General features: G+C 43.5%; 39 protein-coding genes and 1 riboswitch. Of the genes, 32 read left to right on the top strand and 7 right to left on the bottom strand.

The genetic code is table 11. The features are described from left to right. The first annotated feature begins 259 nt into the window (after nucleotides 1–259). From H8S54_RS15795 to H8S54_RS15720, 16 genes are all read left to right on the top strand, one after another. On the top strand, nucleotides 260–454 hold the full coding sequence (locus H8S54_RS15795; RefSeq protein ID WP_008373524.1) for a helix-turn-helix domain-containing protein: 195 nt from the start codon (nucleotides 260–262) through the stop codon (nucleotides 452–454). 14 nt (nucleotides 455–468) lie between these two features. Further along, nucleotides 469–1,686, top strand: a complete 1,218-nt coding sequence (locus tag H8S54_RS15790) for a site-specific integrase (protein WP_186901793.1) — start codon at nucleotides 469–471, stop codon at nucleotides 1,684–1,686. Continuing rightward, on the top strand, nucleotides 1,658–2,659 hold the full coding sequence (locus tag H8S54_RS15785) for an AAA family ATPase (protein ID WP_181977662.1): 1,002 nt from the start codon (nucleotides 1,658–1,660) through the stop codon (nucleotides 2,657–2,659). The genes H8S54_RS15790 and H8S54_RS15785 overlap by 29 nt, the downstream gene beginning before the upstream one ends. A gap of 115 nt (nucleotides 2,660–2,774) precedes the next feature. Further along, nucleotides 2,775–3,008, top strand: coding sequence for a complexin-2 (locus H8S54_RS15780; protein WP_330412578.1), 234 nt, complete (start codon nucleotides 2,775–2,777; stop codon nucleotides 3,006–3,008). Nucleotides 3,009–3,158: 150 nt separating this feature from the next. Next, nucleotides 3,159–3,386: a DUF5348 domain-containing protein gene (locus H8S54_RS15775; protein ID WP_008373529.1), complete on the top strand. Its 228-nt coding sequence runs from the start codon at nucleotides 3,159–3,161 to the stop codon at nucleotides 3,384–3,386. Nucleotides 3,387–3,571: 185 nt separating this feature from the next. Further along, on the top strand, nucleotides 3,572–5,002 hold the full coding sequence (locus H8S54_RS15770) for a plasmid recombination protein (RefSeq protein ID WP_330600205.1): 1,431 nt from the start codon (nucleotides 3,572–3,574) through the stop codon (nucleotides 5,000–5,002). Nucleotides 5,003–5,005: 3 nt separating this feature from the next. Then, the gene (locus H8S54_RS15765) at nucleotides 5,006–5,380 is read left to right on the top strand and encodes a TnpV protein (protein WP_186901792.1); all 375 of its coding nucleotides are present in this window, start codon (nucleotides 5,006–5,008) and stop codon (nucleotides 5,378–5,380) included. Nucleotides 5,381–5,621: 241 nt separating this feature from the next. Next, nucleotides 5,622–6,038, top strand: a complete 417-nt coding sequence (locus H8S54_RS15760) for a YjdF family protein (RefSeq protein ID WP_117674939.1) — start codon at nucleotides 5,622–5,624, stop codon at nucleotides 6,036–6,038. A gap of 47 nt (nucleotides 6,039–6,085) precedes the next feature. Next, nucleotides 6,086–6,283 (top strand): zinc ribbon domain-containing protein, encoded by a 198-nt coding sequence (locus H8S54_RS15755; protein ID WP_008373560.1) that lies wholly within the window; start codon nucleotides 6,086–6,088, stop codon nucleotides 6,281–6,283. 58 nt (nucleotides 6,284–6,341) lie between these two features. Continuing rightward, nucleotides 6,342–6,674, top strand: a complete 333-nt coding sequence (locus H8S54_RS15750; RefSeq protein ID WP_117674938.1) for a DUF3784 domain-containing protein — start codon at nucleotides 6,342–6,344, stop codon at nucleotides 6,672–6,674. Nucleotides 6,675–6,715: 41 nt separating this feature from the next. Continuing rightward, a complete protein-coding gene (locus H8S54_RS15745) occupies nucleotides 6,716–7,036 on the top strand; it encodes a DUF3784 domain-containing protein (RefSeq protein ID WP_117674937.1) in 321 nt (106 codons plus the stop codon). Nucleotides 7,037–7,186: 150 nt separating this feature from the next. Beyond that, a complete protein-coding gene (locus H8S54_RS15740) occupies nucleotides 7,187–8,128 on the top strand; it encodes a helix-turn-helix domain-containing protein (RefSeq protein ID WP_117674936.1) in 942 nt (313 codons plus the stop codon). 764 nt (nucleotides 8,129–8,892) lie between these two features. Next, the gene (locus H8S54_RS15735; RefSeq protein WP_117854836.1) at nucleotides 8,893–9,873 is read left to right on the top strand and encodes a hypothetical protein; all 981 of its coding nucleotides are present in this window, start codon (nucleotides 8,893–8,895) and stop codon (nucleotides 9,871–9,873) included. A 98-nt stretch (nucleotides 9,874–9,971) separates the two neighbouring features. Further along, entirely contained in the window at nucleotides 9,972–11,582 is a 1,611-nt protein-coding gene (locus H8S54_RS15730; protein WP_021924510.1) for a hypothetical protein, read from the top strand. A gap of 5 nt (nucleotides 11,583–11,587) precedes the next feature. After that, on the top strand, nucleotides 11,588–12,301 hold the full coding sequence (locus tag H8S54_RS15725; protein WP_021924511.1) for a DUF6063 family protein: 714 nt from the start codon (nucleotides 11,588–11,590) through the stop codon (nucleotides 12,299–12,301). Continuing rightward, nucleotides 12,294–16,703, top strand: coding sequence for a hypothetical protein (locus tag H8S54_RS15720; RefSeq protein WP_186901791.1), 4,410 nt, complete (start codon nucleotides 12,294–12,296; stop codon nucleotides 16,701–16,703). Before H8S54_RS15725 ends, H8S54_RS15720 begins: the two co-directional genes overlap by 8 nt. 178 nt (nucleotides 16,704–16,881) lie before the next feature. Here H8S54_RS15720 and H8S54_RS15715 read toward each other — a convergent pair whose 3' ends face one another. From H8S54_RS15715 to H8S54_RS15705, 3 genes are all read right to left on the bottom strand, one after another. Continuing rightward, nucleotides 16,882–17,394 (bottom strand): hypothetical protein, encoded by a 513-nt coding sequence (locus H8S54_RS15715; RefSeq protein ID WP_243000415.1) that lies wholly within the window; start codon nucleotides 17,392–17,394, stop codon nucleotides 16,882–16,884. Between the two features lie 70 nt (nucleotides 17,395–17,464). Then, complete coding sequence (locus tag H8S54_RS15710) at nucleotides 17,465–17,944, bottom strand: RNA polymerase sigma factor (protein ID WP_021924514.1); 480 nt, start codon at nucleotides 17,942–17,944, stop codon at nucleotides 17,465–17,467. A 161-nt stretch (nucleotides 17,945–18,105) separates the two neighbouring features. Beyond that, nucleotides 18,106–18,405 carry a MerR family DNA-binding protein gene (locus H8S54_RS15705; protein WP_262579939.1) on the bottom strand — a complete coding sequence of 100 codons (300 nt, stop codon included), beginning with the start codon at nucleotides 18,403–18,405 and terminating at the stop codon, nucleotides 18,106–18,108. 388 nt (nucleotides 18,406–18,793) lie between these two features. Between H8S54_RS15705 and H8S54_RS15700 the strand changes: the two genes are divergently transcribed. From H8S54_RS15700 to H8S54_RS15630, 15 genes are all read left to right on the top strand, one after another. Further along, nucleotides 18,794–19,216, top strand: coding sequence for an SseB family protein (locus H8S54_RS15700; protein ID WP_186901795.1), 423 nt, complete (start codon nucleotides 18,794–18,796; stop codon nucleotides 19,214–19,216). A 293-nt stretch (nucleotides 19,217–19,509) separates the two neighbouring features. Then, a complete protein-coding gene (locus H8S54_RS15695; RefSeq protein ID WP_186901790.1) occupies nucleotides 19,510–20,487 on the top strand; it encodes a hypothetical protein in 978 nt (325 codons plus the stop codon). A 13-nt stretch (nucleotides 20,488–20,500) separates the two neighbouring features. Beyond that, the gene (locus H8S54_RS15690; protein WP_021924518.1) at nucleotides 20,501–20,731 is read left to right on the top strand and encodes a helix-turn-helix domain-containing protein; all 231 of its coding nucleotides are present in this window, start codon (nucleotides 20,501–20,503) and stop codon (nucleotides 20,729–20,731) included. Further along, nucleotides 20,721–21,770 carry a hypothetical protein gene (locus tag H8S54_RS15685; protein WP_186901789.1) on the top strand — a complete coding sequence of 350 codons (1,050 nt, stop codon included), beginning with the start codon at nucleotides 20,721–20,723 and terminating at the stop codon, nucleotides 21,768–21,770. The genes H8S54_RS15690 and H8S54_RS15685 overlap by 11 nt, the downstream gene beginning before the upstream one ends. Nucleotides 21,771–21,887: 117 nt before the next feature. Next, nucleotides 21,888–22,595, top strand: coding sequence for a GDSL-type esterase/lipase family protein (locus H8S54_RS15680; RefSeq protein ID WP_117854848.1), 708 nt, complete (start codon nucleotides 21,888–21,890; stop codon nucleotides 22,593–22,595). 356 nt (nucleotides 22,596–22,951) lie between these two features. Further along, entirely contained in the window at nucleotides 22,952–24,544 is a 1,593-nt protein-coding gene (locus H8S54_RS15675; protein WP_243176851.1) for a peptide ABC transporter substrate-binding protein, read from the top strand. Between the two features lie 164 nt (nucleotides 24,545–24,708). Then, on the top strand, nucleotides 24,709–25,647 hold the full coding sequence (locus H8S54_RS15670; protein WP_021924366.1) for an ABC transporter permease: 939 nt from the start codon (nucleotides 24,709–24,711) through the stop codon (nucleotides 25,645–25,647). A 2-nt stretch (nucleotides 25,648–25,649) separates the two neighbouring features. Next, a complete protein-coding gene (locus H8S54_RS15665; protein WP_021924365.1) occupies nucleotides 25,650–26,573 on the top strand; it encodes an ABC transporter permease in 924 nt (307 codons plus the stop codon). Between the two features lie 8 nt (nucleotides 26,574–26,581). Continuing rightward, complete coding sequence (locus H8S54_RS15660; RefSeq protein WP_021924364.1) at nucleotides 26,582–27,580, top strand: ABC transporter ATP-binding protein; 999 nt, start codon at nucleotides 26,582–26,584, stop codon at nucleotides 27,578–27,580. Continuing rightward, the gene (locus tag H8S54_RS15655; protein ID WP_021924363.1) at nucleotides 27,570–28,544 is read left to right on the top strand and encodes an ABC transporter ATP-binding protein; all 975 of its coding nucleotides are present in this window, start codon (nucleotides 27,570–27,572) and stop codon (nucleotides 28,542–28,544) included. Before H8S54_RS15660 ends, H8S54_RS15655 begins: the two co-directional genes overlap by 11 nt. A 135-nt stretch (nucleotides 28,545–28,679) precedes the next feature. Continuing rightward, on the top strand, nucleotides 28,680–29,441 hold the full coding sequence (locus tag H8S54_RS15650; RefSeq protein WP_117854850.1) for a DeoR/GlpR family DNA-binding transcription regulator: 762 nt from the start codon (nucleotides 28,680–28,682) through the stop codon (nucleotides 29,439–29,441). A 101-nt stretch (nucleotides 29,442–29,542) separates the two neighbouring features. Then, complete coding sequence (locus tag H8S54_RS15645) at nucleotides 29,543–30,289, top strand: copper homeostasis protein CutC (RefSeq protein WP_021925228.1); 747 nt, start codon at nucleotides 29,543–29,545, stop codon at nucleotides 30,287–30,289. Between the two features lie 127 nt (nucleotides 30,290–30,416). Then, on the top strand, nucleotides 30,417–32,906 hold the full coding sequence (locus H8S54_RS15640; protein ID WP_173768175.1) for a transglutaminase domain-containing protein: 2,490 nt from the start codon (nucleotides 30,417–30,419) through the stop codon (nucleotides 32,904–32,906). 162 nt (nucleotides 32,907–33,068) lie between these two features. Then, nucleotides 33,069–34,334 (top strand): M28 family metallopeptidase, encoded by a 1,266-nt coding sequence (locus tag H8S54_RS15635; protein WP_021925230.1) that lies wholly within the window; start codon nucleotides 33,069–33,071, stop codon nucleotides 34,332–34,334. Between the two features lie 64 nt (nucleotides 34,335–34,398). After that, nucleotides 34,399–35,721, top strand: a complete 1,323-nt coding sequence (locus H8S54_RS15630; protein ID WP_021925231.1) for an alpha-L-fucosidase — start codon at nucleotides 34,399–34,401, stop codon at nucleotides 35,719–35,721. A 119-nt stretch (nucleotides 35,722–35,840) separates the two neighbouring features. Here the strand turns inward: H8S54_RS15630 and cytX are convergent, their stop codons facing one another. Beyond that, nucleotides 35,841–37,019: a putative hydroxymethylpyrimidine transporter CytX gene (gene cytX / locus H8S54_RS15625; RefSeq protein WP_117854858.1), complete on the bottom strand. Its 1,179-nt coding sequence runs from the start codon at nucleotides 37,017–37,019 to the stop codon at nucleotides 35,841–35,843. Nucleotide 37,020: 1 nt separating this feature from the next. Beyond that, on the bottom strand, nucleotides 37,021–37,833 hold the full coding sequence (thiD, locus tag H8S54_RS15620; protein ID WP_186901788.1) for a bifunctional hydroxymethylpyrimidine kinase/phosphomethylpyrimidine kinase: 813 nt from the start codon (nucleotides 37,831–37,833) through the stop codon (nucleotides 37,021–37,023). 348 nt (nucleotides 37,834–38,181) lie between these two features. Continuing rightward, nucleotides 38,182–38,286: riboswitch (TPP riboswitch) on the bottom strand. 366 nt (nucleotides 38,287–38,652) lie between these two features. Between thiD and H8S54_RS15615 the strand changes: the two genes are divergently transcribed. After that, nucleotides 38,653–39,375, top strand: a complete 723-nt coding sequence (locus H8S54_RS15615) for a helix-turn-helix domain-containing protein (protein WP_207725626.1) — start codon at nucleotides 38,653–38,655, stop codon at nucleotides 39,373–39,375. A gap of 96 nt (nucleotides 39,376–39,471) precedes the next feature. On the opposite strand, the gene H8S54_RS15610 is transcribed toward H8S54_RS15615, so the two are convergent. Then, a complete protein-coding gene (locus tag H8S54_RS15610; RefSeq protein ID WP_117854863.1) occupies nucleotides 39,472–41,142 on the bottom strand; it encodes an alpha-glucosidase in 1,671 nt (556 codons plus the stop codon). A 167-nt stretch (nucleotides 41,143–41,309) separates the two neighbouring features. After that, nucleotides 41,310–42,287 carry an AraC family transcriptional regulator gene (locus tag H8S54_RS15605; RefSeq protein WP_021924597.1) on the bottom strand — a complete coding sequence of 326 codons (978 nt, stop codon included), beginning with the start codon at nucleotides 42,285–42,287 and terminating at the stop codon, nucleotides 41,310–41,312. Nucleotides 42,288–42,488 lie beyond the last annotated feature (201 nt).

Here is a 42,488-nt window from a genome sequence, read left to right as displayed (position 1 = left end):
AGTTACATCACAATAATAAAGGAAAAACGTACCGCTTTGAGCAGAAAACGCATACCGCTAAATCAGAATGGATGTACCGCTAATTTCAGAATAGGCGTACCGTTCGGGCAGAATTTGCAGCTATGATTAGTATATCACAAATGATAAAAATCAACAATATAGAAAAATATCATTCATACAGATAAAAATTATTGACAATGATTATTTAAAATGATATAGTATCAGTGAAAATGATAATTATAGATAAGGAGGAAATGATATGCAGAGACAGAACTATATGATTACAGCGGAAGAAGTTGCAGAGAGCATGGGGATTTCACTTGGATATGCTTACAAACTGCTTCGCAAACTGAACAAAGAGCTTGCAGATCAGGGATATGTAACCGTTTCGGGCAAGATACCGAGGGCATTCTGGGAAAAGAAATTTTATGGATATTCCCAGATTGCAATGTAAGGGGGTGAGAAAGTATGGCAGCATACAAAGATGAAGAAAGAGGAACCTGGTATGTTTCATTTTATTATGAGGACTGGACAGGAGCCAAAAAGCGAAAAGTAAAAAGAGGATTCCGCACTAAGAAAGAAGCATTAAATTTTGAAGCGGAGTATAAAAGAACAGCGAAAGCAGACATGGATATGACAATGGGAGAGTTTGTAGAAGTATACTTCCGAGACAAGTCTCAGTCATTGAAGGACAGGAGTATCAAGAACAAAAGAGATACGATGAATGCTCAACTGTTACCGTATTTTAAGGACAGACCGATGAACAGTATCACACCAGCAGAGATTATCCAGTGGCAGAATACGATTATTGAAAAAGGATATTCAGATGATTATCTGAAAACAATACAGAATCAGATGACGGCATTGTTCAATCATGCGAAGAATATCTACAATCTGGCAGATAATCCCTGTGACAAAGTAAAACGTATGGGAAAGACTTCAAAAAAGAAAATGAAGTTTTGGACAATTGAAGAATATCGGCAGTTTATGACCGGAATCGAACCGTGCAGCAAATATTATGTGCTGTTTGAATTATTATTCTGGACAGGAGCGAGAGAAGGCGAAGCACTCAGCATTACACCTGCTGACATTGATTTTGAAAGGAATCTACTTCATATCAATAAAACTTACTACCGTATGCATGGAGAGGACGTGATTACATCTCCCAAAACAGAAGAATCGAACCGTACGATTTCCATACCGGAATTTCTGAAAAAAGAGATTCAGGACTATATTAGCAGACTGTATGAGTTGCCCGAAGATGAACGGATTTTTCCAATGGTTCATGAAGCGGTACAGCATAAGTTAAAACAGGTGGTTCAAAAGACCGGAGTAAAAAAGATAAGAGTACACGACATTCGTCACAGTCATGCGGCATTTCTGATTAATAAGGGAGTGCAACCATTGATGATTAAAGAAAGGTTTGGACATACGGACATTCGCATTACATTGAATACTTATGGGCACTTATATCCAGATCAGCAGAAAGTGGTGGCAGATATGCTGGATGATGAAAATATAAAAAGCTCCGGAAGTACGAACAACCGGAGCAATGTGACAAATGGGGACGAATCCACAAATGTCAACCCTAGACAAGTTGATTATAGCAGGGATTCTTCCAGAGAACAACAGAGAATTGGCGAGAACAGTTGGGAAAATGGAGGAATTTATGGAACAGAGAAATGAGAATAAAACAGATTTGAAAATGATAAAGATGTCAGATGTCCAGTCCCAGACAGTGGACTGGCTCTGGTATCCATTTATCCCTTATGGGAAATTAACGATCATTCAGGGTGATCCGGGCGATGGAAAAACTACGCTGATATTAAATATTGCAGCGAGATTGTCTAAAGGAGAAGGTCTGGATAACGATATGAAAGTAACAGAACCAGTAAATATTATTTATCAGACAGCGGAAGATGGGCTGGCAGATACGGTAAAACCCAGACTGGAGCTGGCAGAAGCGGTCTGTGAAAGAATCATGGTTATAGATGAAACAGAAAAATCACTTTCCATGATAGATGAGAGACTGGAAACTGCTATCAAACGGACTGGTGCGAGAGTGCTTATTTTAGATCCGATTCAGGCATACCTTGGAGGAACAATGGATATGAACCGGGCAAATGAAGCAAGGGATATGACAAAAAGATTGAGCTTGCTGGCAGAAAAGTATAAATGTGCAATTTTATTAATCGGACATATGAATAAAGCTGGTGGAAATAAAGCTGCATATAGAGGAATGGGTTCGATTGACTTTTTTGCAGTAGCCAGAAGCGTATTACTGGTAGGAAGAATAGAGGGAGAACCGGACTTAAGAGCAGTGGTTCAGATTAAAAATAATCTGGCTGCATTTGGACATTCCAAAGCATTTCGCCTGACAGAAACCGGATTTGAGTGGATAGGTGACTATGAAATCACAGCAGATGAGGTGCTTGGTGGAATTGCTCCAAAGGTAAATAAACTGGAACAGGCAAAAAAGATGCTGAGGGAACTGGCAGAAACATCAGCTTCTGTGCAAAGCAGTGAAATCTTTGATATGGCAGAAGATTTGAATATTTCTAAAAGAACACTGGAAAATGCAAAAAAGGAACTTGGAATTAAGGCAAGACGAATCGGTAATTCATGGTATTGGGATTTAGATAAAGTTAAGCCGGAATAAATTAAGGGTGCAACATTGCAGAGTATATAGAAAATGCGGAATTAAAATGCAAGGTTGCAATCTGTAAAGACATTGCAGTGTTGCGTCCTTACATAAATTGTAAGAAGGTGAGAACTTGAAAAACGTTATGATTCCAGAGGAGTTATTTGGAAAGATTATAAAATATCATTTACTGGATCAGGAACAGGAAGCAGATGATATAAGAAAAGGTTTGGAGAAAAAGCTGGATGCAATGGTAAATCGTGAGGTATACAGTAAATCCAAAACTGCACCAACAGAAGAAGAACGGGAAAAGTTCCGGCAGGAGTATCTGGACAGAAAAGGAATGCAAGAGAGCTTTCGATGGTAACAGTTCTTATTGACTATCTTTTTACAGGAGCGTGTCACGCACCTGTGAGAAGTAAACAAGGAGAAAGTTGGTAAGGTGCAGACGGAAAACTATGGCTGGAATGTGAGATTACTGTAAATTTGATAGTTGTGAAGAAGGGAGAAAGATACAATGAAACAGGGAAGATTAGGATATAACAGCAGTAATGACAGATATGGATTGTTGGCATCAGACTTATGGATTGATACGGGATTTCACTGTGGAGAAGGTCTTGAGGTGCTGGTTGATGATAAGTGGGTACGGACAAGAATGGAGATGAATCCGGCAAGAGAATGGTATCTGGTGGGAACATCATATTGCGGAGATCTGGAATATGTACAGGCAAGAATACCGGAATAATTTGATTGGATAGCCCCCGGCAGGGCGCAAGGGTACTTTTGATGGACGGTACGGCTGTCGAAAGTGCTTTTGCGTTACTTTTGACAAAAGTAACAAAACCGCCGTATCCGGCGAAAATTTCTTAATATCGCCATGACTGGCGTAAATAAAAATTATGTGCTATCTGGCACTTGCTCAGAAAAGAGGTGAGAAACATTATGATAAAACGAACAATTAGCGGTATGATAGGGAAAGGTTCTTTGGTCCATAACAGGAGAGAGTTTTTCGCAGAGAATGTAGAACCGGACAGAGTACAATTAAATATTTGTTACCAGAATGAAAATCTGAAGGAAGTCTATAAAGAGTTATTTGATGATGCTGTGGGGAGATACAACATCGGAAAAAGAAAAGATCGGCAGATTACAAATTACTATGAAAAAATTCGGCAGGGAAAACAAGAGAAGTTGTTCCACGAAGTGATTTTTCAAATTGGAAATCGAGAAGATATGGCTGTCGGAACAGTAGAAGGAGATCTGGCTGTAAAAGTGCTGGATGAATATGTAAAGGACTTCCAGAAACGGAATCCAACGCTACGGGTATTTGGGTGTTATCTACATCAGGATGAGTCTACTCCACATTTACATATTGATTTTATTCCTTATGTGACTGATTGGAAAGGAAAAGGAATGGACACTAGAGTTTCGTTGAAACAGGCATTAAAAAGTCTTGGATTTCAAGGTGGAAATAAGCATGATACAGAGTTGAACCAGTGGATGAACCATGAAAAAAAGGTCCTGGCAGAGATTGCAAAACAGCATGGCATTGAATGGGAACAGAAAGGTACTCATGAGGAACATTTGGATGTTTATAACTTCAAGAAGAAAGAGCGAAAAAAGGAAGTACAGGAGCTGGAGCAGGAGAAAGAGTATCTAACTGCAGAAAACGAAGAACTGACAGCACAAATTGCGGAATTCAGAGCAGATATCCAGATTTTAAAAGACGATAAGGAACAGGTAATCAGGGAGAAACAAGAAGCAGAACAAAGGGCAGAGGACGCAGAAAAAGAAGTAAAAAGTCTGGAAGAGCGTCGAGATGTGCTGCAGCCGATTATGGATAATGCCAGTAAAGAAATAAAAGAATATGGAATGATTAAGACGTTTTTACCGGAGGCAGGAACATTTGAACGTGCAGTACCTTACAGAGAAAATAAAATCAAGCCATTGTTTATCAAGATGAAGAATCAGATTGCTGCATTAGCTGGAAAGGTTGTAGAACTTAACAAAACGATAGAAAGCTGGAAAAACAAATATCAAAAATCTACGGAGAAATGTGATGATATCCAAACGCAGTTAGATGATGTGCGTAAAGAAAATGGGGAATTATTAAATGATAATCAACGTTTGCAAGAGATTTCGGACAGATATGACAGAGTGGTGCGTATTTTGGGATCAGAAACTGTAGAGGAGGTGGTGCAGCAGGATATTAAAGAACAAAGGACACTGGAAGAAAAACGGCGAATGGAGCAAATGCCAAAGGGAAGCGTTCTGAAACAGTTGGAATGGGCGACTCAAAAGAGTCAGATTGAAAACCAACAACGTAAGAAAAATAGAACAAAATACAAAGGATTGGAGATTTAGACTATGAAAAAACAAATTTATGATGAAAAAAATGGAATGAGCTATACGTTGCATGGAGATTACTATTTGCCGGATCTGGTTTTAAGAGAAGAAGAACCGATATATGGAAAATATGGAATGTTACGAAAGCAGTTCTTAAAAGAACACAGATTAGCAGGGTATCAGTATTTGTTATTGACTGGAAAGCTGAATAAACATCTGAATCAGACTGATCAGGAAGCTAGAGAACAGGTGGAAACGCTTATGGAACAGATGACAGAAAAACAGGGTGTAACTGAAGAATTAAAGGCACAGGATCAAATGGAGTGGGTCAGGCTGATGAATAATATAAAAGCTAGTGCAGAAGAAATTGTATTGAAAAACATGATATATGTGTGATTGCGAGGGGGATAAGATCGCTTTTTTACATTTTTGTATATTAGAATAGAACTTTAGAAAGCACTATGGTAAAATAAAGTGAAGGTAAATTGAAAGTTATCAAAACAAAGATAAAAACGCAACGTGCATCTTTGATGTGCCAGAGCCGGTAGGTAGCCCGGCCGTCCTATATAAATAGGGTAAGTAACCTGCCCCTCCGGGTTGTCCATTCTTTGTCCAATAAATTTTAGGAGGGATTTTTATGGACAAAGTAAATGGAAGATTGACGGTATATTTTGAAGAACCATTTTGGGTAGGCATATTTGAGCATATTGAAGATGGTAAATTATCTGTGGCAAAGGTAACATTTGGCGTAGAACCAAAAGATTATGAAGTGCAGGAATATATTCAAAAATACTATTTCGGTTTGAAATTCAGTCCGGCTGTTGAAGCTATTGTAAAGGATATAAAAAGAAATCCGAAACGGATGCAGCGTTCAGCAAAAAAGCAGATGCTGGAAACTGGCATTGGCACAAAATCGCAACAGGCGTTGAAATTACAACAGGAACAGAACAAACAGGAGCGTAAAGAAAAAAAACGAAAGAAAAAAGAGGCGGAAGAACAGCGAATGTTTGAACTAAAACAGCGAAAGAAAAGAGAAAAGCATAAGGGACATTAAAAGTCTTTTGGGCTTTTTCTCAAATTCGGGATTTGGAGGTATAAACAATGAGGAAATGTGAAAAGTGTGGAGCAAGTATGAAATTAGATTTAAGACTTAAAGTTAATGGCGGTGGCTATGGGATGGTTGTTCGTGTAGATGAAAAACAAAAGGCGACAACTATAGATGATGTTAGAGTTGCAGTCTGCCCAGAATGTGGTTATACAGAAATGTATTTAGAGGATTTAACGAAATTGAAATCTTAAAAGACAACTTTCAGATTTTTAGAATTAAGAAAAACGGAATTTAAGGAGGGGTCTATAATTGAAATTAGCAGATTTAGCAACAGGTTCTGATTGGATAGTGTGGATTGTCTTTGTAATATTTGCTGTACTTTCTATAGTTTTACTTTCTGGACACGGAAGCTGGTTTATTTCTGGATATAATACAGCTTCAAAAGAAGAAGAGAAAAAATATGATGAAAAGAAGTTATGCAGGACAATGGGAGTTGGAATGTCTATTATAGCAATTCTTGCATTAATTATGGGCTTGCTTGAAAATATTTTGCCTGCATTTTTTGTATATATTGCATTGGGAATCATTGTAGTTGATGTCGTGGTTATTATCATTTTAGAAAACACACTATGCAAAAAGTAATAACTTCTGGTTTGAGGAATTGACTGAAAGGAAGGCATTATATGTTCTATATTTATATTATTTTTGACTTTGCAATGGCAGTGATTATGTTTTTATTTGGAATATGGTTTTATATGTCAAAAGGACAAGCATCCAAATTCTTGTCTGGTTATAATATGAAATCAGCAGAAGAACGAAAAAAATATGATGAAAATGCTATGTGTAAGGCATATGGGAAGAGAATGATGTTTATGTCAATTCCTTTTATTGCTGGAATGATTATAGATATTTGGCATATAGGAATCGGTTGTTTAATTGCATGGGTGATATGGTTTGTTATGTTTATTCTGCTGCTTATGGATAGACATAAAAGAGAAGGTTAATTTATAGAGGAATAGAATGCTTTTGGGGTGAAAATACCGTTTACTTGTTTTAGACATACGATGTCCGGTTGAAAATTAGCGGATTCTCGTTTTATGTCGTGGTAATTTTGGTACATATTGGTAAGCTGTAAGTGGAAGAGAGGTAGAGACATGGACACAAAAAAGATTGGAGCTTTTTTAAAGCAATGTCGTAAAGAAAAGAATCTTACACAAGAGCAGCTTGCTGAGAAGTTTGAGGTATCTGCAAGAACAGTTTCCAGATGGGAAACAGGAATAAATATGCCAGATCTCAGTATACTTGTTCAACTTGCTGAGTATTACGATGTTGAGATGAGAGAGCTCCTGGATGGAGAAAGGAGCCAGACTATGAATAAAGAGATGAAAGAAACACTGGACAAAGTTGCGGTGTATGAAGAATGGGTGAAACAAAAAGCATTAAAGGCTGGAAATCTTGCATTTGCATCAATGTTTGTGATTAGTGTGTTAGCGATTATTATTCAGATGTTATTAACGGTGGATGTTCGCTTGGTTTTAGGAGAGACAGCAACTGTCTTAGTAGGAGGAATCCTGTATGCATCTATTATGGTGTATAATGGAATATGGGATAAATGTTTGCTCCAAAGTGCTACTATATGGCGAGATTTTCTCACCAGTGTGATATGTGCAGGAATTTTTACAGTCATCTATGGTATATGTTTATTTAGAATGGGAGCTACAGAAAAACAGATAACACGATTAGCATTGGGATTTCTGATTGGTATTACTATTGTGGCATTTATTATTCTTAGGCTCTTGGCATTTATTAATCGAAAAAGAAACCAGAATTCGTCAAATGTTCAGGAGAAAAAGGAAATTTCCCTATCTAAGGTAGAATGGACAAAAATTTATAATGCACAGAATATAGTAGAGACAGAACAACTTGTAGAAATGTTAAAGCAAAATGGAATAGCAGCTTTTTCGCAGGAAGCAGGTGCGAATGTTGCAATGCATGGGGCACCAGGATTTGGAATATATGGTGTGGATATATTCGTGAAAACCGATGATGCAGAGAAGGCAGTACAGTTGATCAAGGAGATTAATAACCAAGAATGAAGAAATTTTTTGACATTTTCACACATGCGTGCTAATATGATTATAGAAAAAGAGTGCTACCGATAGACGGTTAGTCCACATACTTAATTGATTAAAAATAACCGTTCAGTTTGCGAGGCTGGGGCGGTTATTTTTGTGTCTTGTTATTATCTTTGCCGAATGTGTATCCGGCACAAAAGCAGGTGATGCCGAAGCTCACGACTGCAATAAAGTCCACAATACTCATTGGCTTAGCCCTCCTTTCCAGTGGATTCTCTTTCGAGTTTCTATGTAATCAGAGGGTCACAGTCCCTCTGCTGAAGGACTAACCGCCTACCGTTATGATAGCACCCATGTTTCGATTATAACAGTCAAGGTGGGAATCTGCAACCGGAAAGTTGACAGCTCATGAAAATCTGGCTGTGATACCGTTTTGATACTAAAAAATGAAGAGAACAGAAATATAGCGTAGAAATCCTATAACACAGGACAATAAAGACACGAAAATCACAGAAAATAATGAGATTTTAAGAACCTCACAAACGTGAAGGTGGACGTACTGTTGGATCAGGACGTGTTGCTACAGTTATCGAATAATTTTAGCATAACATCTTAATTATATAAATAGAGTACCGCAAGGTACATGTGTCCAAACGTAAGATACCCCGGAACCGTAAGGTTTCCGGGGTTTTTCTGTTATAAGTAAAAATTATTATAGAAAAATACACACATCTATGATAAGATACCTATAAGAACATACATTTGTATTCGGAGGAGTTCCCTCTATGAAACGAATTTCCTTAGAAGCTCTTCTTCGCACTATGCAGGATCAGTCCTATCAGGAGCAATACGAATATATTCGGAAGCTGCTTGAAGAAGAAAAAATAAAGCCCGTGAAAGCATCCAGGACCAATGGGAAAAAGCCTGCACTTTATCGGGAATATTGGATTCTGGAAGAGAAGAAGGATTACAGCGAGTATATAGAGGAAATAAAATATAATTTTTCTACAAGGATTTCAGTAGATTATTATCTTACACATCCAGATGTTTATGAAACAGATCGACCATGGGTGCTTCTGTTGAATGAGTACCTGAAAGAACATAAGGACGCTTTGAAGACCGCAGAGTCACTGAATGAGAGAAGCTTTGAAATCTGGAGCAGAGAGAAATTCCTGGACAGGGAGCAAGGGAAGAAAATACTGAATCGATGCGGACTGGGCTTAGAATTTTTGAATATCTATCGGACGACAGAACCGTTGGCATATTACACTCATACAAGAAATACCCCGCAGAATCTCCTGATTTTGGAAAACAAAGATCCTTTTTTCAGTATGCGAAGCCATTTATTGAGCGGGCATACTGAAATTTTTAATATGGAAGTGGGAACACTCATTTATGGGGCAGGCAAAGGTATTCTCCGTTCCTTCCAGGATTTTGACCTGTGTGCGGAACCCTATATGACAGATTCTGGAAATAAGATTTTTTACTTTGGTGATCTGGACTATGAGGGAATTGGAATATATGAGAATCTGGTAGAACGATTTCAGGACAGATGGGAAATCAAGCCCTTTATTCCTGCATATGAAGCAATGCTGAACAAGGCAGACCGCCTGGAAAATTTGCCAGAGACCAAAGAACATCAGAACCGAAATATTACTTCCATATTCTTTTCCTATTTCAGCAACACTACTGTGGAAAAAATGCAGGCAGTTTTACAGAATGAAAGGTATGTTCCACAGGAAATTCTAAACAGAGCAGACTTTTAGAAAATCAGATAAGCTAATATCTAATATGGCAAAAGGCAGCAACGCAAAATATAGAATAAATTACGAAGCATATCTACCAATGCTGAAGGAGGCAGTCTTTGCAGTACGAATTCCTCAAAAATTTTCCAAGACGAATGAAAAATGTGGGACTGTATGCGGTGCTCATTCAGAACAGCGCTCAGAAAATGTCCTGGAAACAGTTTGGCTTTTCAAAATTTGATGAACAGCTGAATCTTATTTTTGCTGTTATGCTTTACATTATGGAGCAGTCCCTGAAAGAAGAAAATTGTACCATGGATGATATCGGGGCATATATTGATACCCTTAATACCAGATATCTGCAAAAGCAAATCACCTACGAGGACTGCAGGAAGCTGGGGGATTTTATTGTCAACGTCATTCTGTCCAACGAAGGCCGTGCCATGTATTTTGACGGGTACGATTTCGAGCAGAATGCCTATCATATTATGCATGTCAGTTATGTGGCGAACCGTATTGTTTATCTTGATCAGGAGGTTCGCAGAACGTCCTATTATCTTACCGATGACGGGTATAATCTTATACTTTCCACCCTTGAAATTGAAAATAATATGAAGCTTACCATTCACGAAATGATCTTTCAGATGCATCTGGAAAAGCAGAGCTACGACAAGGCTGTGGATGAGATAAAAAATGTATTTAACCTGATGCGGATCCAGCTTCAGAAGATTCAGGAAGCTATGGGAAAAATCAGAAGAAATGCATTGAATTACTCCGTAAAGGATTACGAAGAAATCCTTTTGGAAAATCTGGATACTATCAGCGACACCAAAGAAAAATTTCAGAAATACCGGGAATTGGTTCGAAGCCGGGTAAAAAATCTGGAAGAAGAAAATATTAATGTTCGTCGTCTGGGAGAAAAGGAAGAGGAAAATCTGGAGAATCTTCGTATCATAGAAGGATACCTGAACCGCACCATCGATGAACACCAGAAAATTCTCAGCAGTCATTTTGACCTGAAGGCTCTTTATACCAAAGAACTGGAATTATTGTCTCAGGTATCGCTGATCCAGAGATTTTCTTTCCGAAACGATTTTTATGATAAGGTTCTGGAAAAACCAGCGTCTCTTGGAAATCTGGAATATTTTTTGCGGCCTTTATTTAATCAGGAGCCAGAGAAAATTTATAATCTGAATAAGGCGTTGTTATATCAGAAACCCAGTGTACGAAATGAGGAAGAAGATACAGAAGAAATTCTGGATTTTGATGAAGAAGCATACCAGAAAGAACAGGAAAAAAAGCGAAAAGAAAAACTGAAATGTTATGAAAACAGCCTGGGATTTCTTATAGAACAGACGGTTGAAACAGGAGAAATTTCTCTTTTAGAAATACAAAGCAGGCAGGAAAACCTAAACCAGCTCATTCCAAATGTAGAAATTTTTAAGGAAATTATGGTAGAACTGATTCGAAATAAAGAAATTGATATGGACGCCCTGAAAAGAGAACGAAGTGAATTTATTCAGGATCAGACATCTGATTTTCAGCTCAATGAAATGCTTCTGCAGCTTTGTGAAGGAAAATTTTCACAGCAGAAAATAAGAAAAATAGAAGTATACAGAATTGAAGACGGAAATACCGTTATTTTTGATAATGTGTTGACTGAAGGTGGAGAAAGGAAGAGCATCCGCTGTTCCAATATCCTTGTCCGAATCTTAAGAAATGAGGAATAGCCCATATGGCATACGAAGCAGAAGAAGTCCTTTCCAGCCAGGAGATCTTTTACTATTTGCTGGAACATCATGAATTGAGAGAAGAGGATGAGCCTCTTTTATATAAGGCCTATACGGAAGAGGAAGCAATCCGGAATCTGGTAAAATCCCAGGGTGAGGTGGCTGCAGCCAATGTAGAACGCTATGGAAATGTTATTTATCTGATTCCCAAAGAAGAAAATAATTTTCTGGGATTTTCCAAGCAGCAGTTAAAGAATACGTTATGTAAATCTACAGCAACAGACAAAGACTACTACTTATCCCAATTTGTAATACTTACATTGCTTGTGGAATTTTTTGATGGGCAGGGAAGCAGCAGTAAAGCCCGGGAATATATGCGGGTGGGAGAGCTTATGAACTGTATTTCCACAAGGCTGAAGGAAGGTGCAGCAGAAGAGGAGGATGAGAAAGATACAGCAGGCATTTCCTTCCGGATTCTGTACGAAACCTATGAGGCTCTGAAGTCTGATGACAGAGGTTCCAGAATGAAAACAACGAAAGAAGGTTTCATTTACAACATTCTGATGTTCCTGCAGAAACAGGGACTGGTTGAATATGTAGAGCAGGACGAGATGATAAAAACCACCAGAAAACTGGATCATTTTATGGACTGGAACCTTCTGAATCAGAACAATTATGAGCGAGTTCTCAGAGTACTGGGGGTGGCAAAGGATGAGTAAGATTAATGCAATACGTCTGATCAATGTGAATTACAACAACAATGCATATTGCATCAGTGATGAAACCATGTATTTCAATGGAGAAAGTACATTGCTTTCTCTTCAGAATGGCGGCGGAAAATCCGTACTGGTGCAGATGCTGACAGCCCCATTTGTCCATCAGAGATATCGCAATACCAAGGACCGTCTGTTTGAAAGCTATTTCACAACCAATAAACCCTCTTTTATTCTGGTGGAATGGGTCCTTGACCAGGGCGCAGGCTATGTCCTTACCGGGCTTATGGTGAGAAAAGCCCAGGATCTGCAGGAGGACAAAAAAGAGAACCTGGATATAATCGGCATTGTGAGTGAATATCAGGAGCCATGTATTCAGGACATCCGTCATCTTCCCGTAGTTGAAAAGGGCAAAAAAGAGATGATTCTGAAGAATTTCAATTCCTGTAAACTGTTGTTCGAAAGCTACAAAAAAGACAGGGATATGAAGTTTTTCTATTATGACCTGACCAACTATGCCCAGTCCCGGCAGTACTTTGACAAGCTGATGGAATACCAGATCAATTATAAGGAATGGGAGACTATCATTAAGAAAATTAATGTGAAAGAGTCTGGCTTATCCGATCTTTTTTCCGACTGCAGAGATGAAAAAGGCCTGACAGAAAAGTGGTTTCTGGAAGCCATTGAGAGCAAGCTGAATAAAGACAAAAACCGTATCCGCGAGTTCCAGTCTATTCTGGAAAAATACGCTGGACAGTACAAGGATAACCGTTCCAAAATCAAGCGAAGAGACAATATCCGTGCCTTTAAAGAAGAGGCAGAGTCTATCCGCACAAGGGCAGAAGAATATCAGGAAGCTGAGCGTGAAGAGGGAAAGCAGGAGAACAAAATTGCCTGGTTTATCCATGATGTGAACGCTCTTTTGAATGACACCCAAAAGGAATACAGTGCGTCAAAAGAACAGCTGGAAGGTCTGGATAAGGCTGTTGCAAGAGTAGAATATGAGGAGCTTTCCAGCAAGGTTTATGAAAGTGAAAAAGAGAAAAACCTTCATCTTAGTGACCGTGATATGATTGATATGGAACGGGAAAATCTTCAGGAAGAGGCAGCTAAGACACAGGAAAAGCTGCATATTCTGGCTTGTGCCAGAGGACAGCAGTCCGTTAATGAGGAGAAAGGGGAATTAGAGCTTCTCCGGGAAAAAATTGCGGTGGCAAGGCAGCAGGGAGAGGATCTGGAGCCAGAGCGCAGGGCACTTGGATTTTCACTGAAATGCTTTTTGGAGGGACAGCTTCGGGATAACCGCGGGCAGCAAAACATACAGAATGAAAGTGCAAAAAAGGCAGGAGAAGAGGCAGACAAAAAAGCGCAAAAAATTCAGGAGCTGGAAGAAAAAATACGTGATTGTTTTGGAAAAAAAGGAAAACTGGAAAGCCAGATTGAAGCATACAGCCGCGTGGAAGAACAGTACAATTCCAAATATCAGGAAGAATTAAGGCGCAATATTCTTGGCAGTTATGAAGCTGGAACCCTTCAGATCTGTCAGCAGATTTACGAACAGGATCTGGAAAAAGCAGTGCGGGAGCGCACCGAAAGCCAGAAAAAATGGGAAGCAGACAAGGAAACAATCCGTGGTCAGGAGCGCAGATTAGAAGATAAAAAAGAAGCTTTAATTCACAAGAAAATAAAAATTCAGAAGCAGACAGGCAGATATCAGACCTATGAAAAAGAACTGGAAGACAGAAAAGCGGTTCTCAAATATCTGGATATGGAAGAACGCTATCTCCTGGATCGGGAAAGGATTCTTGACGTTTCAGGACGAAAGCTGCGGGAACTGGAAGAACTTCGCAGAAATCTGGAGAAGGAAGAGGACACTCTGGAAAAGGAATACACAGGCCTGACCAGCGGCAAAGTCCTGGAACTGCCAGAAGAACTGGAAAATGAACTGAAAAACCTGGATATCCATGCAGTTTACGGTATGGAATGGCTGAAAAAGAACGGCTATTCCCAGAAGAAAAACCAGGAGCTTGTGCGTCGAAATCCGTTCCTTCCGTACGCCCTGATTCTTACCAGGCAGGAGATGGAAAAGCTGGGACGAAATGGGAAAAACATTTGTACTTCTTTTCCCGTACCTATTGTAGAAAGGGAAAAGCTTGAGGAAGTTCAGGAGAAATACGCGGATAAAATTGTAAGATTTCCGGGAATTAGTTTTTATATTCTGTTTAATGAAAACCTGTTGGATGAAGAGAAGCTTCAGGCAATGATCTGGGAGAAAAGGCAGCAGCTGGAAAAAATCGGGCAGGCTGTTTTACTTCGCAAAAAGGAATATGCAGAGTATTTCCAGCGCCAGGAAATGATCAAAAATCAGACCGTGACAAAGGAAAGCTGGCAGGAAGTACAGGAAACTCTGGAGAAGCTGGAAGAAGAGAAAAAGCGTCTGGAAAAGGAAATAAGGGACGATTCCCAGAGTCTTGAAAAACTGAAAAAAGACCATGATGAACTGCAAGCTTTTATTGCCAGGGCGGGAATGGAAATTCAGCGTCAGCGACAAAAGCTGGAGGATTTTAAGCAGCTGAAAAGGGACTACGACTCCTATGAAAGCAACCGTGAAGTACTGGAAAAGTGCAAAAAAGAAGAAGCACGCTATCAGGAAAATCAGAAGCTTGCCAGAGACCGGCAGAGGAAACTTCTGGAAGAAAAGAAGACTTTTGAATACAGTATAAACATGCTGGGCAGGGAAGAAGAACGGCTTAGTGAGAAGTATGCCCGATATGCCGCATATGAGAATGCGGAACAGAATTTTCACATAGATGAGAGTTTGTCGGCAGATCAGATGGAAGCACGTTATGAAGCAATTACCTCGGTTCTTTCCCAGGAACTGAAAGATCTGGAAGCACAGGAGAAGAAAGTGGCAGGACGTTTCCAGCGGGCAATGGATGACCTTGAGTACCAGCAGAAAAAATACAAATTAAAGCCTTCGCAGTGGCAAAATGTGTTTTATGACCGGAAAGAAGAAACGCACCAGGAAGTAATACTGGAAGATTTTCAGCGTAAAATCCAGACGAAAGATCTGCAGTGGAATGAGGCTGATAAAAAGGCTGCGGTTGCGCAGAGTAGGATCAGCGAACTGATGAAACGAATCCGTTCTGTATGCGGCATGGAGAATCCGCTCCCTCAGAATGAAATTCAGGGACAGGATTTTGCGGCACGAAGAAACCAGCTCCTTTTCCAGATAAAAGAAGAAAAAAAGCATGCTGATTTCCTGAATGGAAAGGTTCGAAGCTATGAAGAAAATTTAACTGCTTTGTCAGAATATAATGAGCTGATTCCAGCAGAAACAGAAGAGTGGGAAACTATTTCCTTTGATATGGAAGCTGCAGAACTGAGAAAGTTTAAAGGGATTCTCATTCGCGATTACAATCAGAGAATCAGGGATACCAGACAGAAAAAAGAAGAACTGGTGCAGCTGTTAAACAAGATAGTCCGGATGGAAGCGTTCCAGGATGATTTCTACCGGAAGCCGCTGGAGCAGATGCTGGAACTCTCCGGAGATGCAGGCCGGGTTCTGATCCAGTTGAGAACAACGGTGCAGTCTTACGATAGTCTTATGGAAAAGCTTGAAGTGGACATTTCCGTAGTAGAAAGAGAAAAGGAAAGAATCGTAGAGCTTATGGAGGATTATGTTCAGGAAATCCACAGAAATCTTGGAAAGATTGATCATAATTCCACTATTACAATTCGGGAAAAGCCTGTAAAAATGTTAAGGATCCAGATTCCTGACTGGGAAGAAAATGCAGGACTTTATCATCTTCGTCTGGAGGATTTTATAGATAAGGTTACTATGGAAGGGGTGGAGCTTTTCGAGAGAAATGAAAATGCCCAGGAATTTTTCGGCTCCAGCATTACTACCAGAAATCTTTACGATCAGGTTGTAGGAATTGGAAATGTGCAGATCCATCTTTATAAAATCGAAGCTCAGAGAGAATATCCCATAACCTGGAAAGAAGTAGCGAGAAACTCTGGAGGCGAGGGATTTTTATCTGCGTTTGTTATTTTGTCCAGCCTTCTGTACTATATGCGAAAAGATGATACAGACATTTTTGCTGACAGAAATGAAGGAAAGGTTCTGATCATGGATAATCCTTTTGCACAGACAAATGCTTCCCATTTGCTGATTCCGCTGATGGATATGGCGAAGAAAACCAATACCCAGCTGATCTGTCTCACCGGATTGGGCGGAGATTCCATTTACAACCGTTTTGACAATATTTATATTCTAAATCTCATTGCCGCCAGCCTCCGCGGCGGCATGCAGTATCTGAAAGCAGAGCATAAAAGAGGCAAAGAGCCAGATGAACTGATCACAGCCAGAATCGAGGTTGGGGAGCAGCAGGAACTGTTGTTTTAAAAATTAGGGAAACTAAGCTATAAATAAAAACAGGATGAAAAGCCTTGGATTTACTTTTCATCCTGTTATCACTTGTTTTATCACTTGTTTTATCGCTTGCTTTATCGCTTATTTTTCTTTGCTTGTTTTTATATCAACTGTTTTGTAAAACGTGAGGGGTAAAATTGTTCGATTGGGATTAATTAAACTCCTCCGGTTCCACATATTTCTCATTGGAATAGCTGAATCCGTTCTGATACTTCACAGTCAGGTACAGTGTTTTATCCCCGTCTGCGATTTTAACGAAGCAGACTTTGTTGTCGTTGAATTTATTGGTAATGTCAATGCTCTGGTTGTGGTAATAAACCCAGACACTGCCGTCTTCCTCGTATTCTACGTCTGGAGAGTCGATTTCTTCCATAAGCTCTTCTGCGGTAAGCGAACGCTGTGTTCCATCGGCTTCAAAGGCAATTCCACCGCCGCCGGATTCCTGGAGTTCTCCATTTTCATCGTAGTATTCCATAGTATAAGTGCCGTTATCGGAAACATTCAGAGTGGCGTTGGTCTGGTCGCCGTGGATCCAGAGCTGGATGGTACGCTGGATGCCGCCTACATTAGCCGCATAAGCGGTTCCGGTTCCACCAAGAAGAATGCATCCTGCAATAACGGCTGCTGCTGTTTTCATTTTTGTTCTTTTCTGTAATCTTGCCATATTTTTTACCTCCCGAAATGAGCTTTCAGAGGTCTGTAATACAGAAAATGCTTTTTTATATTTTTCGTGATTAGTCATTTTCCCATTCCTCCTTTAATGAATCCCGTAGCAAAGCCCTTCCCCGGGAAAGCCGGACCTTTACATTGCTTTCAGAGAGCTTCAGGATATCGGCAATTTCCCGTACGGAATAATCCTCATAATAAAATAAGTGAATGACAATTCGGTACTTGTCTGGAAGCTTCATCACCTCTTCGAACAGGTCTCTGGACTGGGAATTAGGAAAAGTAAGAGTTTCTATGTAATCCTCCAGAGAGCATTTGTTTTTCTTCCAGAAAGTCCGGTTTATATTTCTGGCCTTATTAATGACGACCCGAAGAAGCCATGCCCGGATGTGCTGCTCACTTTCAAATTCTTTTCTGCTGGTGTAATACTGAACGAATGTCTCCTGAACTACGTCCTCGGCGTCCATCTGGTTCTGGCAGGTGTTAAAAGCTGCCGCGTAGAGACTGTTCTGGTAACGCTCGATCAGCTGCTGTACTGGTTGTCTCATGAGAACTCCTTTTGCTGTTGTTTCGGTGAAATGTCAACATTTTATATTTCCTTTTAGGTACCTTCACTTATAATACAAATGAGGTAAGGGGAAGGTTACAGGAATTTGAAAATAAATTACAGAAAAGAAAATTTGCAGGAGTAACAGGAAAGGCGCCGATCTCAATCAACAATCGGCACCTTTGCAAGATCTCTCTTTAAGTTGCGAAACTGAGGGGGAAGTTCCTCCACAGACATGGACTGAGGCACCTGAACCGTTCCCGCATCCCTGGCTGTCTCATAATACCAGCATTTGAAATCCAGCACATCCATAGTATGCTGCAGTTCTTCCATCTGAGCCTGAAGAATCTGGCGCTGCCTGTAAAAAAGCTGGAGCCGTTCTTCAATGGTGCTGTCTCCCTCCATGGCAAGATGGATGTATTCCCGGATATCCTTCAGGGACATTCCGGCCTTTTTTAGAATTCCTCCCGTTGTAAAATTGCCCGCAGCTGTCGCGGCAATCTTTCGTATAATGAAAAATTATATCATAGTTTGATAAGGATATCAAAGCTGGGATTAAGGTTCACAGAATACCATCAAATTTCGGTATGAAATTATGCAAAGAAAAGGTTGAATACATCACGAAGCGTTTTTTACGCAGGTCATGAACCGTAATTCACCTTGCGGTAAATACTGCAAACATGGTATGCTATACAAAGGTGTTTCGGAAAAAGTGATTCTATGATAACGTTTTAAAACAGATCATTATCAGTGAGCTGATTTGAAACACTGTGTGTGCGGCAGAAAAGCTGCCAGATTAAAAAGATATAAAAAGAATATAAGAAAGGAATTTAATATCTTGGAAAATAAAATGGATAACAAAATCGACGAAGGTTTATTAAGAAATGAAAAAATAGAAGAAGCCATCGCAGCTCTTCAGCAGAGTCCTACCGAAGAGCTCCTGGCTCATGCACTGACTGTTGTGCGCAGGCGCATGCGGGAAAATGGTCAGGTGATCATTGCCGTAGAACCAAACGCGGCAGCAGACCAGATGAAGCTCCAGGCAGTGAAAACTTCCGACGGAAACAGCTGGTGGGCAGTATTTACCAGCTTTGACGAGGAAATGAAAGGCAGCGGAAGCGTAATGTCTACCTTCATGACAGACATTGGAAAAGTGCTGGAAGCTGCACTGTCGGAAGAGGAAATACACGGCGTCATAATCAATCCCTGGAATCGCACATTGATGTTAGACAAGACCCTGATCCGGATCATTCTGGGAAATATGGCACAGTAATTTACTGAGGCACTTAAAGCCTGTTGGGGAGGTGTAGAAAATTTTTTTCTTCAGACAGCCCAGGAGATATTATCAAAAATCAAATAGGTTCGCGTTAGAAGCTGCCGGATGCAAGTTAAAAAGCATCTGGCAGCTTTTCCTATAGATAAAATTCTATGGGAATCATTCATTACAAAGAAAATTCACAGCACAGAATTGTTTCCAATATTTCCTATAAATTATTGACAAACGATAATTATAAGTTATAATAAAATTATAAATTATCGAAAAACAATAATTAAAGGAGGACAATCATGAAAGAAAAACATCTGCTCACTTTACTGTCAATAGAAGCAGCTGCCTGTGTCCTGTTCTGTATTTTGCAGCGAAGCGTATCCGGCTTTTTCTCAACCATAGTGGCATTTCCATTTGAACAGCTGGGAGTGGGACTAAGAGCGCTGTCACTTTCTGGAGGTGCCGGAAATGCAGCAGCCATTCTTTTTTACGTCCTGCTTAGTCTGATTCCAGCTGGAATCTGGCTGATCTTAAAGAAGAAACAGAAAACCATGCCAATTGATTTTACGCTATTCCTGCTCAGCGTTCTTCTTTTTGTAGTCCTGTATTATATGATCAATCCGGGCCTTATGGGTTTCGCTGTACCAGGGACGGGAAAATGGTCTCTTGGCAGCACCTTTTATTCTGTGCTTCTGGGATATCTTCTGATCCGTGCACTTTTGAAGTATCGGAACGCGGGAGCGAAGAAACTGCAGGAAGGACTGTGGCTGCTGCTTGGGGCTGTGAATATTGTGCTGGTATATGGGATCTTTGGCCAGGAACTGGGAAGTCTGCTGCTGAATCTGGAAACGGTTCAGAAAGGAAATACAGGTATCACTCTAAGTGATGGATTTTTCGCCTATTCCAATTTGAACACAACCTATTTGTTTTTGTTCCTTCGTTTTGTAATTCGCATTTTGCCTTACGTGCTGAATATTATAATCGTTTTCCTGGCAAGAAGGCTCCTTACTGCTATGAGAGAAGATCTGTATCGGGAAGAGAGCGTGAAAACCGCAGACAAATTAGCCAGATTCTGTATGTGGACCCTGATCGTCACCATCGGACTGGACGCTGGATTCAATCTGCTGCAGCTGTTTTTCCAGAGGCAGCTTTACCAGATGGATTATGTGGTCACGGTTCCCGTATTTTCTCTGGCCTTTGTGCTTGCAGTGCTGCTGTTTGCCAGATACATCCGGGAAATGCAGCGGCTGAAGGCGGACAATGATTTGTTTATTTGAAAGGAAAATGCATATGGCAATTAAAGTATGCCTGGAAGAGGTTTTGAAAAGGCGGGGAATGACATCCAAGGAATTGTGCAGCCTGGTGAATATCACGGAGGCCAATCTTTCCGTTCTGCGAAGCGGCAAGGCAAAGGGCGTGCGATTCCACACGATCAACCGAATCTGTTACTTCCTGCAATGCGATGTTGGCGATATTCTGAAGTTTGACGGAAATCTGGAGGACGAGGAAAATGAAGAATAGGAGATATGAGAAAATAAAATCTGGCTTGCCGAGAGAAGAGAAATCGAAATCTGGTCTGGAAAAATCCGGAAAAGCGAAATGCCCGTTTGCGAAATATCTGACAGCGGCTTTTGCAATCCTTATTGCTGGTGCTATGGGCGGCTGCACTTTGGCAGTTCCCGACGCCGGGGAAGAGGGAAGTGGTGATCGGATGATTGGTGTTTTTATCACTACAGAATATCTGGATCTTTATGATATGGAAAGCTACCTGAACGATCACGCCTCATCCCTTGTGAACGATGGCAGTATTACATTAGGAAATGACAGTAAATATGAGGGAAAATTGTTCGCAGATGTGGAAAAAGGAGAGGCAGATTCCCCCTCTGAGTGGAAAATTTCCTTCGGCAATATGGATGGGCAATATATGCTCATGCCTGTTTCAACAGATGAGAACGGGGAACAGTATATGGGAAATCTTTGCTCAGACGCAATCAATGAACCGTATCTTCATAGTAACGTTTCGGATGATAGCGAGGAACAGGAACTGAGCGGCACTATTTATGAATCTGCGGATGGGAAGGAGAAAGTTTGGTACGTGAATCCGGTATATCAGACAGAAAACAGTGAAATCTACGCAATAACGGGAAATAGCTATTCCAACGGAGGCCGTGATACAGAGGGCAGCACCATGGCAGTCACGCTTTCCGGAGAAAGCACCGTCACAGAAAACGGCAAAAGCCAGAAAGAGTCCAGCAAGGTGACGGTCCAGTTTGCCATCATGTACAAGCCTGTGAAAACCGTGATTTACCAGATGAGCGATTCCAACCAGGTCCTGAAGCGTGACGAATATGAACCGACAGAAGTTCCGGATACCCTGAAAGTGGAATCTGAGACTGCATATATTATGGAAGAAACTCAGAAAGAATCCCCCTCTGGAAAAACAGTGACCAGCCGCAGCATTGTGGATCTGAACTCAGAAGAAGAGGAAACCTGTCTGGAAGCCTGGTATTCTCTGGATAATGGGTTTATCAGCAAAAAGGATGTGGAAATCTTGCACTGATATAAGAAAAAACTATAACCCGGTATTATTTATCTATATTAGACTGAAACCTCCAAAACTGATATTATAAAACCAAGAAAACACAGTTGATTGATAGGAAATATGGAGATAATACAGATGAAACAAATTTTATGCTTTGGCGATTCAAATACATGGGGATATGACGGGGAAAGCAGGAAGCGGCTTCCCTGGGGAAAACGGTGGACAAGTCTTTTACAGGAGAAATTTGATGTGGAAACCGCGAAGCAGGGGATTCAGGCTGGAAACAATACGGCTGACCAAAGGGAAGCTGGTAATGCAGAACATAAATCCGGCGAATCCGTCCGGATCATTGAAGAAGGCCTGTGCGGCAGAACCACCATATTCGAAGACCCGCTGCGTGACGGTCGCAGAGGAACTGCACTTCTTCCCACTTTATTGGAAACCCATGACGGCGTAGATGTAATTGTTTTGATGCTTGGCACCAACGACTGCAAAACGGTTTTCGGCGCTTCCGCAGAAGTGATCGGCAAAGGCATCGCCCGCCTTCTGGATCAGATCGCAGCCTACGCTCCGGAAGCGAAGGTACTTCTCATTTCCCCCATCTATCTGGGAGAAAAAGTATGGCAGGAAGGATATGACCAGGAATTTTCCCGGGATTCCGTGCTGGTATCCAGGGACCTGGAAAAAGTATACCAGCGCATTGCTGATGAAAAACACGTAGAATTCATGCGCGCCGCCTCCTATGTAAGCTGCTGTGCCGCTGACCAGGAGCATATGAACGCTGCCGGGCATCAGGTATTTGCAAAAGCAGTGTACGAGAAACTGGAAAATCTGGTAGCATAAAAAATCGGATGCAGCCATTCCCTCATGGCAGGCATGATAATGTCGCCGGTAGGCGACATGTCCGTTTTGTGTGAAAAGAATACGTAATTCATACAAAATCAATTCCAAACAATAAAAAGTAATAAAGAATAATAAAAAACAATTGACAATACTACAACACTTTGCTATACTAAAATTACCAAAAAGAGTTGAGCAAAGAGAACATTTTTTATTTATGCAAAGGCGCATGAAACTACATCGTGACTATGTTGCAGGAATAGAAAATGTTTTTTTACTATAAAGCTCCATACAGACTCTGAACGGCAAAGGCTTACTACCGTACCTGCATAAAGGACGGATAAGAAAGGAGAAAAAATATGAAAATGATGAAAGCAGCAGTAGCACTTGGCATGGCACTCACCATGACCGTAACAGGTGCGTCAGCAGTATTCGCAGAAGGAGAGACTCTCAGCGTTGCTACTGATTTCGAGGTTAAGACTCTGGTACCGTGGGCTGCATCCGAGGAGAATGCATTTATGGTACTGAACCAGGCAGAAGAAGGTCTGTTCCGTATGGACGAGAACAACCAGCCGCAGCCGGCTCTTTGCGATACCTACGAGGTAACAGATGACAAGCTTACATACACCTTCCACTTAAGAGACGGAATCCAGTGGAGCAATGGTGAGCCTGTAACAGCAGCTGACTTCGTTTATGCATGGCTGAAACAGATGAGTACTGACGCAACTAACGGCTACAGCTTCATTATGACAGACTACATCGTAAACGGCCAGGAGTACAACGAGGGAACTGTTGACGCTTCCGAAGTAGGCGTTAAGGCGGTTGATGACCAGACACTGGAAGTACAGCTGAAGAGCCCGACACCATATTTCCTGAACCTTACCACAATGGATATGTTCTTCCCGGTTAACGAAGCATTCTGCGAAGAGCAGGGCACAAACTTCGCTCTGTCTCCAGACAGCATGCTCTACTGCGGACCATACGTAATCACATCCTATGACCCGGCTGTAGGCGTTACCTTTGAGAAGAACGACAACTACTGGGATAAAGACAACGTAGCAATCGAAGATGCACAGGTTCGTGTAATCAAAGATGCAGCTGCAGCTTTAAGTGCATACCAGGCTGGTGAGCTTTCCCAGGTTAAGCTTGATTCTGCTAACGTAGTAGCATACAAGGATGATCCGGAATTCAGCCAGGAGATCGACTTCCGTACAAGCTATGTACAGTTCAACCTTACAGACGACGTAATGAGCAATGTAAACATGAGAAAAGCTATTTCTCTTGCTATGAACAGAAGCGCTCTTACAGACAACATCCTTGCAGATGGTTCTGCACCTGGATTTGGCCTTGTAGCAGACGGCATGAGCGGTGATGGAGAGAAGACCTTCCGTGAACTGAACGGAGACGTTTCCCCATATGATCCGGAGCAGGCAAAAGAGTACTATGACAAAGCTGTTGAGGAGCTTGGCGGTGCCCCGTCTGAGGTAACTCTTCTTGTAGCTGATGACTCTGTATCCAAATCCGTTGCAACATTTATTCAGAGTGAGCTTGTTACAACTCTTGGACTGAACGTAGTAATCGACACCAAGACTGTACAGGGACGTGGAGAACTGATGGATGCCAACAACTATCAGTTTGCTGTAACTGCATGGGGTGCTGACTATGATGACGCTATGACATACCTTGACCTGTGGACAAACGGAACTCCATACCGTGGAAACTACAATGATGATGACTACAACGCACTGATCTCCGATGCTAAGACTCAGACAGATGATGCAGTTCGTCTCGATGACATGCTCAAAGCTGAGAAGAAGCTTGTTGAGGAAGATGCAGTTGTTGCTCCGGTATACCACAGAGGTTCTGCAGTTCTGACAAAATCCAATGTCAAGAACCTGATCAGCCATCCGATCGGTGTTCCGATTGAATTCAAATATGCTTCCTTCGAATAATTTCCGCTGAGTGATTATTCGTTTAAGACCTGATTTTCAGGCAAGGCGCGAGAATCAGTGAAAATGCAAGCAAAATTTCTTAAGGAATAAGTAACGGACCGTATACAGAAGTGGCTGCTTCAGCCGGTATACGGTCTGTTTTTACAGAAAGAAAAGGTGATGTCATGCTGAAATATGTATTAAAGCGATTAGGGTACATCCTGGTTACCTTATGGGTAATCGTGACCTGTACCTTTTTCATGATGAAAAATCTTCCGGGTACACCTTTTGATGCGGAGCGTTTTAGCATTATGACGCCCCAGCAGCAGGAACGTGTGCTGGAAATGTACGGATTAAATGATTCTCTTCCCATGCAGTATGTGAAATATATTAAGAACATGCTCAAGGGAGATTTAGGTACTTCCTTTACCTATGTAAACCAGGATGTTTCCAAAGTTATCACAGGACGTCTTGGACCATCTGCTTTGATTGGTATCCAGGCAGTACTGATCGGACTTGCAATCGGATTGATCTTAGGAATCCTGGCTGCCTGGAAGCACAATAGCGGAATTGATTATTTTACCATGATATTGGCCGTGCTGGGCGTCTCGGTGCCGAACTTCGTCGCTGCAGCCCTTCTCCAGTATTACATTGGTCTGAAATGGGGCGTTCTCCCGGTTGGATTCTGGACCGGCTGGAACTGTTCCGTATTGCCGTCCATTGCGCTTTCATTTAGTGCAACAGCCATGGTTGCCCGCTTTATGCGTACAGAAATGCTGGATGTACTGGATCAGGATTATATCATAACAGCCAGAGCGAAAGGTCTCAGCCAGATGAAGGTGCTGATGCGTCATGCTGTACGTAACTCCATTCTTCCGGTTGTCACGATTTTAGGACCTATTGTGGTAAACCTTATGACAGGATCCCTCGCTGTTGAGAATATCTTCAGTATCCCCGGAATCGGAAGTCTTTTCGTAGATTGTATCAAAGCCAATGACTATCCGGTAATCATGGGTATTACTATTTTCTATGCAGCATTTTATATGCTGATCGTATTGCTTGTTGATTTGGCTTATTCTCTTATTGACCCGAGAATTCGTCTTGCTAAAGGAAAGGAGAGCTGATTGTGGACAAATCAAAAATTGACCGCAGCATGTATCAGAAAGCAAAGGTAGAAGCCTCTGAGAAAGAGCATATCGCAGCTCCGGCTTCCACTATGCTGGCAGATGCATGGATCCGTCTGAAAAAGAATAAGGCAGCAGTTGTAGCATTATTTATTCTGGTAGCAATTATCCTGCTTGCCATTTTTGCACCGATTTTCAGTAAATATTCATTTAGAGATACAGATTATAACAATGTATACGGTCTTCCGAGCGCAGCACATATTTTCGGTGCTGACCAGTTTGGACGTGACCTTTGGGTACGTACCTGGATGGGAACCAGAATTTCCCTTATGATCGCACTTGTAGCTGCAATTCTTGACCTTGTAGTCGGAGTCCTTTACGGTGCTGTTTCCGCTCTTTTCGGCGGCAAGGTGGATGCTGTGATGCAGCGTATCATCGAGGTACTGGTAGGTATCCCAAGCCTTATTATCGTAATCCTTTTCCTGATGGCGTTCCCGGCAGGTGTAGGAACTATTATCGCAGCCCTTTCCATTACCGGATGGGTAAACATGGCAAGACTTGTCCGTGCTGAGATCCTGAAGCTGAAAAACCAGGAATTCGTTCTTGCTTCCCAGGTTCTTGGAACCAGCAAGTTCAATATTATTATGAAGGATCTGATCCCGAACACAGTCAGCGTTATCGTAATCAACGTTATGTTCACAATCCCAAGTGCTATTTTCACAGAGGCATTCTTAAGCTTTATCGGTATCGGTCTGGCAGAGCCGCAGGCTTCCCTTGGTGTATTGATCAACGGCGGCTATCAGGTACTGCGTATGTATCCGCACGTACTGGTTTTCCCGGCTATCGTTATCGTACTGATTATGGTATGCTTCAGTATTCTGGGCGACGGACTTCGTGATGCCCTTGATCCGCAGATGAGAAAGTAGGTACAGCTATGGGAAAAATATTAGAAGTAAAGAATCTTACCATCCACATCAAGACGCACAAAGGTGTTGTGCAGGCTGTGCGCGGCGTGGATTTTTACCTGAATGAGCAGGAGACCCTTGCGGTAGTTGGAGAGTCCGGTTCCGGAAAATCCATTACCATGAAGGGCGTTATGGGAATTCTTCCCAAGAATGGAAAAGTAGTAGACGGAACTGTTATGTTCCAGGGAAATGACCTGACCAAATACACAGAGCGTCAGATGCAGCAGGTCAGAGGAAGCGAGATCGCCATGATCTTCCAGGATCCAATGACCTCCCTGAACCCTACCATGAAGGTTGGAAAACAGATCGAGGAAATGCTCAAGGAGCACTGCAAGGAGATGAGCAAGGCAGACCGCAAGGCAAGAGCCATTGAGCTTCTTTCCCTGGTTGGAATCTCCAATCCGGAGGCACGTTATGACCAATATCCTCATCAGTTATCTGGCGGTATGAGACAGCGTGTTGTGATCGCCATTGCCCTTGCGTGCGATCCCAAGGTGCTGATCGCGGATGAGCCTACCACAGCACTTGACGTAACCATCCAGGCACAGATCCTGGATCTGATGCGCGACCTTCAGAAGAAAATCAAGACCTCTATTATTATCATTACCCACAACCTTGGCGTTGTGGCAAACATTGCAGACCGTGTAGCAGTTATGTACGGCGGCAAGCTGGTTGAGACTGGTGATGTGGCGGATATTTTCCACAACCCATGTCACGAGTACACCAAGGGACTTCTCCGTTCCATTCCGAAAGCACACGAAAAAGGCGGCGAGCTTCAGGCCATTCCAGGTACTCCTCCAGATCTGATGGATCCGCCGGTGGGATGTCCTTTTGCTGCAAGATGTCAGGAGACGATGATCGTTTGCCAGAAATTTATGCCGGATTATACCGAATGCGGCAAGAATCACAAGTCAGCATGCTGGATGCTGGATGAGATGGCACAGGAGGTAAAAGCTGATGAAAAATGATGACAAGCAGGTACTTCTTGACGTAAAGAACCTGAAGAAATATTTTGATGTTGGAAACAAAAAGATCCTGAAAGCAGTGGATGACGTTTCCCTTCAGATTTACAAGGGCGAGACTCTTGGTCTGGTTGGAGAGTCCGGATGCGGTAAATCCACATTTGGAAGAACTGTGATCCATCTTTATGAGCCTACCGAAGGAAGCGTAACCTTCGACGGACTAAAGATTGACAAGAATTTGGATAAGAAGCAGAGACATGAGCTTTGCAGAAGAATGCAGATGATTTTCCAGGATCCATATGCATCCCTGAACCCAAGAAGAAAGATTCTGGATATTGTAGCAGAGGGAATTGATGCCCACGGCCTTGCAGCGAATAAGAAAGAGCGTAACGACAAGGTCCTGGAGCTTCTTGAGACAGTTGGACTGCAGGCAGAGCATGCAGACCGTTTCCCTCATGAGTTCTCCGGCGGACAGCGCCAGCGAGTTGGTATCGCCCGTGCACTTGCAGTGGATCCGGATTTTATCGTTTGTGATGAGCCAATCTCCGCATTGGACGTTTCCATTCAGGCTCAGGTTATCAACCTTCTGGAGCAGCTTCAGAGAGAACGAGGACTGACTTATCTGTTTATTGCCCATGACCTTTCTATGGTTAAGCACATCAGTGACCGTATCGGTGTTATGTACTTAGGATCACTGGTTGAGCTTGCTGAGAGCGAGGAGCTTTTCGAGAACCCCATGCACCCGTACACCAAGGCTCTTCTTTCCGCCATCCCGATTCCGGATCCGGATATTGAGAAGAACCGTCAGAGAATCATGCTGGAGGGTACTCTTCCGAACCCCATCGGACTTGGAGATGAGTGTAAGTTCTGCAGCCGCTGTCCGGTTTGCAAGGACAGCTGTCATAAGAGCCAGCCGAAGCTTGTTGAGGTAAAACCGGGACATTTTGTTGCCTGCAGCCAGGTGCAGTAGATAAGCACTCTGTACAGCAATGACCAGCAGGTTTTCTAAAGAAGGATGTGTTGTCTGTGGGCAATATTATTTAGAAGCTTTCTGGTAAGCCGCTGGCAGATAACAGAAATGTAACGGGAAACAGGAGGAAGAAGGATGTTCATTGAAGAAAGGCAGCAAGCCATCGAGAAAGTCCTTCGGGAACAGGGGAAAGTCCGCGTCCGGGAACTGAGCGAAATGTTTCAGGTGACAGAGGACTGCATCCGTAAAGATCTGAAAACTCTTGAAAATGCCGGCAAATTAAAAAGAACTTACGGTGGTGCGATTCTTTCCCAGGATTACCCGCTGGAAAGAGATGTTATCGACAGAAGAAATTATCATGTGGAAAAGAAAATGGTGATTGCGGCCAAGGCCATGAAACTGATCCGGGAAAGAGAGGCAATCTTTCTGGATATTTCCACAACCAATATTGAACTTGCCAAGCTGATCGCGAAATCCAACATGCAGCTTACCGTAGTAAGCAACATGATCGATATTCTACAGCTGCTTGCGCAAAATCCCAAGATCACAGCCATTGGAACCGGGGGAATCATGTATCCCACAGTAAACGGGTTCCTTGGCTCCGCAGCAATCCAGGTGATCCGGCAATACAGCTTTGACCGGGCCTTTATGGGAAGCTGCGGAATTGATATGATGGATCACACCGTTACCACTTTGGGCGTGGAGGACGGCCTGACTAAGAAAGCTGCCATTGAGAGCAGCAGACATAAGTACGCTGTGATGGAGCGGGAGAAATTTTATTTTAATGAATCTTACAAATTTACACAGCTGGATGCGCTGGATGGAATTATCACGGATGAGTTTCCAGATGGTTCCGTTCAGGACATGCTGGATTCTCTTGGCGTTGCGCTGTACTGAGAAAGGATTGCGTAAATAAGTTTCTGTCCATGAATGATAGAATTTTGCGAAGCGCGTTGCTGCGAAGGCAGTGAACAGGAACGTGAAAGGAAAAAGAGGATATGGAAAAGTTTATTTTGGAGGTATGCGCAGATTCTGTGGAATCTGTACTTGCCGCTGAAAAAGGCGGAGCGGACCGGATTGAGCTTTGCGGGAATGTGGTGATCGGAGGGACAACCCCTTCTGAGAGCCTTTTCCGTGAGATCAGAGAGCACAGTGACATTAAGATCCATGCTCTGATCCGCCCAAGATTCGGTGATTTTTGTTATACAGATTATGAATTTGATATTATTCGTTCAGAAGTGAGAAGATTCCGTGAGCTGGGAGCGCAGGGCGTGGTGATCGGTATGCTGCGGCCGGATGGCTCTCTGGATGTGGAGCATCTTGCACAGCTGATGGAGGAAGCGAAGGGAATGTCCGTGACCCTGCATCGTGCATTTGATGTGTGCAGGGATCCTATGGAGGCTCTTGAGCAGGCCATTTCCCTTGGTTTTCACACCATTCTTACATCAGGACAGAAGAATAACTGCGTGGATGGCTCCCAGCTTCTTGCTGACCTGGTGAAGGCAAGCGCAGGCCGTATTCATATTATGGCTGGCGCCGGGGTAAATGCAGATGCCATTTCTTCTATCTATGAGAAGACCGGAATCACAGATTATCATATGACGGGCAAAATTGTGCTGGAAAGTGAGATGCAGTACCGCAAGGACGGAGTGAGCATGGGCTTGCCGTCTTTAAGCGAGTTTGAGATTTTCAGGACCAGCGAGGCAGAAGTAAGAAGAGCCCGGAATGTATTAGCTACTTTGTGATGGAGCAGCGGACGGGTGCCGCTGGCTGTCTCCGTCACGCTACACGCTCTTTCACAAAAAAGAACAGTTTTTTCGTGAAAGGGCGTTTTTTCTATAATAAACTTCTTTCGATGAGGAGGATGAATATATGTTTCTTCAGAACAGTGAGAAGAAAATTGAAGAAGAATTTTTGAAATTAACAGAAAAGCTTGGAGCGGACAGAGAGCCGCTGAAGAACATCTGCGGGAAACTGGATGCCTGTGACAGGGACCTGGCGCTGGCTATGAAGTATTTGTATGTGACAGCGCCGTATAGTGATCTGGTGAATTATTCTTTCGAGGATATTAAGGATTTTGCAGGTCATGGGTTGTTTCTTTATAATCATCTGGAACGAGTGCATGCGCTTCCAGAGGAAATGTTTTTGAACTATATTCTGGATCATAGAGTGAATGAGGAAGAAGTACTTCCCTGCAGAACGTTTTTCTGGAATGAGTTAAAGGATCGTATTGAAGGAAAAAATGCGAAAGATGCGGCAATTGAAGTAAATTACTGGTGCGCCGAGGAAGCTACTTATCACAGCGGAGATGACAGAACCCTTCCGGCTCTTACGGTGTACAGAAGAGGCTATGGACGCTGCGGCGAGGAGTCTGTTTTTCTGGTAAATGCACTTCGAAGCGTGGGAATCCCGGCACGTCAGGTGTATGTGCCAAGATGGTCCCACTGTGATGACAACCATGCATGGGTAGAGCTGTGGTGCGATGGAAAGTGGTATTTCACAGGAGCGTGCGAGCCCCTTATGATTCTGAACAAAGGTTGGTTTACCAATGCTTCCTCCAGAGCCATGATGGTCCATTCCAGATTGTTTGATCTTTTCCCCGCAGAAGGGGAGGATGTGATCGGCAAAGAGGGGGCAGCGGTTATGCTAAACCAGACTGCGCGCTATGCAAAGGTTAAGACAGTGACAGTACAGGTGACAGACCATGCAGGTGCACCGGTGAAAGATGCCCAGGTACAGTTCCAGGTTTTGAACATGGGAGAATATTATCCCATTGCCAAAGCTATGACAGATGAGAATGGAAACGTTTCTCTGGTTACCGGATTTGGAAGCGTGCGTGTTGCCGCGTTCCGCCCGGACATGGAAGGATTTGCCCAGGCAGATGTGGATACCAGAGAGCAGGTGAATGTGAAGCTGATTCTTACAGGAGAGGCTGTGGCAGCAGAGGACTGGAAAGCTGTAGATGTGATCGCACCTGTAGACACTCCTGTGAACCCGGATATGCCCACTCCAGAGCAGAAAGCAATCGGAACCCGCCGCCTGAATGAGGCGAATCAGCTTCGCCGCGAGAAGAAAGAGAACTGGGTGAATCCAGAACTGACGGCATTTCTTGCAGGAGAAGATGAGAAAGAGCTTCGCCAGGCAATGGCAGATGTTTTGTCTGAGAAGGATCACACGGACTGCGTGTGCAGCGTATTGGAAGAGCATCTTGCATATGGCAAAATATATGCACAGCAGTATAGAGAAGCAGATGAGTACGATTTATATATCAACTATGTTTTGAATCCCCGTGTAGAATACGAGCTTCTTCGCCCATACAGAAAAGGTATTCTCTCATTCTTTACAGAAGAACAGAAAGCCGCTTTCCGTGAGAACCCGGCAGAAATCTGGAACTATATCAGAGAGCTCATTACTGCTTACCCATATAACGAGCGTGAGACTGTAATGGAGACTCCATACGAATGTCTGATATCCGGCATCGGAACAGAGCGCTCCCAGAAAGTGCTTTTCGTAGCAATTGCCCGTACTCTTGGAATCCCGGCCAGATTAAATCCTGGAAGCCATGTAATGGAGTACTGGGATAAATGCCAGTTTGTATCTGTTCTGAAACAGGAGAAATGGAGCGCAGCTCTTTACCTGAAAAAGGAAGAGGGTACCCAGTGGAATTATTACCAGAACTGGACCATTGGACGTCTTGTTGGAAACGAATATGCTTCCCTGGATCTTACAAACAGAGCCTGGGAAGGAGATACTTTGGAACTGGCGTTGATTCCAGGCACATACCGGATCATCACCACCAACCGCCTGCCAAACGGAAACCAGTTCTCCTGGGAAAAGACAATCATTGTGAAGGACGAAGAGAAACATTACGAAACTCTGCGCCTTCGGGAAGCACAGCTGGGGGATATGCTGGAGCGTATTTCCCTGCCAGAGTTTGAGGTAAAAGATGCAGATGGCGGAATTGTGACCTGCGCAGACCTTACCCGGGGTGGCAAGAAAATCCTTATGTGGCTGGAAGAGAGCCGTGAGCCTACCGAGCATATTTTGAACGAAATGCTGGAACATGCAGAAAAATTCCACCAGTTTGAAACCTGCATTTCCTTTATGATTCGTACTGGGGAAGCTAAGGGCGACCCGCTTCTTGCAAAGGTTCTGAAGACTTTCCCGAAGATTTCCGTTTACTACGATTCCTTTGAGGAAAACATTGAGCTTCTGGGCAGAAGAATGTATGTGGACCCGGATAAGCTTCCGCTTATTCTGGTAACAAACGGAGAATCTGTGGGAATTTATGCAACCAGCGGCTATAATGTAGGAACCGGCGATATGCTGATTCGTATTATGGAAGAAGTGCCGGAGATGTAAGCCTTTGAAAAATGATTTTTCATGGATAATGTTTGGTGAATTGTGGTGAGAAATTATGCGAAGCATGATTTTGGCATATGAGACAAACGGCAACTATAAAGAACAATACATAATATTAAACTGTGTTTGGAACTGAGAACTGTTTTTAGTGGAGTATATATTATGAATCATTACACAGAAATTCACCCGGATGGAACAAGAGCCTATCAATTTGTTGCGGATACCGCCTATGTCCGTGAGTCCGGGACAAAAGGGGAACACAAGGCAGCAGAATACATCCTGAAGGAAGCGGAAAAGATCGCAGCTCAGCCAGGAAAAGAAACCTATATCCAGACTCCCCGCATGGAGCTTTTCCAGTGCCCGGATTTCCAGGAGAAAAGAGCTGAATTGACCATCTGCCAACCTTATGAGAAATCTTATCGGGTGCGTGCATATTTGAACGGTGCATGCACCCCGGCAGAAGGCATCACTGCCCCATTTCTTTTCGTAGGAAAAGGAGATGACATCAGTCTTTCTAAGGCGAAGGGCGCTGTTGTGCTGGTGTGCGACCCTGTACGGGAGGATATGATCAACAAGATTAAGGATGCTGGGGCTGTGGGATTTGTGACGGTTTGCGGTACACCGCTTGATCAGGGCGAGGACAGAACGCCTATACAGTACCGCCGCAAGGCATGTGACCTTCCGGGGGCAGCTATTCATTATCTGGATGCCGTGGAAATTGTAGAAAAAGAAGCTTCCATGTGCAGGCTGAATATTCAGCAGAGCGAAATTTCCCGGAACTCTGCCAATGTGGCAGTCCGCATTCTGGGAACTGAATTTCCAGAGGAAATCGTCACAGTGACGGCTCATTATGATTCTGTGCCGGAAGGTCCTGGAGCCTATGACAACATGTCCGGCGGTGCTATGGCGATGGAAGCTTTTCTTTATTTCGCAGAGCACAGACCAGCCAGAACCATGGAGTTCATCTGGTTCGGTTCCGAGGAAAAAGGCCTGATCGGAAGCCAGAACTATGTGAAATCCCATGAAAACGAAATGGGAAAACATGTATTTAATCTGAATGTAGATCTGGCAGGACAGCTTCTTGGAGGAAATGTGCTGGGAGTGACTGCGGATCCTACGGTGTGCGCAGCGTTAAAAGCGCTTATGGAGGAAAATCAGCTTGGCGTTACCATCAAAAACCAGGTCTGGGCCAGCGACTCCAACACTTTTGCATGGAAAGCTGTTCCAGCTCTTACCTTGAACCGCGATGGTTTCGGCATGCATACGAGACACGATACCGTAGAATATATTTCTCCCCGTGCGCTGGCGGAAGGGGCGAAAACCCTTTGCACAGCTGCCGCATGGGTGGCAAATGAGCCAGAGCTTTCATTTGAGCGGGAAATTCCCGCAGATATGAAGAGGGAATTGGAGAAGTATTTTGCTTCATGATAAAATTCTGAACTGAGTATTTATTTGATTGGTTGAGATATTTTTGATAGGAAAGGACGAAGAAATGAATAAAGTAATCGAAGAAAGAACCAAACGTACCGAGTGGTACCGTGATGCCCGTTTCGGCATGTTTATCCACTGGGGGCTGTATGCAATTCCAGCCCGTGGTGAGTGGGTAAGAAGTGTGGAGCAGATTCCCCATGAGGAGTACTGCCCACTGACAGAAGAATTTACAGCAGAAAATTACAATCCAAGAGAATGGGCTCGTCTGGCAAAGAAGGCCGGCATGAAGTACGCCGTACTTACCGCCAAGCATCATGACGGTTTCTGCCTGTTTGATACCAAGCTGACAGACTACAATTCCATGAATGCAGCCTGCCACAAAGACCTGGTAAAAGAATTTTTGGAAGCTTTTCGTGCAGAAGGAATCAAGGTAGGCCTGTATTTTTCCATTATTGACTGGCGTCACCCGGATTTCCCGCACTATGGCGACATGCATCATCCAATGCGCAATCACCCGGAGTGCTCCAACGAGAACCGCAATTTTGACCGTTATCTGGATTTTATGTTCGGACAGATCAAGGAGCTTCTCACCAATTACGGAAAGCTGGATCTGATGTGGTTCGACTTTTCTTATGGGGATATGAAATGTGATAAATGGAAAGCACAGGAGTTGATTTCTATGGTGCGTTCCATTCAGCCGTGGCTGATCATTGATAATCGTCTGGAAGGAAGTGCAGAGGATTCCGGTTCTATTCTTACAGCCAACCCAACGGAATATTCCGGAGATTTCGCCTCTCCGGAGCAGATGATCCCTCCGGCAGGAATCCGCAATGAGTTAGGTGATCCGGTGCCGTGGGAAGCGTGCCTGACCCTGAACAACAACTGGGGCTATGCATCCAGCGATCACCATTATAAATCAGCGGAGATGGTCATTCATATGCTGGTTGAGTGTGTCAGCAAAGGCGGCAACCTTCTTCTGAACGTAGGCCCGGATGCCAAAGGCCGTATTCCAAAGGAATCCGTGAAGATTCTGGAAGAAGTGGGCGAGTGGATGGACGAGAACTCCAAGAGTATTTACGGCTGCGGCTACGCCGGAATTGACAAGCCGGAATGGGGCCGCTACACCCGCAATGGCAGCAAGATCTACGCCCACGTTATGGAAGCCCAGGCAGGAGCCATTCCCCTCACCGGAATCCACGGAAAGATTAAAAGACTCCGCCGCATCAGCGACAATTCCGAAGTTCGCCTGACAAACTACTGGAATCTGAAAGAATACTCCCAGAACCAGTTTTTCTTCCTTAACGCAGACACCTGCGACAGCTACCCCCTCCCAGATCCCCGGGATACAGTTGTGGAAGTGACGCTGGAGGAAAACGAAAATTAAAGCATGTCTGGTTCCTATACACGGTGTGAATACGATACGTTTCGATAAGCCAAAACGAAAGCCCTCGGAGTTTTTTCTCTGAGGGCTTTCATGTTTATTACTACATGGAATTGGTTGATTTATGAATTTTTTTCTTTAAAAACATTTCGTGCCGCCATGCAGATCAAAATAGTGATCACCATATCCGGCAGTGTATTTCCTACCGGGATATCAATTCTCATTAAAATTCGATACAGAATGAATCCAATTACCCAGATCACAGCATTTGTGATGTCAACGGCCTCGCCCAGGCTGTCGGCGCGTTTGAGCAGGAAGAAATCTGCAATCTGGATGGCAATCATAGGTGCAAACACGGAACCAATAAGGTACAGGAAATCTGTAATATTGTCCATTGGATAAACAATGGCGCCGATGGTTCCAATCACAGTCACTGCAATGGCCGCATATTTTCCATTGATCCTGGAAAATACAGATTCAGAAGAAATTCCGGCGGAATAAGCATCCAGGAATGTGGTGGTAACAGTGGAAAATACAATGATCAGAAGTCCTGCGATTCCAAGTCCTGCTTTTACCATGATCTGTGCAATATCAGACTCTCCGGTATAAATAGCAGCGCCCATACCGATCACGTACATCCAGCAGCTTACCAGGCCATAAATAATCGCACTCACTGCGGTAGCCTTCACAGGTTCCTTTGCTTCCCTTGTGTAGTCGCTGATAAGCGGCAGCCAGGACAGCGGCATTGCTACAGACAGCTCTACAGCAGCGCCAAAGGACATTGCCTCTTCTCCAATGGCAAGTGCTGTGCCGCCATCAAAAAAGATCAGCTTGCAAAGCACCAGTGTGAGAATAAACAGAGCCGCCATTGCGATGGTGTTGATTTTTCCCAGGTTGGTGATACCGATGAAGATCCACAGCACGATCAGTGCGCCAATAACCAGACACCATACCCAGCTGCCTGTATGAAGCACACCGTCAGCTGCCAGCGCGCCGTCATAGATCATAATGGCAGTCCAGCCCACCAGCTGGAGCACATTCAGGAAGGAAAAGAAGATTCCGCCCTTTTCCCCGAAGCTCATTTTTACAGTTTCCATAGCACTGCGGCGCGTTTTGCCGCCGATCACGCCTGCAAGGAAAAGCATGGTGCAGCCTATAAGATGTCCGATAATAATGGCAAGAAGCCCTTTTTGAAAGCCCAGCGGGGCAAAGTAAGTTCCTGTGAGGATTTCTGCCAAGGAAACGCCTGCGCCGAACCAGATCAGGCCGTTTTCGAAGATTGAGGTACGTTTTTCGGTCATGTTAGTTGTCCTCCTTGGCTAATGTAAATTCATTTTGAATTGCAAATCCATGATTCATAGGTCCGCTGCCTTTTCCCAGATCCAGCATGGCAGCCAGAGCACCGGAAATGTACTTCTTGGCACGTTCCACAGAAGTATCCAGGTCAAATCCCTTTGCAAGATTAGAAGCAATGGCACTGGATAAAGTGCAGCCGGTTCCATGCGTGTTGGGATTGTTGATCCGTTTTCCCTGGAACCATTTGTAACCGCCGTCACGCCACAGAAGGTCATTCGCATCGTTCAGCTGATGTCCGCCCTTGCAAAGCACTGCGCAGTGATATTTTTCCCCAATGGCAGCAGCGGCCTTGATCATATCGTCGGCTGTCTCTATTTTCATTCCGGAAAGAACTTCAGCTTCCGGAATATTTGGAGTGAGGACCGTTGCCATGGGAAGAAGCTGGCTTTTCAGAGCATCAATTGCCTCGTCGTTGATCAGCTTGGCTCCGCTGGTGGCTACCATAACTGGATCCACAACGATGTTTTTGGCATCATACTGATGAAGCTTCTTCGCAATCGTTTCAATCAATGCGCTGGAAGATACCATTCCAATTTTCACTGCGTCAGGATAAATATCTGTGAAAATATTATCCAGCTGTTCTGCCAGAAATTCTGGCGTTGCCTCCATGATTCCTGTTACACCGGTAGTATTCTGTGCGGTAAGTGCGGTAATTGCACTCATAGCATATACTCCATTGCTGATCATTGTCTTGATATCAGCCTGGATACCGGCGCCTCCGCTGGAATCACTTCCAGCGATTGTTAATGCTGTTCTCATAATGTCTCATCCTTTCTCTTGTCCTGCCTGGAAAATACCGGACAGGAACTGGTGCTATTTATGCATTAATTTTATATAGCGTCCGAAAGTGGTGCCCCCAGCCGAACGCTGCATTGCTGCCTCTATAAGGAAATGTCTGCTGCGCAGACATTTGAAAGTCAGCTATTACGCGTCTGCGACGCTCCCATAGTTGCCGCCCGTATTCGTAATCCGGGCTATTGCCCTACTTACTCATACGGTCTAGCCTGTCCGATATCCATGAATTCGCTCATGCAGGCATGGCTCACTCATGGTTGCCGTCCAGGACTTTCAAAATAAAAAAGAGACACCCGCGTTCTGGTGTCTCCGAAAAAAATCATTATGACTTCCTACGGCGGCATTATCCGCATCAGGTAAAGGGTCGAAATTCATAATTTCCTCTCAGCCTGTTTACAAGCTCCCCTGTTCTTTTGTCATTATAGTAATAATGGGAAAATTTGTCAATAAATTGTTTGTAAGATAAAAAATTCCGCAATTTTACCGCAATCAACCATCGGTAGGGTGACGAATTCCCTGATTTATGGCATAATCAAGATAACAAATCAGCCAGATTCCTACGGCTGTCTTGATCGCGGCAAGGTTCTTACTAGTACATCGTTTTCGAAATAACTATACCACTCACTTGCCTGTGAATCCGATTGCCCAGGTATAAAAGCCTCAGCGTAGCCCGCTACGCCTGCGTTTTTATACCTGCACACTCGAATCCACATCCTACGCGATTGGTATAGTTATTTACGAAACGATGTACTAGAAGAAAGAACCATCACAAGGAGGCACATCATGACCGACATAACAAAAAATGAAATAGGCACATTCATCGCCGCATGCCGCAAAGAGAAAAAACTAACCCAAAAGCAGCTGGGTGAAAAATTAAATGTAACGGACCGCGCCGTTTCCAAGTGGGAGACGGGCCGCTCCTTTCCAGATGTGAGCCTTATGGAGCCCCTCTGCAAAGAACTGGACATTTCTGTCAGCGAGCTTCTGGCAGGGAAGCATTTAGAGCCGGAGCAGTACCAGAAAGAGACGGAGAAAATGCTCATGGACTCTGTTAGCACTGGACAGCTTATGGGACTGCAGGTGGTGCTGTATATCCTTAACCTGACAATATTTGTCCTGGTAGATTTTCCCTTTATTGTTAGAAAAATCAGCGGACTTCCACTGATTCATTATATCAGCATTACCTGTTGGCTCCTGGCGTTGGTACTGATCTTCTGCGTGAGTTATCTGGATAAAAAATTGCCGGCAAGGAAATTCCGCACATCAAATGTAATGCTGGAACGGATCATCGGTGCCGTGACGTTTCTGGTAATTATGTCAGTCAATTTTGTGGTCAGCGGGGGTCTGTCTTACATAAAAGATTTGAATTTCGGTGAAAAAATTTATACAGTGATTATTTTTGCCGTTAGTCTTGCTGTTGTGGTCGGAGTTCGAGGGATTGTAGCGCAGATACGCAAAGAAGAGTGGGAGATGGAGCAGGAAAGAAATACTTCCCAAAAGGAATAACCCCTTTGCCCGAATTTTCCAAATAATCAAAAACTGCCCCGCAGAGTCGATTTACCTGAGAAAGAAAAATCGATTCGGCGAGGGCAGTCCTTTTTATTATGCTGCCAATTCCAGAACCAGCACCTGATATCCATGCAGCTTAATCTTATTTCCATCTATAACTACATCTGGATAATTATTGATCAGCACTTTTTTGCATGCGCCTGGAAGCTCAATTTCCTGCTCATCCCACTGATAATTTCCAACTACCAGAAGCGTCTTATCCCACTTACGGTAGTAAGCCATCAGATTGTGGCGCTCCTCCATAAATGGCTCCAAAGCACCGTACACAACTGTCTCCTTATATTCCGGATCCTTGCGAAGTGCAATCAGTTTCTTATAGAAATTCAGTACAGAGTCCGGATCCTGCGCTTCTTTTTCCACGTTAATGGCAGTATAGTTGGGATTCACCCGAAGCCATGGAGTGCCAGTGGTAAATCCAGCGTTTTTCCCATCTGACCACTGCATCGGTGTCCGCGCATTATCCCTGCTGCGGCGTGCAACTGCCTTCAATGCTGCATCAGGAGCAAGTCCCGCATCCAGTGCAACCTTATACTCATCCAAAGTAGAAATATCATCCACCTCATCAATGGATTTAAACGGCACATTTTCCATGCCAAGCTCCTGGCCTTGATAAATAAACGGCAGTCCGCGGAGCATAAAATTCAATGCTGCCAGCATCTTTTTGCTGGTATTGCAGCAGTCTCCCTCTGGAATATAGTGGCTCACACCACGAGGCTCGTCATGATTTTCAATAATATTGGAAACAAATCCGAAATTCCCCATTTTTGCCTGTGTCTCAAAACAGCAGCGCTTGTAATCGTCCGGTGTAATTTCCTTACAGTCATACCAGCCCTTTTCCGATCCGCCGAAAATCGTTTCATTGAAATCAAACATGGAAGAGAAATATCCATTATCCCCAATGAAATCCGGAAGCTCCTCGTCCTTTGCGTTGAAAACTTCGCCTACGGAAAAAGCATCGTGTGGCTTAAAGGTGCGGTCCCGCATTTCTCCAAGGAATTCCCCGATTCCAGTCGCTTCTTCCAGCATTTTTCCAATATAGCAAAGTCCGTCCTCGCGGTCTGGCTCGTAATTATGCATGGGAAGAGCTTTCTTAATATTAATGATCGCATCAATTCGGAAACCGCCCAGGCCCTTGTCCAGCCACCAGTTGATGTTCTTGTAAACCTCTTCACGAAGTTCCGGATTTTCCCAGTTCAGGTCTGGCTGTTTCTTGTGGAAAACATGAAGATACTGCTTGTTGGTTCCCGGAAGATCCTCCCACACAGGGCCGCCGAAATAAGAGCGCCAGTTGGTTGGAAGCTCGTCTTCTTTTTTGTCCCTTAAATAAAAGAAGTTTCCGTATTTTCCATCTGGATCCTGGCAGGCTTTTTTGAACCATTCGTGTTCGTCGGAGCAGTGGTTTACAACCAGATCCATCAGAATGTACATGCCGCGCTTCTTAGCTTCTGCAATCAGGCGGTCCATATCTTCCATGGTGCCAAAGCGGGGGTCAATGTCATAATAATCGGAAATATCGTAGCCCTGGTCTGCCAGCGGAGAGCGATAGCACGGGGAAAGCCAGATGATATCTACGCCAAGATCCTTCAGGTAATCCAACTTCTCTATAATTCCCGGCAGATCGCCGATTCCGTCACCGTTTGTATCGTAAAAGCTCTTCGGGTAAATCTGATAGGCAACCTTATCCTGCCACCATTTTCTTTCCATATGTATATCCTCCTGTAAAAAAGTGTAGTTCGCGTCTTTGTTATGAGTACATTATACATACATATATTTGAAAAAACTTCCCTTAATATGATAAAAAAATACGAAATTTTGACATTTTAAAACTGGGCGTTTCATAAATGCAATTTGAGGAGGAAAGCAGAACAGCACTATACATTTATATGCTCAGGAGTCTGGCTGCGTTTTCGGTACTGCAGCGGCGTAGTACCTGTGTATCTGCGGAATTCCCGGAGAAAATTTCCCATGTTATTATATCCGCAGTCCAGGCAGACCTCCGTAACCGGAAGCGAGCTGTCCTTCAAAAGCCGCACTGCCTGCCGAATCCGGTACTCATTCAGATATTCCACTGGCGACAGCCCGATGGCTTTTTTGAAAAAACGGCAGAAGTACTGCTCGTTAAGCCCGATCAGGGAAGCCAGGTCACGGATGTATATTTTCTCCTGGTAATGCTCCCGGATGTAGGTAATCGCCGTCTTGATCGTTTCCACTCTGTGGTCATCCGTTTTTTCTGTCCGGGAAAAAAGCTGGTATCTGGACATAAGAGCGAAAAATTGCAGAAGGGAAGCCTTGATCGTCAGCTGGTCTGCAAGCTCCACCGACACCGTTCCGGAGGCACGCAGGGATGTGAGGTGAAAATGCTCCGTTTCCGTTGTCAGAGTTTCGGGCGAAGAGCAGTGGGAAAAAGCTTCTGCAATATTCAGAAATATGGTCCGCAGCCGGGGAAAAGCTGGATGTTCTTTTTCAATGGATCTTGGAAAATGCAGCTGTCCGTTTTGCAGCGGCTGGATGAGCTGGGACTGAACCGTATCATAAAAAGGGGAGCAAAGCAGCTCCGGGTGAAAGACCACTGCATATTCCTGCACGACTTCTGTAGAAGCAGCCCGAACGCTGTGCAGTTCACCAGGGTTAATAAAATAGAAGCATTCCGATCGGATATCAAAAGCTTCCATATTAATTTCCATTCTGAAATTCCCGCCTGGAAAATACAGAATCTCAGCTTCTTTATGCCAGTGATGTTTTACCATAAACCCATGACCGCTCATTTGCGTCTGATAAAATGCGCAGGGAAAGGACTGGGTCCCGTGTGGGCTGGCTTCTTTTAATTCTGGGGATTGTGGATGGTACATAATCGCCTCCATAAAAATACTTTCTTATAATGTATTACAGCGCTGTTTCAGATGCAAGATAATAGTAAACAAAAAAATCTGCAATTATTTGTAAAAAGTGCTTGACTTCTCCTTGCGGCAGTGGTATATTAAACAAGCTGTCGCAAGGAATTGCTTCTGGAATACTGAAAAATAAATAAGTTTTCAGAAAATTAAAATTAA

Source organism: Blautia segnis (assembly GCF_014287535.1).
Lineage (GTDB): Bacteria > Bacillota > Clostridia > Lachnospirales > Lachnospiraceae > Blautia_A > Blautia_A acetigignens.
Note: the sequence above shows the minus strand (reverse complement) of the source record. Positions and strands in the feature narration are given on the sequence as shown.

Bases quoted from the DNA above. Each gene is read 5' to 3' on its own strand.
- H8S54_RS15795 (WP_008373524.1), top strand. From the start codon at position 260: ATGCAGAGACAGAACTATATGATTACAGCGGAAGAAGTTGCAGAGAGC.
- H8S54_RS15790 (WP_186901793.1), top strand. From the start codon at position 469: ATGGCAGCATACAAAGATGAAGAAAGAGGAACCTGGTATGTTTCATTT.
- H8S54_RS15785 (WP_181977662.1), top strand. From the start codon at position 1,658: ATGGAGGAATTTATGGAACAGAGAAATGAGAATAAAACAGATTTGAAA.
- H8S54_RS15775 (WP_008373529.1), top strand. From the start codon at position 3,159: ATGAAACAGGGAAGATTAGGATATAACAGCAGTAATGACAGATATGGA.
- H8S54_RS15765 (WP_186901792.1), top strand. From the start codon at position 5,006: ATGAAAAAACAAATTTATGATGAAAAAAATGGAATGAGCTATACGTTG.
- H8S54_RS15760 (WP_117674939.1), top strand. From the start codon at position 5,622: ATGGACAAAGTAAATGGAAGATTGACGGTATATTTTGAAGAACCATTT.
- H8S54_RS15755 (WP_008373560.1), top strand. From the start codon at position 6,086: ATGAGGAAATGTGAAAAGTGTGGAGCAAGTATGAAATTAGATTTAAGA.
- H8S54_RS15745 (WP_117674937.1), top strand. From the start codon at position 6,716: ATGTTCTATATTTATATTATTTTTGACTTTGCAATGGCAGTGATTATG.
- H8S54_RS15740 (WP_117674936.1), top strand. From the start codon at position 7,187: ATGGACACAAAAAAGATTGGAGCTTTTTTAAAGCAATGTCGTAAAGAA.
- H8S54_RS15735 (WP_117854836.1), top strand. From the start codon at position 8,893: ATGAAACGAATTTCCTTAGAAGCTCTTCTTCGCACTATGCAGGATCAG.
- H8S54_RS15725 (WP_021924511.1), top strand. From the start codon at position 11,588: ATGGCATACGAAGCAGAAGAAGTCCTTTCCAGCCAGGAGATCTTTTAC.
- H8S54_RS15720 (WP_186901791.1), top strand. From the start codon at position 12,294: ATGAGTAAGATTAATGCAATACGTCTGATCAATGTGAATTACAACAAC.
- H8S54_RS15715 (WP_243000415.1), bottom strand. From the start codon at position 17,394: ATGGCAAGATTACAGAAAAGAACAAAAATGAAAACAGCAGCAGCCGTT.
- H8S54_RS15710 (WP_021924514.1), bottom strand. From the start codon at position 17,944: ATGAGACAACCAGTACAGCAGCTGATCGAGCGTTACCAGAACAGTCTC.
- H8S54_RS15700 (WP_186901795.1), top strand. From the start codon at position 18,794: ATGGATAACAAAATCGACGAAGGTTTATTAAGAAATGAAAAAATAGAA.
- H8S54_RS15695 (WP_186901790.1), top strand. From the start codon at position 19,510: ATGAAAGAAAAACATCTGCTCACTTTACTGTCAATAGAAGCAGCTGCC.
- H8S54_RS15690 (WP_021924518.1), top strand. From the start codon at position 20,501: ATGGCAATTAAAGTATGCCTGGAAGAGGTTTTGAAAAGGCGGGGAATG.
- H8S54_RS15685 (WP_186901789.1), top strand. From the start codon at position 20,721: ATGAAGAATAGGAGATATGAGAAAATAAAATCTGGCTTGCCGAGAGAA.
- H8S54_RS15680 (WP_117854848.1), top strand. From the start codon at position 21,888: ATGAAACAAATTTTATGCTTTGGCGATTCAAATACATGGGGATATGAC.
- H8S54_RS15675 (WP_243176851.1), top strand. From the start codon at position 22,952: ATGAAAATGATGAAAGCAGCAGTAGCACTTGGCATGGCACTCACCATG.
- H8S54_RS15670 (WP_021924366.1), top strand. From the start codon at position 24,709: ATGCTGAAATATGTATTAAAGCGATTAGGGTACATCCTGGTTACCTTA.
- H8S54_RS15660 (WP_021924364.1), top strand. From the start codon at position 26,582: ATGGGAAAAATATTAGAAGTAAAGAATCTTACCATCCACATCAAGACG.
- H8S54_RS15655 (WP_021924363.1), top strand. From the start codon at position 27,570: ATGAAAAATGATGACAAGCAGGTACTTCTTGACGTAAAGAACCTGAAG.
- H8S54_RS15650 (WP_117854850.1), top strand. From the start codon at position 28,680: ATGTTCATTGAAGAAAGGCAGCAAGCCATCGAGAAAGTCCTTCGGGAA.
- H8S54_RS15645 (WP_021925228.1), top strand. From the start codon at position 29,543: ATGGAAAAGTTTATTTTGGAGGTATGCGCAGATTCTGTGGAATCTGTA.
- H8S54_RS15640 (WP_173768175.1), top strand. From the start codon at position 30,417: ATGTTTCTTCAGAACAGTGAGAAGAAAATTGAAGAAGAATTTTTGAAA.
- H8S54_RS15635 (WP_021925230.1), top strand. From the start codon at position 33,069: ATGAATCATTACACAGAAATTCACCCGGATGGAACAAGAGCCTATCAA.
- H8S54_RS15630 (WP_021925231.1), top strand. From the start codon at position 34,399: ATGAATAAAGTAATCGAAGAAAGAACCAAACGTACCGAGTGGTACCGT.
- cytX (WP_117854858.1), bottom strand. From the start codon at position 37,019: ATGACCGAAAAACGTACCTCAATCTTCGAAAACGGCCTGATCTGGTTC.
- thiD (WP_186901788.1), bottom strand. From the start codon at position 37,833: ATGAGAACAGCATTAACAATCGCTGGAAGTGATTCCAGCGGAGGCGCC.
- H8S54_RS15615 (WP_207725626.1), top strand. From the start codon at position 38,653: ATGACCGACATAACAAAAAATGAAATAGGCACATTCATCGCCGCATGC.
- H8S54_RS15610 (WP_117854863.1), bottom strand. From the start codon at position 41,142: ATGGAAAGAAAATGGTGGCAGGATAAGGTTGCCTATCAGATTTACCCG.
- H8S54_RS15605 (WP_021924597.1), bottom strand. From the start codon at position 42,287: ATGTACCATCCACAATCCCCAGAATTAAAAGAAGCCAGCCCACACGGG.